Below are 56,179 nucleotides of genomic sequence, written 5' to 3'. Positions count from 1 at the left end.
TCTGCTTCTGCAACGTCGATATGAAAAGCCAGGATAATTACTTCGTGGGCTTTCCCGCCGCCTGGAACATTGCCGCCGCCTATTTTTACATTCTTGATTTACCGCCACTGCTGACGTTTGGCGCAATACTCGTCTTGGCGATGCTGACCGTGACGAAAATGAAGTTTTTGCACCCGTTTCGAGTGCGCCTATTTATGCCGCTCAATATCGCGGTGACGCTGCTTTGGTGCGTGTGCGCAACCTCGTTAATCCTCTCAAACCCTAATCACGCCGCCTGGGCACTGTGGGGCTTAGGCGTGACCTCACTTTACTTCGCGGGCATGTGCCTTTGGCGCACGGCTCAAGAGTGGTTCGGCGAGCAGATGGCACGTTAAATGGCCTCTGACTTTATCGCCCCCGACGGCCACCCCCGCTGCCTGTGGTGTGGCGGGGCGGCAGAGTTTCTGCCCTACCACGATCAGGAGTGGGGTTTTCCCGTTGCCGATGACCAGCGGCTATTTGAGAAAATCTGCCTGGAGAGCTTTCAGTCAGGCTTAAGCTGGCGAACGATTTTGAACAAGCGTGAGAATTTCCGCGCGGCTTTCCACCACTTCGACTTCAATCAAGTCTCCGGTTTTGACGAAGAGGATGTGCAGCGCTTACTGCAAGATGCGGGCATTATTCGTCACCGCGGTAAGATCGAAGCCACCATCAATAACGCGCGCTGTGCGCAGGAAATGGTGGTTCAGGAAGGCTCGCTAGCGGCGTTTTTCTGGCGCTATGAACCGGATAGCGCATCACTGCCTGCCCCACAAACGCAAACCACATCGCCGGAATCTATCGCGCTAGCAAAAGACCTTAAAAAGCGCGGCTGGAAGTTTTTTGGCCCCACCACCGCGTTTGCATTTATGCAGGCCATGGGGCTGATTAATGATCACTCGTTGAATTGCGTCACGCGTGAACGGGTGGAGCAGGCACGGCAACAGTTCCAGCGACCCACCTAGCGTTATCTATAGGAGCGCTTCCTATGAAACCTAAAATTAGCTTAATCACTCTTGGGGTCTACGACCTGACTCGTGCGATTCACTTCTATCGTGAAGGGTTGGGATTGCCGGAGCACGAAACAGACAGCAATGAGGTCGCCTTTTTCAAGCTCGAAGGTGCTTGGTTATCGCTTTTTCCGCGTGAAGCGCTAGCGAAAGATATTGGCATTCAAGATGACTCTCCCAGCGGCTTTAGCGGTATCACCCTTGCTCACAATGTTGGCAGCCAAGATGCCGTTGACCAAGTGCTTAAACAAGCAGTTGCCGCCGGTGCCGAGCTCATCAAACCTGGGCAAGAAGTGTTCTGGGGTGGTTATTCCGGCTATTTCCGCGACCCAGAAGGCCACTACTGGGAAGTCGCCTACAATCCGTTTATGGATTTGACGTGATAGCTCATGATCAGTCAACACTGACAGCATATTGCTGCTTCTCCTCCACCATCTCGGTGGCAAACTCACCTACGGTTCGCACGGCCGCTTCGATGGCAGGTGTCAGAGTAAACGCGTAGTTCAACCGCAAGCACTGGCGAAACTTACCAGAGGCCGAGAACAGCGACCCCGGTGCCACATGGATGGCGTGCTGCGCTAAACGCTCGTTAAGGCGCACGCAGTCGACATCCGCAGGCAGCTCTACCCAGAGTAAAAAGCCCCCTTGCGGATAGCTAATGCCCGACCCTTTGGGAAAATAGCGCTGCACCCAACTAATCATCACATCCCGCTGGCGTTGATACTGGCGCGAAACAGCGCGTAGATGACGCTCAAAATGGCCCTTGGCCACAAACTCCGCCACGGCCAATTGCGGCAGCGTGGCAGAGGCACCGGTGGAGACATACTTCATATGCAGCGCCTTTTCCCGGTAGCAGCCAGGGGCCAGCCAGCCCACGCGCAGGCCCGGCCCTAAGGTTTTCGAGAAACCGCTACACAGCAGCACGCGCCCATCGGTATCAAAGGATTTAATCGTGAGCGGCCTGGGTTGGGTGTAGGCCAAATCCCCATAGATATCATCTTCAATAATGGCTACATCAAACCGTTGGGCAAGCTGATAGAGCGCCCGCTTACGCACTTCCGGCATGGTATAGCCCAACGGGTTGTTATAGGTGGGCGTGACCTGAATAGCGCGAATAGGCCACTGCTCTAACGCCAGCTCTAACGCTTCCAGGCTGATGCCGGTTTGCGGGTCAGTGGGGATCTCCAGTGCCTTTAAACCGTTGGCTTTCAGAATCTGCATGGTGCCGTAGAAACTGGGCGAATCTACCGCTACCACATCGTCAGGCTGGGTAAGCGTACGCAGCGCAATGGAGAGCGCTTCCTGGCAGCCGGTGGTAATCAGCACATCATCCGGATGCAGCAGGCAGCCAGACGCCACCGCCAAGCGCGCCACCTGTTGGCGCAGTTCAGGGCTACCGCTGAGTTTGTCGTAATTAAAGCCGTGCAGATCGTTACTACGGTGCAGCCCGGCGAGGATTTTCGACAGCGGCTTTAGCGACGCCACCTCAAGATTGGGCACACCGCGCCCAAGCAGCAGCCGTTTATCGTCCCGTTGGGTTGCCACCAGTTCTAACACTTGGTCCCACTGGGAGACATCCAGCGGGCACTGGGCTGGTCGGGATACAGAAGGCAAAACGGAGGGTATACGGCAAGGCAGCACGAAGTAGCCCGACTTTGGCCGCGACTCAATCAGCGCGGCGTCCATGAGTTGGCGGTACGCTTCTTGCGCCGTTGAGATACTGACGTTCAGCTCTTGGCAGACCGCGCGAATGGAAGGTAGCCGGTCGCCCACGCGATAAATCCCGTGCTCGATCCGCTCCCGCAACGTTGCCGCCACCTCTTCATAACGCGTCATCACACCCACCCCGCTCGGTTCATCCGCCATACAGAAGGCCTACTGCTTCGCCATACAGAGGTATAACACGCCCTATCTGTATCATAAAAATAAAAAAACCTATATCTGTATTGCCACCAGCAGGCTGCGTAACCTAAACAGGCACCCCACCACCCGGAGAGCCGCCATGCCACGCTTCAGTCTCACTCAGCTACGTTCACAGCTGGTATCACAACTACGTTACCAGTTAAGCCACTACCAGCAGCGCCGCCGCAGCCGTAGGCAGTTGCTCACGCTAGATGACCACTTGCTGAAAGACATTGGCCTCACCCGTGAACAGGCCTGCCAAGAAGGCAAACAAACCTTTTGGAAGACGCTCTCCGATAAGGGGGATGTATGACCACCGCCGAGTATTACTTGCTGGATGTATTTACCGACCAGCCCTTTACGGGCAACCCACTCGCCGTGTTTCTCAACGCGGATGGGCTGGACACCTGCACCATGCAAGCGCTGGCCAATGAGTTAAATCTGGCGGAAACGGTGTTCTTGAGCGCCGAGGCAGCGCCACAACACTACCCCATGCGGATTTTCACTCCGACCAGGGAGCTGCCGTTTGCAGGCCACCCTACGGTAGGCACTGCCCACCTATTGGCGGCGTTAAAACTCGCTCACCCAGAGCAACCCTTGGTGCTTCACCCACCCATCGGGAAACTCGCGATCACATGGGCCAACGGCAGGGCAACGTTCAAAACGTCCCAAGCCGTAATGCTGGCAGACAGCACCCTCGATCGCCCCACCACCGTTGAGCTGTTGGGGTTAGATATCCATCAGGTAGTGGGCGATCCGGTCATCGCCTCCTTCGGGCTGCCCTTTCACCTGATTGAGCTATCGGATATCGCGGCATTAGAGAGCGTCAGTATTTCCTCCGCCCTCTGGGCAAATGCCGTGATGCCAAGCAGTGCAGTTCAAATCTACCTGTTCGTGAGAGAGCAATCAGCGGGACAAGAGACCGTGATTCGCAGCCGCATGTTCTGTATGCACGACAGTCTCTGCGAAGACCCAGCCACCGGCAGCGCCGCAGCAGCGTTAACCGGCTACTTAGCCTCACTCCAGCCCGAAGCGCTGCACTGCAAGATACACCAAGGCGTTGAAATGGGGCGGCCCAGCGTTATTTACACAGCCGCCAATGGTGATATAACGCCGGGGTTTGTGACGGTGGGGGGCCAGGCGGTTTTGGTGGGTAAGGGAGAGCTCTTCTTAACGCCGCGTTAATTATCGTCAATGGCGGCTTGAGCGATTGCTTAGCACGCATGACCGGCATTGACGATGTATGCGTTTCATCAATCTATGACCTTACGAAGGCCTCTGATGATTAGACTTAAAAGAACATAAGGCCATACTAGAGCAACAAGATAAAAGTGGTTCAAGTGCTGTTCAAAAGTTGCTACACAACCACATCCTCCTTCCATAAAGATGTAATAATCACACTGAAAAAAATTAGCCCTCCACCGATCATCTGTACAAGTGATAAAGTTTCATTCAACCACATGACCGCAAACAAAGCGCCAAACAAAGGCTCACTCCCCATTAATAAAGATACTCTTGTGGGAGAAGTCTTACGCACTGCATAATTTTGAACATAAAATGCAAAAAGAGTACAAAAAATCACCAAATATGCCATCACTAGCCAAAATGTTAGCGAATTTGGCATTGAAATCTCTGATGAAGACTGGAAAATAAATGCCAGTATAATTGCGATAGAGGCAACTACCAACGACTGCACTGCAGTTAGTGTTGATGTTGTTATCGCCTTGCCTTCCACAACACGCTTAGTCAACGTCACCATTAATGCTCGCAACACCGCTGCCAACAAAATAAAACAATCACCTTTATTCAATACTAGAGCGCCTTCCTTTGAGCTAGTTAGCAGAAGAACTCCGAGAACACTTGTCATTGTCATCACTAGCAATACATTTGTAACCCTCCTCTTATTTACAACTAGCTCAGCAAAAGCAGTAAAAACAACTGACAAACTGATAAGAAAAGCAGCATTAGACGCTGAAGTGTGAAAGACACCATAAACTTCACAGAAAAAAATAGCCGACAACACCGCTCCTGTTGGAATCGCAACCATCCAATCACCGTTTAACCCACAACGAAAATCTCTAATAACAACCGGCAACATACATAAAAATGTAATCGAAAAACGAATCGCTATAAAAACAAAAACACTTGTGAAAATCAAAGCCTCTTTTGTCAACCCATAACTTGTTCCCCAAAAAATCGCCACCATTAACAACATCAACTCCGTCACAGGAATTTTAGCTAATTTTTTATTTGTTACACTTGCAAACGTAGCCATCTCATCACTCCTCACGCGTGAACGCGATCACAAGAACGTATCGACATTAAATGTCTCATAAAACTTCAACAATTCACCTCCTCTTCTTACAGCTCATTTTTAACGACACAGCAATAAGAAGATAAGCGTCTATTTCAGATTCGAAATAACGAAACTCTATAAAACCACTACTCAGCAACTCATAACTAAGCTCAACATCACCACTAAGCCTATTCATCCCGTAACTCTCACCCCTTCAAACATATCTATTGACAAAATAATTATCTATAAGTAGGTTCTCAACAACAATACAGTTGAAATGCAAAGGACAATTGCGCTGTGGACACGAATAAACTACTCTCACTGCTCGCCGAGATGGCAGTGTTCGTAAAAGCAGTCGAATCCGGCAGTTTTTCAAAAACTGCCAAAACACTTGGAGTTGCTCCATCCTCTATCAGCCGCTCTATCACACGACTTGAACACTCCTTAGAAGAAAAGCTATTAGAGAGAACTACTAGGCAAATGCGCTTAACGCCTATAGGCCAAGAGGTATTCTTGCTATGTAGAAGCATGTTGGAGTCAGCACAAATGGCTGTTTCTGCTGCTCAATCTGATAAAGTCGACATATCTGGATCTTTGAGAGTTGCCGCACCCAAGGCACTATCCAAACAAGTCTTGATGCCAATGATTTTAGAGTTCACGGAGCAAAACCCCAAAGTATCATTGCAGCTAAAAGTTACTGATCATCTAATAGACCCTATAGGTGATGAGGTAGACATATTTATACATATCACTGAAAAGCCAATTGAAGGCCTTATTTCCAAGCATTTAGGCCATTGCCGGCTCATATTATGCGCCAGCCCAAGTTACCTAGAATCATTTGGCCAGCCCAGTCATCCTGAAGATCTTGTAGACCATAATTGTTTATGTCTTGGAGAGAGCCCCCGTGACAGAGTGTGGAGCTTTAGACAAGGCAACCAATCAGTCCCGGTCAATGTAAAAGGTTCATTGACCGTTAATCATAGTGAAATAAGAAGAGAGGCGGTCACTCAGGGGCAAGGAATTTCCATATTCCCAGACTTCGCTATATCCTCTCATTTAGAATCAAACGAAGTTGTAGAGCTTCTGCAAAACTGGCAGGTAACAGGAAAATATCAGGGGGATATAATTGCACAATATGCGCAGTCTAAATATATCACTAGCCAGCTACGCGCATTTATTGATTTCCTAACAGCCTGCTTCGATAGTTAACCAAAACCTTAAGCCGTGAGCCCAATCCCCCGCAAAATCACCGAGGTCACCGACTGCACGGCTTTTTCAAACTGTAGGTCGTCCAGCGGTTTGTCGTCGTTCAGCAGTGAAATTTGGTAGTCGAAGTCGGCGTAGTGCTGGGTAGAGGCCCAGATCATATAGAGCAGGTAGGAAGGTTCGACGGGGTTGATTTGCCCGGAATCGATCCACTCGCGGATTTTCGACTCTTTCAGCTTAGCCCATTCATAGAGGTTATCGCGCAGCCGCTCCTTGAGAATCGGCGCACCCTGCATCACTTCGGCCGCCCAGATTTTGGAACCGTGGGCGCGGTAGCGGGAGTGGTTCATCTTGGCGCGAATGTAGGTGGAGAGCACCACCCGGGGGTCGTCGTACAGTTCGAAGCAGAGCGCGTCCTGCTTCCATAGCTCTAACAGCGCCAGCAGCACCTCTTGATAGAGTGCTTTCTTGGTCGCGAAATAGTAGTGCACATTGGACTTTGGCAGGTCGGCTAACTGGGCAATGTCACCCATAGAGGCACCGGCGTAGCCTTTTTCGGCAAACAGCTGCTCCGCCGCTTGAAGGATCTTTTTGACGTTCGTTTGCCGAATTTCGTCCTGTGTTCTCGCCACGCTGGTATCCCTTTGCAACCCTGACCGCTAATAATACGCACCAAAAAATACACCACCGCCCAACAATGATGCAGGCGGTGGTGCAGTGAAGATGGCGCAGTTAGCGCATCGCGTCAACGCTGGTTAGTAGGAAACGAGAACTCCGCCCGAGTGGCTTCGCTGACGGAAGGCCAGCGCTGGGAGACCGCTTTGCGGCGCGTGTAGAAGCGCACCGAGTCTGGGCCGTAGGCGTGAAGGTCGCCAAACAGCGAGCGCTTCCATCCGCCAAAGCTGTGGTAGGCCACCGGTACGGGCAGCGGTACGTTCACCCCCACCATGCCCACTTCGATACCGTCGGTGAAGCGGCGGGCGGCTTCGCCATCGCGGGTAAACAGGCAGGTACCGTTGCCGTATTCATGGTCGTTGATCAGTTGCATGGCATCGTCCAGGCTGCCGACCCGTACCACGCAGAGTACCGGCCCAAAGATCTCTTCCTGGTAAATACGCATCTCAGCGGTGACGTTATCGAACAGGCAGCCACCCACAAAGTAGCCCTCTTCATGGCCAGCCACGGTCAGGCCACGGCCATCCGCTACCAGCGAAGCGCCTGCGTTCACGCCATCTTCAATAAACCCAAGCACTTTATCGCGGTGTTCGGCGGTGACCAGCGGGCCCATGTCCAAGCCTTTATCGGTACCCGGCCCCACCTTCAACTGAGCGATTTTGGGCAGCATGGTTTCCACTAACCGGTCGGCGGTTTCGTCCCCCACACACACCGCTACCGAGATCGCCATGCAGCGCTCGCCGCAGCTGCCGTAGGCGGCGCCCATCAGCGTGTTGGCGGCGTTTTCCAGGTCGGCATCCGGCAGAATCACCGCGTGATTCTTCGCCCCGCCCAGGGCCTGAACGCGCTTGCCCGCCGCCGAGCCGCGGGAATAGATCGCTTCCGCCACGGGCGTGGAACCCACAAACGAAATGGCTTTCACGGCTTTGGCATCTAAGAGTGTTTCCACCGCTTCGCGACCGCCGTGAATGACGTTCATCACGCCTTTAGGCAGCCCCGCCTCTTGCAGCAGTTCGGCCACGGCCATGGCCGCTGATGGGTCTTTTTCGGAAGGCTTGAGAATAAAGGTGTTACCGCAGGCAATCGCCATCGGGTACATCCACAGCGGCACCATAGCGGGGAAGTTAAACGGGGTAATGCCCGCGACCACGCCCAGCGGCTGGAAGTTAGACCACGCATCAATGCCCGGCCCCACGTTGTGGGAGTACTCGCCTTTTAACAGCTCCGGCACGCCGCAGGCGTATTCGACGTTCTCAATGCCGCGCTTCAGCTCGCCCATGGCGTCTTCCACCGTTTTGCCATGCTCTTCGCTGACCAGTTGCACGAGGCGTTCCGCGTGCTCTTCCAGCAGCTGCTTAAAGCGGTACATCACCTGGGCACGCTTGGCGGGCGGCGTATCGCGCCAGGCAGGAAAAGCGGCTTGAGCTGCGGCAATGGCACGCTCCACATCCGCCGCGCTGGCATCCGCCACGTGGCGAATCACTTTTCCTATAGAAGGATTGGTGACATCCAGCGTACGCTGGCTTTCCACTAGCTCACCGTTAATCAGGTGGGAAACAACACTCATCATGAAACTCCAAAACAGGGTTGGCCAGGGTTACGCCAGTGAATCTAGGGTAGTTGCAACGGCATCAAACAAACGCTCAAGCTCGGCTTCCGTGGTGCCAAAGGGAGGGCCGAACTGCAGGGTGTCGCCGCCGTAGCGCACGTAGAAGCCAGCTTCCCAAAGCGCCATATGGGCATCGCGGGGGCGAATGGTGGGGTCGCCGTTGCGCGGCGCTAGCTGAAGGGCACCGGCCAAACCGTAGTTGCGAATATCGACAATGTGGTTGTGGCCTTTTAGGGCGTGCAGCTTCTGCTCGAATATGGGGGCGATGGCGTTCACCTGAGCGGGGAAGTTTTCACGCTCCATCATCTCCAGCGCCGCCAGCCCCGCCGCGCAGGCCACGGGGTGGGCGCTGTAGGTGTAGCCGTGGGGGAATTCAATGGCGTGCTGGGCACCGCCTGCGTGCATAAAGGTGTCGAAAATCTCGCCAGAGGCGATCACTGCCCCCATGGGGATCGCGCCGTTGGTGATCTGTTTGGCCACGTTCATGATATCCGGCGTGACGCCAAACGCTTCGGCCCCGGTGGTGGCCCCACTGCGGCCAAAGGCGGTAATGACCTCATCAAAAATCAGCAGAATATCGTGGGCGGTGCAGATCTCCCGCAGCCGATCCAGGTAGCCTTTTGGGGGCACAATCACACCCGCCGAGCCCGACATCGGCTCCACAATCACCGCTGCAATGGTAGAGGCATCGTGCAGGGCGATTTGATCCAGCAGCGCATCGGCCAGCTCAGCGCCAGTTTCCGCTTGGCCACGGGTGTACGCATGGCCCGCCTGCAGCGTGTGGGGCAGGTGCGTCACGTCCATCAACTGGCCGTAGTGCTTACGGTTGCCGCCAATGCCGCCCAGGCTGGTGCCACCAATATTCACCCCGTGGTAGCCCTTGGCACGACCGATCATGCGGGTTTTTTCCGGCTTACCTTTTAACCGCCAATACGCCTTGGCCATCTTGACCGAGGTATCGGCAGCTTCTGAACCGGAGTTGGTGAAAAACACGTGATCCAGCCCGGCAGGCGTTAAGCTCGCGACCTTTTCCGCTAGTTTGAATGCCAACGGGTGGGCAATCTGAAAGCCAGGGGCAAAATCCAGCGTACCTAGCTGCGCCGCCACGGCTTTTTGGATCTCTTCACGGTTATGGCCCGCCCCGCAGGTCCATAGGCCAGAGAGCGAATCGAACAGCTTGCGCCCCTGGTCATCAATGTAATAACGCCCTTCCGCCCCCGCAATCATGCGCGGGTTGGCGCGGAAATCGCGGTTCGCGCTAAACGGCATCCAGAAGTGCTGGTTGAGGGCGGTGCCCTGCTCATCGGCTGGGTGCGTGTGGGAAGTCGTGCGGTCTTTTAATCCGCTTTTTAGTCCGCTTTTTAATCCAAACATAGTGGCCAAGCTCCATCGCTAACAGGCATAGCCACAGCATGCGCCACCCACCACGTTTATAAAATTAACCTTTTCTTTTGTTCACGTTAGAGAATTTAGACGTAATTGGGCGGCATTTATCTCTACGCTGGCTAGTAGCCAATAACAACTAACAGGACGCCGCCAGCATTGCCTGTTCCACTTTGAAAAGGACGACATAACGTATGAACTCGCTTGTTGACCCCACCACAACACTCGATCATTTACGCACCGACAGCGACCGCCTGTGGGCGGCACTGATGGAGATGGCCACGCTGGGCGCTACCGCGAAAGGCGGTGTCAATCGCCAAGCATTGACCGAGCTAGACCGCCAAGGCCGCGACCTGTTTATTCAGTGGTGCCGCGCCGAAGGCTGCACCATTCGCATCGATAATATCGGCAATATTTTTGCCCGCCGAGAAGGCAGCGACACCAACGCCAAAACGGTGATGGCAGGCAGCCATTTGGATAGCCAGCCCACGGGCGGTAAGTACGACGGCTGCTTTGGCGTGCTGGCAGGGCTGGAAGTCATCCGCACATTAAACGAACACCGCATTACCACTAAAGCGCCCATTGAAGTGGTCGCGTGGACCAACGAAGAGGGCTGCCGATTCCCGCCCTGCATGATGGGCTCCGGCGTGTTTACCGGCGAGCTGGAATTCGATGCCATGATGGCACGTAAAGACGCCGATGGCGTGTCGGTCAGCGATGCCCTAGACGCCATTCACTACCGAGGCAGCGACGAGGTATCGCCCAGCGAGATTAAGGCCTACTTTGAGCCGCATATCGAGCAGGGCCCTATCCTAGAAGACACCGACACCACCATTGGTGTGGTGATTGGCGCGCTGGGCCAGAAATGGTTTGATCTCACTCTTACTGGCCTAGAGGCACATGCAGGCCCCACGCCCATGCACCTGCGCCGAGACGCCATGATGGGCGCAGCGGAAGTGACCCAAGCGCTCAACCGGATTGCCAACGAACACCAGCCACACGGGCGCGGCACCGTCGGATACATGGCGCTGCACCCAGGCTCGCGCAACGTGATTCCTGGGCAGGTAAAGATGACGCTGGATATGCGCCACTGGGAGCCAGATGCATTAACGGCTATGGGCGACGCGGTGGCCGCAGCGATTGAGGAGATTTGCCAGCGCCACGGGTTAACCTATGAACTAACGCCCACGGCGGATTTTGCCCCCGAGTATTTCGATAAAGCGTGTGTCGAGGCCGTGCGCCAAGGGGCTGAAAAGCTGGAGTTATCGCATATGGATATCATCAGCGGCGCGGGGCACGATGCGATTTTCATTGGCCGAGTGGCCCCAGCGGCGATGATCTTTATTCCCTGTAAAGACGGCATCAGCCACAACGAAGCGGAAAGCGCGACGCCAAGCGATGTTCATGCAGGGTGTAACGTGCTGCTGCACGCCATGTTAGAAGCAGCAGGCACCGCCTGAAAGTAACGCTACCGCACCGAGGTGCGGTAGCCATTTCCTGCCTTACAACACCACCTCAAACCCTTCAAACTTAGGCGGGCCAAGGTAGATGCCTTCTGGCGCTTTGGCATTGGCGTGGGCCTTGCGGAAGGCGTCTGACTTCGTCCAGGCGCGGAAGGCCTCTTCGGATTCCCATACGCTGTGGGAGATAAACACGGTGTGGTCTTCCTGGCTTTCGCCCTGCAGCATTTGGAACTGCTTGAAGCCCGGCACTTCGTCCAGGTGGGAATCGCGGTTGCGCCATACCTCTAGAAAATCCTCTTCGCGGCCTGGGGCAATCCGAAAACGGTTCATGGCGATATACATAGTGGCTCTCCTGTGAGCGGGTGTGACTCAGTTGGTTACGCAAACAATCGCTTGATGGTAACGTCATCACTGCATCACGAATAGATAAGTGACGAACAGGCGTTACGGCTAATGGCTCAGGCACCCCTTCAGGTCGTTTGGTTCAAACGCGATTTGCGCATTCACGATCACGCACCGCTGGCCAACGCCGCAGCGGCGGGCCCTGTGCTGCCGCTATTTGCCATCGAGCCTGGGCAGTGGCAAGCACCCGACAGCGCCCTGCGCCACTGGCAGTTTGCCGCCGATTCACTGGTTGATCTTGCCCAAGCGCTCAACACGCTGAGCTTGCCGCTCTGCCTGTGGCAGGGCGATATCGTGGAGTGCTTGGCCGCGCTCAAAGCGCACTACGGCGAACTGGTGCTGCACTCCCACCAAGAGACCGGCAATGCCTGGAGCTTTGAACGCGACCAGCGTGTTCAAGCGTGGTGCCACGCCCACCAGGTGCCCTGGCAGGAGGCCCGCCAGCAGGGCGTGATTCGCGGGCTGAGTAGCTGCACGGGGCACCAATCCCGCTGGGAAAACCACTGGGAATCATTGATGGCCGCCCCCACCTGCCCCGCCCCGCCAACAGCGGTGGCGGCCCCCGGTTGGGAAGCGTTTCATCATGTAGACGTAGCGCAACTGCCCTCGCTTACCTTGGGATTCGATACCACGCCTTGCCCCCAACGTCAGCGCGGCGGGCGCAGTGAAGGGCGCTCGCTGTGGCTGAGCTTTATTACCCAGCGCGGGCGGCGCTATCGCGGCTCGCTCTCCAAACCGTTACTGGCCTGGGAGTTTGGTTCGCGGCTCTCCCCGCACTTGGCCTGGGGCACGCTCTCCATGCGGGAAGTGGTGCAATCCCTGCGCCGCCAGCGGCAAAAGCACGCCGACGACACCGCCTGGGCTCGCTCGCTGCGCGCCTTTACCTCGCGGCTCTACTGGCACTGCCACTTTATTCAGAAGCTGGAGAGCGAACCCAGCATCGAGCATCAAACGCTGCACCCGGCGCTGCGCGGCCTGCGGGAGCGCGACCCGGAACACCCGCATTTGATCGCCTGGAAGCGCGGCCAAACCGGCGTGCCGCTGGTGGATGCCTGCATGCGCAGCCTGACTGCCACCGGCTGGATCAACTTTCGCATGCGCGCCATGCTGCTCTCCCACGCCACCTTTGGCCTGGGGCTGCACTGGTACGAGCCAGCATTGCACTTGGCGCGGCTATTTACCGACTTCGAGCCCGGCATTCACTACCCCCAAGTACAGATGCAAGCAGGCGCTACCGGCACCAACGCCATGCGGGTCTACAACCCCATCAAGCAAGCAGAAGATAACGACCCCACCGGCGAGTTCATCGCCCGCTGGGTGCCAGAGCTTGCGCCCCTGCCCATGGAATGGCGCGCCAAACCCTGGGCGCTACCGGAAAGCCTGCAAAAACGCTTCGGCTTTCAGCCCGGCATCGACTATCCCACTCCCAATGATTTTGAAGCCGAAGCGCGCCACTGGAAGAAACTGCTCTACGAACTGCGCCGTACGCCGGAGGCAAGGGGTGCCAGCCAAGCGATTGTGGAGAAGCTCGCCAGCCAGCGCCGACCGACTGCTCGGCGTGGTAAAAAAGCGAAAGCCGCTGATCAGCAGCAGCTTTCGCTGTTTAATGAGGGCGAGAAAAATCATAACGGCCAATAATTTTCTTAAAACCAAGTATTTAAACCTAGGGGAATGATAACCACTCTGCTCGCAACAAACCTGCACGAACTTACAATACGCCGATAAAATTTCCCCATACGCTTTTATCAAAGCAGCTAGCCTCAAGGCTCTGCAGCAAGTCTATTAGTCAAAGCTAAAATAGATTAATCTCTGGCGAGAAGGCGATTGGCAATGATGAGTAAGTATTTAAACACCAAAAAAATGCTCTCTGCTTCAAATACAGAGGAGTATCAAGCGCTGCTACCGCAGCTATTGACGGGCATCTTGGCAATCGCACCAGTTAGCATGCTGTTCGGCTTTACTGCTTACAAAGCAGACTGGAGCATTGTTGAAATTTTTCTCGTAAGTTTATTAGGCTTTTCTGGAAGCGGGCAGTTTGCAGCTCTACCTCTATCTGAGACTGGTGCCAACCTTTTAACTATTGCTTTCGTTACCACTATGATCAATAGCCGATATTTTGCAATTTCGCTTTCATGCTCAAAAAAATTACCAAAAAACAAGCTGCTTAAGATTTTTTCGTCCCATGCACTCGGCGACGAAGCGTACGCTATTGAGCAGGGACATAACCAAAGAGCCATGCTGATAATTCGCTTCACTATTTTCTTGTCCTGGATACTCTTTGGGGTAGCAGGCGGCATTATAGCTGGGCTGTTTCCCAACCTTTTACCTGATGACATCAATGCCAGTATCCCTGCGAGCTTGGTACTTCTTTTTCTTGCCATCTCGTATCTTAAAAACCGACCTTATACAAGTGGTTTGATAACTATTCCAAAGGCAACGTTAGGATTTTTAATAAGCGGAATTTTCTACTACACCCTTGGTGGCATCTACTTTTGGATTCCCTCCATTATTCTATTATCCGCTATCTTCTATTTAATGAAGAGAGAATATTGAGGAACAAGTATGGCAGATAATTTTTTAGTAATTTTGGCTCTTCTACTTACAAGCGTCATGGTAAGAGTTATTCCCTCTTTGCTCACGATTAACTTCGGTGCAAAGGTCCAACACCTGATTGAAGAGGTATTGCCTACTTCTATTTTTATTTGTTTCATCACTTATATAGTGATGCCAGAGATGGATAACGGGCTTAACCTATCTATTTTTTCTTTTATTGCAGTATGCATATTGGCGGTTATATTAAAAAGCGGACTGATTCTAACGACTGTCGTCGCTACTACTCTATATTACGTATTGAGCTGAATAGCCCGCAATACGAGAGCGTTTCAAGGACAGGCCGTATGAACTTTCAAAACTGGCTAACTAGCTTTACTTATTCATATATTCCGATGCATGATAACCCTGCATTCAGACAGAAGCCGACAACTTACCGCCTATGCTAAATTCTTTTAATACACAAATAGAAAGATTTGAAGCCTTTTTTTCTGGCGTTGCCTTCGAGCCCCACCGGCACGATACGTATGCTGTAGGTAGAACCCTGGCAGGGGTTCATTGCTTCAATTACCGAGGTGAAAAAAGAACTAGCTTACCTGGCAATACCATTGTAATTCATCCTGATGAACTCCACGACGGTGAGGCTGGTACGGATGACGGCTTCCACTACCGCATCATGTATATTGAACCCTGTGCTCTTCAAGCGGTGCTTGGTGGCCGCACCTTACCCTACATAAAGGGAGGCGTTAGCACAGACCCTCGGCTTTATGCCGCCACAGAATTTCTTATGAATGACCTTCAAACTGCTCATGAACAGTTTGAAGAGGAAGATATCGTCTTCGAACTAGCCAGCGTACTCTCTGCTGTTGCCGGTCACAAAAGAGGTAGGGTGGCATACGACTATAACGCTGCAGAAAAGGCTAGAGAATATATTCACTATTCGTTGGATTCTCAGATCACACTGGATGATTTAGCGTTAGTGAGTGGCCGTGAAAAGTGGAGCTTATCAAGAGATTTCAGGGCATTATATGGAACAAGCCCATACCGTTACTTGACCATGCGGCGTCTTTCGTTTGTAAAACACTATTTGATCCAGGGTTATTCGTTGTCGTACGCCTCGGTTTCAGCTGGTTTCAATGACCAGAGCCATATGACAAACCACTTTAAGAAGGCCTTCGGTCTTACCCCTACTCAGTGGTTGTCTAGGTTTAAGAAAAACTGAAGGGCCAGTGGCTACTAATCACCGATATCGCAAAAACATTCAAGTCTTCCTATGAAGAAAACCCACCCATCGCCAACAGCTTACGCTACCTGACGATGGGCGGGCTTAGTGCCGCTTAGAAGGCTACTAGCTAAGCGCTTCCAACGACTCCTCAATAATACTCAACCCTTCCTCCAGCACCGCGGACGACACCGTCAGCGGCACCAGAATACGGATGCTGTTGCCGTAGAAACCACAGGAAAGCAGGATCAGGCCTTTCTCGCGGGCTTTGGCGCAGAGCGCGCCGGTCATCTGCGGGTCGGGCTTGCCTTCACCGTTGAGCAGTTCAAACGCGGCCATAGCGCCTAGCTGGCGGCCGTGGGCGACGGCGGGGAAGCGCTCTTCCCAGACGGCGAAACGCTCGGCGAGCATTTTGCCCATCTGCTCGCTGCGGGCCAGGATGTTCTCTTCTTCGATGGTTTCGATCACCGCCAGGGCCGCTGCGCAAGAAAGCGGGTTGCCGCTGTAGGTGCCGCCTAGGGAGTTGGGGCCGGAGGCATCCATTACCTTGGCGGTGCCAACCACGGCAGAGAGCGGCATGCCGTTAGCGAGGCTCTTGGCGGTGGTCAGAATATCCGCTTCGATGCCGCTGTGTTCCAGCGCAAACAGTTTGCCGGTACGGGCAAAGCCGGACTGCACTTCATCGGCGATCAGCAGAATGCCGTGCTCGTCGCATAGGGCGCGCAGCTCTTTCAGGTAATCCGGCGAGGCGATGTAGAAGCCGCCCTCGCCCTGTACCGGTTCAATCACGATGGCCGCCGTGCGGTGCGGGGCGATATCGGTTTTGAACAGCGTGCGAATGGCGTTCAGCGAGGCTTCTTCACTAATGCCGTGCAGCGGGTTGGGGAACGGGGCGCGGAACACGTCGCCCGGCATGGGGCCGAAGTCGTTCTTGTAGGGCAGCACCTTGCCGGTCATCGCCAGGGTCATCATGGTGCGGCCGTGGAAGGCACCATCAAAGGTGATGATGCCGGTGCGGCCAGTGGCGGCGCGGGCAATTTTCACAGCGTTTTCCAGCGCTTCAGCACCGGTGTTCACCAGCATCGCTTTACGCTCCGGGCCGCGCACCGGGGTGAGTTCGCAGAGCTTTTGGCACAGCTGCACGTAGGGCGCGTAGGAAATGACCGCTGCGCTGGTGTGCATGACTTTCTTGAGCTGCGCTTCGACCGCTGCGACGATTTTCGGGTGGCGGTGGCCCAGGTTGAGCACGCCAATGCCGCCCGCGAAGTCGATCCAGCGTTTGCCGTCGGCGTCCCACAGTTCGGCGTTTTCAGCGCGCTCGGCAAACTGGGTGGTCGGCGTGGCGGCACCGTTGGCCACGAAGCGGTTTTTCAGGTCGTTCAATTCTTGGTTAGTCATCATCGTTCTCTTTATAAACCGCCAACGCAGACGTATTTCAGTTCAGTAAATTCATCGAGGCCGTGGTGGGAACCTTCACGGCCCAACCCGGACTCTTTCACGCCGCCAAACGGCGCAAGCTCGGTAGAGATCAAACCTTCATTGACGCCGACCATGCCGTATTCAAGCGCTTCCATAGTGCGCCAGATGCGGCGGTAATCCGTGGCGTAAAAGTAGGCTGCCAAGCCAAACGGGGTGTCGTTGGCCATGGCGATGGCTTCTTCATCGCGTTGGAAGCGGAACACCGGCGCGACCGGGCCGAAGGTCTCTTCATCGGCCACGGCCATTTCAGTGGTCACATCCGCCAGCACCGTGGGAGTAAAGAAGCGATCACCCGCCGCGTGGGGCTGGCCGCCGCACAGCAGGCGCGCGCCTTTGCTCACCGCGTCGTCGACGTGGCGTTGCACTTTATCCACGGCGGCTTGGTTGATCAGCGGGCCGATGATGCTGCCGTCGGCCAGGCCGTCACCCACGTTGAGCGCATTAACTCGCTCGGTGAGCTTAGCGACGAACGCATCGTAAATGCCGTCCTGCACCAGGAAGCGGTTGGTGCACACGCAGGTTTGCCCGGCGTTGCGGAACTTGGAGGCGATGGCTCCGTTCACGGCGGCGTCCACATCGGCGTCGTCAAACACGATGAACGGCGCGTTGCCGCCCAGCTCCATGGCGGTTTTCTTCACCGTGCTGGCACACTGGGCGAGCAGATGTTTGCCCACCGGGGTAGAACCGGTAAACGACACCTTACGCACCCGAGGGTCGGTGGTAAGCACCTCGCCCACGGCGGCGGGTTTAGAGGCCGTTACCACGTTGATGGTACCGGCGGGCAGGCCCGCTTCCAGCGCCAGGTAGGCGGCGGCCAGGGCGGTGAGCGGGGTGGCTTCGGCGGGTTTGATGACCACGGTGCAACCCGCAGCCAGGGCCGGGGCGCACTTGCGGGTAATCATCGCCAGCGGGAAGTTCCACGGGGTAATCGCGGCGACCACGCCCACCGGTTCGCGCAGTACCAGCAGGCGCTTATCCGCGCCGTGGCTGGGCAGGGTTTCCCCCGCCATACGCTTGGCTTCTTCGGCGAAGAACTCAATGAACGATGCGCCGTAGGTTACTTCGCCTTTGGCTTCCGCCAGCGGCTTGCCCTGCTCTAGGGTCATCAGGCGGGCTAGGTCGTCGGCGTGCTCATTGATCAGCTCAAACCAGCGGCGCAGCAGCGCGGAGCGCTGTTTCACCGGAGTGGCGCGCCACGCGGCACCGGCTTCATAAGCGGCGGCCACGGCATCGCGGGTGTCGTCAGCGCTTAAATCCGCCACGTGGGCAATGGTCTCGCCGGTGGCAGGGTTATCGACGGCAAAGGTCTGCTGGCCTTTGCGCCACTGCCCGCCCACCAGGGCCGGTACGGCATCGTGCAACCACTGTTCGATAAAGCTCATAGCGTGCTCCTTTAAAGTGTTGGAACGGCTTACAGGTCAGCCATCATGTGTTGGTCGCTGTAGGCGCGGCCGTAGGTGCGCAGGGCGTGGATGTAAAGCCCCACCCCCAGCAGCGACCAGCCCGCGAAGATGCTCCACTCAGCGCCACTCAGGGCCGCCGGGCTACCGGGCAGGTAGAGGCACGCCATACCGAAAGAGAGGACGACCGCCAAGGTGCCGCACAGCTTGCCGTGACGAATGCGGAACGGGCGCGGCATATCCGGCTCGCGAACCCGCAGCACCACAAAGGAGATGGCCACGAACAGGTAGGCAATCACGATGCCTAGGCCACCGGCGTTGACGATCCACACCAGCGCGGGGCGGCCGAAGAACGGGGCGATACAGGAGAGGAAGCCCATCAGGAAGATGGCGTTAGTGGGCGTTTTATAGCGCGGGTGCAGCTTGGCAAACGGCGCAGGCAGCATGCCCGCTTTCGCCAGGGCGTAAATGGCCCGCGAGCCGCCAATATAGAAGGCGTTCCAGCTGGTGATGATGCCCGCAATACCGGCTAGAACCATCAGGTTGCTGGCCCAGGGGGCGTTGAACAGGCTGCCCATGGCATCCGGCACGCTCAGAGAACTCGCGGCCAGTTCAGTGCTGTTCAGGGCAAGGCTGGTGGCCAGAATGATCAGCGCGTACCACACCACCGCCAAAATGACCGACATCATCAGCACTTTGCCGATGGCTTTATAGGGCAGATTGATCTCTTCAGCGGCTTGGGGAATGACGTCAAAGCCCACAAACAGGAACGGCACCATGACCAGCACCGCGACAATGCCCGCCACCACGCCGGTATCGGCCTGGGTGAACAGCGGCATCATATTGATGGTTTCGCCTTCAAACAGCGCGCCCGTGACAAACAGCACGCCAACCAGCAAAATCATGGCGGTCACGACTTTTTGGATCAGCGCGGCGGTAGTCACACCGAAGTAGTTGATAATCATCATGGCGAGCGAGCCGCCAACACCGACAGCAACCCACGTCGCTTTGACTTCCCAGCCCGCGATGGTCCATAAGTGGCCAACCGCATAGTTCGGCGCTAGGTGCTCAATCACGGTGGGCAGCGCCACGGCTTCAAAGGCCACCACGCTTAAGTAGCCTAAAATAATCGCCCAGGTGCATAAGAAAGAGGGTAAGTGGCCCAGGGCGCGGTAGCTGTAAACATGCTCGCCGCCTACTTTGGGCATGGCGGAGGCCAGCTCAGCGTAGGTCAGGCCCACCATGATGATCGCTAAACCGCCGATAATAAACGCTAAAATAGCGCCTACGCTGCCAGCGGATTGAATCGCGGTGCCGGTTAATACAATCCAGCCCCAGCCAATCATTGCGCCGAAGGCGAGGGCTAATACGTCGCCGCGGGCCAGTACCCGGACGAGCTTATCCTGTTCAGAAGAGGGAGTGGTCATCGCACAGTGTCCTGCAGGTTATTGGATGTTGTCATAGGCGCTCTGAGGCGCAGTATCCTGATTCCGGTGACGGAATAGTTACACGCTAGCAGGCGGCGGTCAGAACGCGAATGCACCACTTTGGCGTTCGACTAGACCACTTTTTCAACGCACCAAGTAAGTGCATAGCTGACATAATGCTTTCGTCTAAACGCCTGATGGCAGCGGGCTTCACGCGGAAAAGGGGGCGTTGATATGGATCGCCAGCAGGTCTTGCACCAATTTATGCAACTTTATGCACTCCAACCGGAGCGGCTGAGTAAGCAGGTGCGCATTGAGCAGGCGCTGCGCCAAGCCATCACTCAGCAGTGGCCCAGCGGGCTGCGTTTACCTTCTCATCGGGTGTTGGCGGATGCCATTCAGGTGGCGCGCCAAACCCTGGCCCTGGCGATTGGCACGCTGTTGGAAGAGCAGCTGCTGACAACCGCCCACGGCCAAGGCACCTGGACCTGCAAGCCGGTAACACCACCGCCTGATGCCCCCGCCAATGTGCAGCTATCACAGCGCGCCCAGCGGGTGCTACAAGGCCCTGGGGCCAGCATGATTCAGAGCGGGGCCTTCGTGCCCGGCATTCCCGATATCGCCCAATTCCCCATGCGCAAATGGCGGCAGCTCTACGCCAGCGTGACGGTGCCGCAAAATGCGCTGCTGCTCTCCTACTCCACCGGCGGCTACGGCCCGCTGAAGCGCGCGATTCGGGATTTTCTGGCCCGCTGGCGGGATATTCATTGCGATACCGAGCAGATCATCATTACCGATGGCACCCACAACGGCATCGAGCTGTGCGCCGTTGCCCTGGCGGATGTGGGCGATACGGTGGCTATGGAGTCGCCCTGCTACTGGGGTGCGCGCAACGTGTTTACCGCCGCCGGGCTTAACATCGAAATGCTGCCGTGGCGGCCTGAGGCGGGCCATGCCTTGCCCGCCTCACCCGGCCCCGTGGCGCTGGCTTACCTCACCGGCTCGCACCACTATCCGCTCAGCGTGCCGACCAGCGCCGAGCATAAACAGCGGCTGTGTGAGGCGTTATCGCCCACCTACGTGGTGGAAGATGACTATGAATTTAACCGCGACGACCATCCCAACCTGCTGTTCGATGCCCACTCTGAACGCCATTTGCTGGTAGGCTCTTTCTCTAAGATGATGTTTCCCGGCCTGCGGCTGGGCTATTTGGTGGTGCCGCGCCATTTAGCAGGGCCCATGAACCGCCTACGCAGCGAGCTGTTTCGCGAGGGCCGTATGCTGGACCAAGCCGTGCTGGCCCAGTTTATTTTTGATGGTGATTTGGATGCCTGGTGTCGGCGCATTCAGCGGGACTACTTAGGCCGCCAGCAGGTGCTGCACGACCAGTTGCGCTCGCTGCCCCAGGTGCGCTCGGTGTCACCGCCCAGCAGTGCCATCAGCCTGTGCGTGGAGTTCGAGCCGGGCATTAACGATGTGGCCATCGCGCAATCGTTGCTGAAAGAGCACTTGATCGTGCGGCCGTTAAGCCCGGTGTGTGCTTCCTCGGATCCACGCGTGGGTTTGGTGATGGGGGTGGGCATGCTCTCTGGTGAAACGTTGGTGCGCGAGGCACAGCGCCTGCGCCGCTGCCTGGAGCCACTGCTGCGCTAAGCGCCCAACGCGCTTTATACGCCAGTACACTATACAAAACGTGAGTAACACGACTTATCCACAAGGACCGTCCTATGCATCGCCCTGTTGATAGCTTTTGGGTTTCTGCGCTCTCTTCCGCTGCCTCCTCTTCCACCGCCCAGCTACGCGGTTGGCTGGCCGTCGCTGCCCTACTGCTGCTCTCTGGATGCGCCACCTTTGCGCCTAGCCCGCCGGAGGATCAGACCAATATCTGCGAGATTTTCCGCGAACAGCCCAGCTGGTACGACTACGCGCAAGAGTCTGAAGAGAAGTGGGGAACGCCCATCGCGACCCAAATGGCGTTTATTCAGCGGGAATCCTCGTTTCGTAGCCACGTGCGCCCAGACCGCAAATACTACCTTGGCTTTATTCCCGGCCCGCGCCCCTCGTCCGCTAGAGGCTACGCCCAAGCTCAAGACCCGGTATGGGGCGAGTACGAAGACCAAGCGGGCAGCCTATTTGCCCGGCGCACGCACATGAAGCACGCCACCGATTTTATTGGCTGGTATAACGCCCGAACGCAAGCGCAAACGGGCGTCTCGCTCAACAATCCTGAGCACCTCTATTACGCCTATCACGAGGGCGCAGGCGGCTATCAGCGGGGCACTTATCGCAACAAACCCCACGTGCTCAACGCAGGCCGCCAAGTGGCGAGCCTTTCCAGCCGCTACCAGGCCCAGCTCAACAGCTGCCAGGCAGAGTTCCAGTGCCGCAGGTTCTATCAGGTGTGGCCGTTCTGCCGTAGCTGAGGGCGTCTTTCATGACACTGCTAATGGGCTTCGCCTTTGTCGGCGTGGTGTTTTTCACCTCCATGCTCTCCGGCGTGTTTGGCATGGCGGGCGGGCTGGTGTTGCTGTGGTTCCTGCTGGTGGTGTTTCCCGCCAGTACTGCCATGGCCGTGCATGGGGTGATTCAGTTAACGGCCAATGCCTCTCGGGCGTGGCTTTCGCGGCGCTTTATCGTGTGGCGCATTGTGGCGCTTATGGCGCTGGGCGTGCTCAGCGCGGCTGGGCTTCTGCTGCTGTTTAACTACACGCCTAATGCGACCACTGTTTCTTTATTGATCGGGCTGCTGCCCATCTTGGTCTGGACGCCCAAGCACTGGTTCCAGCTCGATGCCCATCGCGCCAGCCACGCGTTTTGCTGCGGCATCGCCTCGGGCGGCCTCACGATTGCTGCTGGGGTATCCGGCCCGCTGATCGATATCTTCTTTGTGCGCTCGCAGATGGACCGCCGCCAAGTCGTCGCTACCAAGGCCATGATTCAAGTGGTCGCCCACTCCATCAAAATTCTCTTCTACTTGGGTGCCGCCCTTGCGCTCAGCGTGGGTGAGTGGAGCATTGTGCTACTGGCCGCCCCGTTTGCCATGCTAGGCACGCAAACCGGCACACGGATTCTGCATCGCCTGACCGACGCCAACTTCCGCACCTGGACCCGCTGGATCGTCACGGGCATTGGGGTGTTCTACTTCCTGCAAGGTGTGTATTTGTTAACTCGTTAACCGTTGAGGGCATTCGCGGCACGCTTTAGAGGGCGACCTATACTGACCTTACCTAACGCTGGAGGTCGCCATGGATTACCACCACTACCGCGAAGCCCTTGCCACCTCGCTTGCCCAAAGCGAGCTACCCTTTGCCCCCGCTGAGTATCAAGTGCGCCTAGAAACGGTGCGCCACGCCATGGCCCAGCGCGAGCTAGATGCGCTGCTGCTCACCGACCCCGCTGATATTAACTATCTCACTGGTTACCACACCTTTGAGGTATCGGTGCATGCCTGCTTGGTCTGCACGCAAGACAAGCTCGTTCTCCAAGTGGCCTCGATTGAAACGGGTGCTGCGGTGGTGACCGCCCGTGTTGACGAGATCATTGGCTACCGGTGGGAAAACCTGGATGAAATCATCGCTCCACTGGCCGACCTGTTAACCCCCTGCCCGCGCATTGGCATCGACGGCTGGAGCAGCGGGCTGAGGGTGGGCGTGATGAACGCCCTGTCTCAGGCGGTGGGTAAAGAGCGCTTTTTTGAAGCGGGCGACCTGCTCGATGCCATCAAGATCGTCAAAAGCAGCGCCGAGCTTGAGATGCTCAAAGAGAGCGCCCGCATCACCGCCGCTGGCTTAGAGACGGCGCTCGCCGCCATTCAGCCCGGCATGACCGATAACGACATTGCCGCCATCGGCGCTAAAGCGCTGCTCGAAAACGGCAGCGAGTTTATGAGCCTGCAGCCTATCGTGACCAGCGGGCACCGCATTGGGGTGATTCACGTTAACCATAAGCGCCGCGTGATTCAGGCCAACGAGCCGGTGTTTTTAGAGTTCGGCGCAGCCTATCAACGCTACACCGCACCGATGATGCGCACCGCTGTGACGGGCACCCCGAACGCCGCCCTCACCGCCACTCAAGACCTCTGCCGCTCGATGTTTGAAACCCTCTGCGAAGCCATGCGCCCCGGCCACTCCTTTGATGCCGCCGCTCAGGCCGCCGATGCCCTGCTGGCCCCTCAACGCGACCAGCTGTTTTTCTCCGGGGTGTTTGGCTACGCCGTGGGCGCGCAGTTTCCGCCGAGTTGGGTAGAAGGCACGGGCTACATTGCCAAAGGCCAAACGCGCACCTTTGAAGCCAACATGGTGTTTCATTTACCGCTCTGCCTGCGGGTGCCCGGCCAGTGGGGCGTTGGCTTAAGCGATACCGTGGTGGTCACCGAACAGGGTGCCAAGCCGCTCACCAATAATGATTGGCAGCTTTATCAGGCCCGTGATGATGGCCTTTGATAATAGTTCGAGACAATAGCCTGAGATTGACACCGCGATTGAGGGAGGCTATCTTCACCAGAAATGCAAATGAGAAACACTCTCTTTTTTTAGCCAGCACCTGGGTAGATAAAGAGCCGTTGAGGTAAAGGGACGTCACATGACCAGTGAACAGCGCCAGCTTCGTCAAACTCTGCTGTTTTTACGCACATCGTTTGAAGCCGTTCAGCACTCGATTGCCGGACGGCTAGAAGACCCGCTGCCCTGCTGGCTAGACACCAGCATGCTCTCAATGCTTTCCCGAGAGCTGACCCGCTGCTGCCAGCAGGCCAAGCCACTGTTCGCGCCTGCAGTCGTGGAGCAGCTCTTTATCGCCTCCCAACAGTGCGACCTGCTGCTCAAACAGTGCCCCGGCGTACTCAGCAGTTCCGTTTGCCACCGCCAGCTCAGCGCCATTATGCTGCCGCTCACCAGCGCCATCGGGCAGATTGATACGCCGGTTAAGCGCCGCTGGCCTTGGCAGCGGCACTAAACGAACGCTATTTACCCCCTAACCCCGCCTCATTTACCCGGCGGGGTTTTGTTTTGCGCGTCTGTCCCCATTAACTAGGGCATAGCATCGTCGTTGGCGCTTACTAGTAAACTGGTCTATTCTATTCGCCACGATGATAACCACTGCTTCAAAGGAGTTTTGCCCTATGGCGTACGAGACGCTGTTTACCCCCACCACGCTAGGTAGCCTGAATATTCCTAACCGCGTCATCATGGCGCCGCTGACCCGTTCGCGCACGCCGGATAGCGTGCCGGGCAAGATGCAGGAAGCTTATTACGGCCAGCGCGCCGGTGCGGGCCTGATCATCAGCGAAGCCACTAACATCTCTCCCACTGCCCGTGGCTATGTGTACACGCCAGGCATCTGGACTGATGAGCAGGAAGCAGGCTGGAAAGGCGTGGTTAACGCCGTTCACGCCAAGGGTGGCCGTATTGCCCTGCAGCTGTGGCACGTGGGCCGTGTTTCCCATGAGATGGTGCAGCCCAACGGCCAGCAGCCGGTAGCCCCCAGCGCGCTGAACGGTGAAGGCGCTCAGTGCTTTGTGGAGTTTGAAGACGGCACCGCTGGTCAGCACCCCACCAGCACGCCGCGTGCGCTGGAAACCGATGAGATTCCCGGCATTGTGGATGACTACCGCCAAGCGGCCATCCGCGCTAAGCGTGCGGGTTTCGATATGGTCGAAGTCCACGCTGCCAACGCTTACCTGCTGAACCAGTTCTTGGCCACCGGCACCAACCAGCGTACCGACCAGTACGGCGGCTCGCTGGAAAACCGTGCCCGCTTCCCGCTGGAAGTCGTTGACGCGGTCATTGAAGTGTATGGCGCTGAGCGTGTCGGCATTCGTATGACGCCGTTTATCGAGCTGTTTGGTTTGACCGACGATGAGCCGGAAGCGATGGCGTTCTACATGGCCGAGCAGCTCTCCAAGCGCGGCCTGGCTTACCTGCACCTGAACGAGCCTAACTGGGCGGGTGGCGACATCACCTTCCCTGCGGGTTTCCGCGAGCAGATGCGTGAGCGCTTTAGCGGCAGCCTGATTTACTGCGGCAACTACGACGCCGAGCACGCTGAAGCACGCATTAGCGAAAACACTACTGATGCCGTGGCCTTTGGCCGCCCCTACATCGCCAACCCGGATTTACCGGAGCGCTTCCGTGTGAACGCACCGCTTACCGAGCCGAACCATGAAACGTTCTATGGCGGCGACGAGAAGGGCTACACCGACTATCCGTTTATGGATAACGGTTACGACCGCATGGGCTAAGCGTCTTCGCTATGTCGTGGTCAGGGTTTCCCTATGCGGGGAACCCTTATCCCTGAAAAGCATCACTTAGGTGGTGCTTTTTTTATGCCTAACGGTTTTAAAACACTGCTAGGCTATTGATTCTCTCGTTTTAACGCGACGTATCGTCTTCACGAATAGGTGGCACATGCTCGGTTCGCTCTTAGCGCTGCTGGTATCCTTACTGCTGGTGGGTGCAGCTGCGGCAACAGGCGCACGTTTTCGCCCTGATGGCTGGTACAGGGCGCTGCGCAAACCCCGCTGGACACCGCCTGACCTGGCCTTTCCCATTGCCTGGGGTATTCTCTATCTGTTGATGGCGATTGCAGCTTGGCGGATTTATATGGCGGACGACTCGCCACTGCGCAGCGCCAGCTTGGCTGTGTATGGCGTGCAGCTGTTGGCCAATGCGGCGTGGTCTTGGCTGTTCTTCGGGCGCAAGCAGATCGGCGCTGCTCTAGCAGATATCGTGCTGCTGTTAGGATTGATTACGCTGGCCATCGGCCTGTTTGCCCAGGTGAATACCCTCGCCGCGTGGCTGATGGTGCCTTACTGGCTGTGGGTTGCTCTGGCGCTGGCACTCAATGCCACCATTTTGCGATTAAACAGAACCTGTAAATAGAGCCTAGGTGTTAACTAACAAAAGGGTTTCACCCCATGGATACATTCTCTCTTCCCGTGCTGCTGGCCTTTGCCTCTCTGCTGTTAGGCGTGGTGGCCGTAGTGATCTTCGCTTATGTCGTGCTGCCCAAACGTCGCCGCGCCAAGGCCAAAGCCGAGGCAGCAGAGGCACCGGCACCAGTCGCGGCGCCTACGCCGCCGCCAGCGGAAGAGCCGCCTCCCGCCCCCGCTAAGCGCACTGGAAAGGTCAAGCAGCACTCGCTGTTCGTCATTTTCAACCAGCCGGATGTCACCACCGATGAACGCTTAACCGAGTGGCTGCGCGGTAAGGGCGCCCATTACGACGCGATCAAGAAGGTGTTTTTAATCGATGGCCAGCAGGCGTCTAACCCGATCACCGTAGCCAACGCTTTCCCACCTGGTGAGATGCCTGACCTGCTGCGAGGGGAAACCCACGAGCCCATTCGTGGGGTTAGCCTGCTGGTAAAACCGCCGCTGCATAAACGCCGCAATCAGCAGATGCACGTGTATGTGGAGCTCGCCAAGGAGATGAACGAGACCTTCAGCGGCGACATGCTGGATGCCGATAAAGAGCCAGCAACAGAGTCTACTTACGCTCAGATTATAGGCTAGGCGCGACTACACCACGCCTTGGCTGCGCAGGTAGTCATCGTAGCTGCCGCTAAAATCGACGATGCCATCCGGCTGCATATCAATGATGCGCGTGGCGAGGCTGGAAACAAACTCCCGGTCGTGGCTGACGAACAGCAGCGTGCCGGGGTAGTTCTCCAGCGCTAGGTTGAGCGCTTCAATAGATTCCATATCCAGGTGGTTGGTGGGCTCGTCCATCAGCAGTACGTTAGGGTTGGTGAGCGTTAGCTTGCCAAATAGCATACGGCCCTGCTCACCCCCAGAAATCACCTTCACCGACTTATTAATGTCGTCGCTTGAGAACAGCATGCGGCCCAGCGCGCCGCGTACTACTTGCTCACCGCCTTTGGTCCACTGGCCCATCCACTCAAACAGCGTGGCGTCATTGGCGAAGTCATCGGCATGGTCTTGGGCAAAGATGCCTAGCTCGGCGGCGTCGGTCCACTTCACTTCACCGGCGTCTGGGCGTAGATCCCCGCCCAGGGTTTTCAGCAGCGTGGTTTTGCCAATGCCGTTAGGGCCGATAATGGCAATGCGCTCGCCCGCTTCGACGGTCATGGAAAAGCGCTTGAACAGCGGCTCGCCGTCGTAGCCTTTGGTAATCGCATCCACGTTCACCGCGTTGCGGTGGATCTTCTTGTTTTGATCAAAGCGGATAAACGGGCTCACCCGGCTGGAGGGTTTGATATCTTCCAGCTTAATTTTATCGATCTGGCGCGCCCTCGAGGTGGCCTGCTTCGCTTTAGAGGCGTTGGCCGAGAAGCGGCTGACGAACTGCTGCAGCTCGGCAATTTGCGCTTTCTTCTTGGCGTTATCAGAGTGCTGACGCTCACGGGCAGCGGTGGCGGCCGTCATGTAGTCGTCGTAGTTGCCGGGGAACAGGGTGATTTCGCCGTAATCCAGATCCGCCATGTGGGTACACACGCTGTTCAGGAAGTGACGGTCGTGGGAAATAATCACCATGGTGCTGCTACGCGCTTTTAAAATCTCTTCCAGCCAGCGGATGGTGTTGATATCCAGGTGGTTGGTAGGTTCGTCCAGCAGCAGCACGTCCGGGTCGGAGAACAGCGCCTGGGCCAGCAGCACGCGCAGCTTCCAGCCGGGGGCAACTTCGCTCATGGGGCCGGTGTGTTGTTCGATAGGAATACCCAGGCCTAGCAGCAGCTCGCCCGCGCGGGACTCCGCGGTGTAGCCATCCAGTTCGGCGTAGCGCACTTCTAGATCCGCCACGGCCATGCCGTCTTCTTCGCTCATTTCGGGCAGCGAATAGATACGTTCACGCTCGGCGGCCACTTTCCACAGCTCGGCGTTGCCCATGATAACGGTGTCGATGACCCGCTCGTTCTCATAGGCAAACTGGTCCTGGCGCAGCTTACCCAGCCGGGTGCTGCTATCCAGCATCACCTGCCCAGACGAGGGCTCCAGCTCACCACCGAGAATTTTCATGAAGGTGGACTTACCGCAACCATTCGCGCCAATCAAACCGTAGCGATTGCCGTTATTAAATTTGACGGAAACGTTTTCAAACAGGGGCTTGGCCCCAAACTGCATGGTGATATTGGCGGTTGCGATCAAGATATAAGCCCTGGTTAACGAGGAAGCGCTGATTGAGAAACGAGCACGCTTGCAAAAGCCCGCGATTCTACGCGCCTTTGGGCGACGTTACATCTCCCCTCTTTACCTTCCTTTACCGGGCATCTGAAGCGTGTGCAGGCATTTCTAGCAGAAAGCGTTCTCCGTCAAGCGCTTGGCGCAGGCGTGAATGTAAAATCTCAACAATCCCCTGGTGCTCGCCTACCAGCGCGGTGGTCGTCACTTTCAACCCGGTGTGGCGCTGTTCGGCGGCGGCGCAAATCTCGGCAATATCACCACCCTCGCCGGCATGACGGCCTGGGGAGAGAAACAGCATCGCCAGCACCACGTTGCTGCTGTTGAATTCAGGCTTATCCAGCAAGCGCTCCAACAGTGGCTCGTTAAAGCGGTACTCGTCACCTTCCCGGCGCTCCATGGAGGCCGCTGCCACGCAGCGCACTTCGTCGCCCAGCAGCACGCTCAACTGCCCAGCTAAGCGGTTGCGCACGGCGGTAACGTCGGGGATGGGGCTGCCGTGATCCACCAGCGCGACCTTGGCAGCGCCTTGTTCAGGCAGCTGCGCACGTACGTTATCAGCCAACAGCTGTGCCAAGCGCAGGTCGTTATTTCCCAGCTCATCCACCAGCGGCTGAGCAACCCGCACCGACACGTTAGGGAAACGCGCCTGTAGCGCGGCCATTCGCTCGGGCAGGTAGCCGGTCAGCGCTTGGCTAGGCCCGAAGAAAAACGGCAGCACGATAATCTCGGTGGCCCCCGCCTCAGCGCTGCGTTCGGCAGCGGGGCCGAGGGTAATGGCGGGTATGCCATCCACCTCTTCAGCGGGGATTTTATTGGAGTGCAGCAGCGAGGCTGCCTGCACGGTCTCCCCCAGCTGTTCACTTAACGCTGCGGCCACCCGACGCAGGTTATGGGTGGCCTGTGGGCGTTTGGAGCCGTTATCTACCAAAAAAATGGCGCGCATCGTTTTCTATCCTTTTTCTGAAAGAGGGCGTTACATCATCAGCACATCCGCAGCGGCCCGGTGCAGCTGGGCGTGGCGTGTGGCGAGGGCGGTGATATCGCGGTCGTAGCCGCCGCCGATGACCGCCGCGACGGGAATGTCAGACTCGCGACAGAGGTTCAGCACGTAGTGATCCCGGGCATAGAGCCCGTCGCTGCTTAGCGATAAGTAGCCCAGGCGGTCATCGTGATGCACGTCCACGCCCGCATCATAGAGCACCACGTCCGGCTGGTAAGCGGCGAGTAACCCCGGTAGCCAAGAAGCGAGTTCGGCTAGATACGCAGCATCCTCCATGCCGTTGGGCAGGGCGATATCCAGGTCGCTTTTTGCTTTGCGGGCGGGGAAGTTACGCGCCGCGTGCATGGAAAACGTAAACACGCCGGGCTCATTGGCAAACAATCGCGCGGTGCCATCGCCTTGATGCACGTCGCAATCCACGATCAGCACCCGCTCTACCCAGCCCTGCGCCAGCGCGTGGGCGGCGGCCACGGCTAAATCGTTAATCAAACAGTAGCCGCTAGCGGCATCCGCATGGGCGTGGTGCGTGCCGCCCGCCGAGTTGCAGGCAAGCCCGGTGGTCAGGGCCGCTTCCAGGGTGAGCAGCGTGCCGCCGGTTTCCAGCCGCACTCGTTCCACCAAGGCTTCAGACCACACAAACCCGCTGCGCCGCTGAGCGGCACGATCAAGCTGGCCGTGCAAAAACGCCTGAACATAGTCACGGGTGTGCACGCGTTGCAGGCTTTCGAGGGTGGCCGGTTGGGGCGTGTGCCACTCGATGGGGCAGGCCAGCGTTTGCTCGCCCAATAGCTGCCGAAGCACCCGAAACTTTTCCATGGGGAAGGGGTGATTGGCTGGTAAATTAATCGTATAACCCGGATGATGAACCACCGTTAACGCCATGCGCGTGCAGCCACTTTGGTCACAAATTTAGATCGCTTATGTTGCTTGATACCACGACGTTAAACCAGCAAAGAAACTTCTTCGACGGCCATGCGGATATCTGGCTCTTTGGCTACGGCTCGTTGATTTGGAAGGCCGATTTTGACTATTTAGAGCGTCGGCCTGCGGCCATTACCGGCTGGGCGCGGCGCTTCTGGCAGGGCTCCCACGACCACCGCGGCACGCCGGAAGCACCGGGGCGTGTGGCGACGCTGATTCGTGCCGAAGGCGCGGTATGTCATGGCATGGCCTACCGCATCACCCCAGAGGTACTCGCACCGTTGGATGTGCGGGAGAAAAACGGCTACCTGCGGGAAAAAGTCACGCTGACGTTTTTGGATGAGGCGGGTAACCCTGACGCCGACCAAGCGCCTAGCGAGGGGCTGATTTATCTGGCCAGCGAGGACAACCCGGCGTTTTTAGGCGATGCCCCGCTGGCCGATATCGCCCAGCAAATTGCCCAAGCCCACGGCCCCAGCGGCCCCAACAGCGCTTACTTGCTGAACCTAGCCCAAGCGCTGCGCGAGCTGGGTACCGAGGATGCGCATATTTTTGCCCTGGAAGAGCAGCTACAGCGCTACCAGTAGCGCGGATAGCGGCGGTGGCGCGCCAAGTTATTGATCAAGATTGCCACCACCAGCATGACAATGCAGCCTGCGCCAATGGGAATCAGCGGATACCACCAGCCCAACTGATGCACGCTGGCACCGCCCGCGACGGCAATCAGCGCAGCGGCAGCCCCTGGCGGGTGAACGGTATGGGTAAGCTGCATGACCAAAATGGAGAGCGACACCGCCAGTGCCATGGAGAGCGGCGTGGCGCCCAGCAGTTGATAGCAGCCCACCCCCACACAGGCAGAGAGCACGCTGCCAAACAGCACGTGGCTTGGCTGGGCAAACGGGCTTTCCGGGGCGGCGTAAATTAGCACCGAGGTTGCCCCGAACGAGCCCACGATCAACAGCTGTTGGGAGAGCCACTCGGCACTTAGCCAGCAAATCAGCGCCATGCCACTAAAGGCACCCAGCCACGACCAGCAGGCATCCTGCCAGCCTACCCGGGGGCGCGGCGTTCGTTCTCCGCGCATCTTGCCAAGATACGTTTTCATCGCACTCGCCTTTGCACAAAAAGAGTGCAAATGATGACAAAATGCACCAAAGAAGCAAATGACAATGCGTCATAGGCGCATGAAACTCGCTCAAGGACGACACACATGCCACCACCAACTTCTTCCTTCGCCATTGCCCCTTCCAGCCTATTGCTAGCGGTGGTGGCTGCCGTGGGCATGGCCACCATCGGCGTGATCTCGCGCATCACCGGGCTGAATGCGGAGAGCATTACCTTCTACCGATTGGGGTTAGGGGCGCTGTTTTTGCTCGGCTATTTGCTGCTGACCAAACGCCATTCGGGACTCACTACGCTGCCGGGGCGGCAGGTGGTGATTAGCGGTAGTTTGCTGGCGGCGTTCATCCTGTTTTACGTGCAGGCGATGAACTACACCCAAATGGCCAACGCCATTTTGATGGTGTATCTCGCGCCGATTGTGGCGGCTATCGCAGCCCACGCGCTGTTTAACGAGCGGCTGACAGCGGCGCAGGTTTCGCTTATTGGCTTGGCGCTGTTTGGGTTCGCGATGATGCAGGAGTTTCGGCTCAACCTTGACGATCAGCAGGACGTGATCGGCATGGGTTTTGGCTTAGCGGCCATGCTGGCCTACAGCGGTTTTATCCTGGCGAACCGCCGATTGCCGCGCCACCTGGATGACCGCACCTGCGCCTTCTGGCAGCTGGCGGTCGGGGCGCTGGTGATCTTGCCGTTTGCGCTATGGCAGCCAGCAGGGCTTACGGCCAGCACGTGGCAAGTGCCCTGGTTGTTGGCCGCTGGCCTTGTGCCCGGTTTTTTGGCGCTGCTGTGCGCGGTGATGGCGATTAACCGCCTGCCCACCGCCCTCTACGGTACGCTGGCTTACTGTGAGCCGGTGGCGGTGGTGATTTTTGGCTGGAGCCTGTTTGGCGAAGCGCTTTCGCCGCTGCAGTTAAGCGGCTGTGGGCTAGTGATCGCCTGCGGCGTTGCGCAGGCGTGGGTCGGTGGTCGGGGTGCTACATCATCAGCCACGACAGGATAAATAGGCCAATTAGCGTGCGGAAAATGCCGCCAATGATGGAGCCACGCAGAAACGCACGTAGCCCGCCCCATAGCACCAGCAGGCCAATCAGCAGTATGGCTAGGCTTAAAAACGAGTCGTTGATCCCCAGCGAACGCGTTAGCCCGCCGATAAAGTCGTCAAAGGCACCGAAAAAGTTGGTGAAGATCCCCACCAAAAACTCCACTACGACGCGAATGGCGTCGCCAATCGCCTCGCCGATACCCTCAAAAAATCCGTTTGCCTGCATGCGCGTTGTCCATTGCTTGAAGATAATTGATCGAAAATAGCGAGTTGAAGATAGCGGGCATTGTGTGTGAAAACACGCAAACTGGCAAAGCCACGTGATTAAGCGGAGCGGCTTCCACCTTTCGCCTATTCCCTTTTTAGCACTGCCGCGTTACAACGTTAAGTACGCATTTGCGGGAGAGACTGGTGCACGACACCAGCGCCGAAGGAGCAACGACCCCGGAAACTCTCAGGCCAACGGACCGCAACTGCTAACGTTTTTACCATTACGTTCCGAAGAGCGGTTGATGACTGCGTCACTCAGCCCACCGAAGGAGCAAGCGCCACATCATCGGCGTGAATCTCTCAGGTTCCATGACGGAAGGGGTACGCCTAGCAAACACGTTTGCTGGGGGTATCGCCCGACGCTCATACAATCTGTGGAGAGACTCATGCAACGCATTGCAATTATTGGCGGTGGCATCACCGGTATTACCAGCGCCTACGCCCTCGCGAAACGCGGCTTCGACGTCACTGTGTTTGAAAAACATCGCTACGCGGCGATGGAAACCTCGTTTGCCAACGGCGGGCAGCTTTCTGCCTCCAACGCAGAAGTGTGGAACCACTGGCCCACGGTCATCAAAGGCCTGCGCTGGATGCTGAAAAACGACGCTCCGCTGCTCGTCAACCCTCGCCCTACTTGGCACAAGTTAAGCTGGTTTGCGGAATTTATCGCTGCCATTCCCCGCTACGCCGATAACACCACCGAAACAACGCGCCTCGCCATTGCGGCTCGGGAACACCTGTTTCAGTGGGCCCAAGACGAGCAGATCGATTTTGACGTGAAGCAGAAAGGCATTCTGCATATCTACCGCGATAAAGCGGGCTACGAGCATGCCGCTAAGGTCTCACAGCTGCTGCACCAAGGCGGGCTTGAGCGCCGCGCCGTGACGCCAGAAGAGATGCGCGCCATCGAGCCCACGCTAGCAGGCAGCTACTACGGCGGGTTCTTTACCGAAAGCGACGCCACCGGGGATATTCACAAGTACACCAACGGGTTGGCAAAAGCCGCTGCTAAACGCGGTGTGAAACTTAACTACGGCCATCAGGTAACCGACCTCGGTGCAGACGAAAACAGTGCTTGGGTCAGCGCTTTGGTCGATGGCGAGGAAGTACACCAAAGCTTTGATAGCGTGGTGGTGTGTGCCGGGGTCGGCAGTCGCGCCATCGCCGCCAAGCTAGGCGACCGCGTTAACATCTACCCGGTCAAAGGCTACTCCATCACCGTGCAGCTGGACGATGCAGCCTCGCAGCAGGCCGCGCCCACGGTCAGCCTGTTGGATGACGAAACCAAACTCGTCACCAGCCGCTTGGGTAACGACCGCTTCCGCGTGGCCGGTACCGCTGAGTTTAACGGCGCGAACCGCGATATTCGTAACGACCGGATTCAGCCGCTAGTGCGCTGGGTGGAGCAGTGCTTCCCTGGCGTGAGTACCCAGCGAGTGGTGCCTTGGGCAGGCCTGCGCCCCATGATGCCGAACATGCTGCCCAAAGTCGGCCCCGGCAAGTTGCCGACCGTTTTCTACAATACCGGCCACGGCCACCTGGGCTGGACGCTTTCTGCGATTACCGCTGAAATGCTCGCGGATGCGGTGGATCACTCCACTGCCACCTCGCTGGCTGCGACGCGCTAAGCGGAGCCATCGCTCAAAACGACGAAAGGGGCCTCTTGGCCCCTTTTTGCTAACACGCCATTTTGCTAACACGCCACCCTGTCTCGCCCGCTCTCTTTTGCTTGATAGAGCGCGTTATCGACTCGCTTCATCACGCTTTTAATGGTGTCCCTGGCAGCGGCTTCCGCCACTCCAAGACTCACGGTGACCGGATCGGCCCCTGGAAAGGAGGCGTTTCTGATGCGCTGGCGGATTTTCTCGGCCAGCTGAGCCGCCTGTTTGAGAGATGTCTCTGGAGCAAGAATCACAAACTCTTCCCCACCCCATCGAGCGCAGTAATCGGCGGTGCGCAGGTTGTCTTCCAAAAGCGTCGCTAAGGCGCGCAGCACCTGGTCGCCCACATCATGGCCTTGGCTATCGTTGATCGTCTTGAAGTAGTCGATATCGAGCATAATGAGCGAAAACGGCCGCACATAGCGGTTCAAGCGCCCTAGCTCGTGTTTTAACAGATGATCGAATCGGGAGCGATTCATCAGGCCGGTAAGCATATCGGTGGTGGCGAGACGTTTTAACTCGGCCTCTTTTTCGACCCGTTTAGTGATATCACGCTGGACCAGCACCAGCACGTTATCGGCATAGCCGGGCATCGACATGGCCGTCACGCGCCACTCTATCAGTGGCCTTGGTGCGTTGGAGCACGGCGCTTCATCGGCATGGTCTAACCCTGACATGGAGCAGCCCAGGCTGAGCTTACCGCAGGCCAGCGCGCTATTGAGCTGATGGAGCAACTGCTTGTTCGCGGCCGTTTGATGAACAATCTTAGGCTCAGCGCCTAGCCAGTGGTCGCGTTCGCCTCCCCAAAACTGAACATACTCCGCGCTCACATCCAAAATCCGAATGCCTTCTCCTTCGGGAAGGCCACTGAGTACCGCAACGGCCTGACTGCTGGGTTCGCTAAGAGGCAGCGGCACTCCTTGCTCTATTTCTTGCTGTGTCTCTACCATATTTCATCCAATGAATGCCTGCACTCGGGCCGTTTCATCCCAGAAACGAGCAGTGATCCAAGCGCGATTAGCCTGTCGGCGATGCGTCACTCTTACGCACTGGCCATCATGCCATTACATAAAGAGTACGCTAGTTTACTAAATAGCAATATAGCTCACGTTATCCATAAGCGAAAAGGCGCGCCCTTATGCTGCGGCTCTCGCGACCCAAAGCCGGTAAAGCGCTGGCGTAAAGAAAAACGACACCAGCGTGGCCAAGAGTAGACCAAACCCAACGGTTTGCGCGAAGGGCGGCCATAAGCCGCCAGAGGCAATCATCAGCGGGATCAACCCTGCAAAGGTCGTGATGGTGGTAGACACAATGTGTCGGCTTGTGGGGCCACTAATCACCGCGAGCATCGCTTCCATATCACCTTGGCGGGCGGCAGGGTCGTCATCGAAGGCGGCAATGATAATGATCGTGGCGTTAATCGCCACCCCCACTAGCCCCATAATGCCGACGATAATCACGAAGCCAAAGGCGTGGCCACTCATCAGCAGGGCCACAATGCCCATCCCCATGGCCTGCGCCCCTGCGATAAACACAATGGCGGCACGGCGGAAAGAGTTAAAGGCCAGCACCACGGTGGCCACCATGGCAATCACCAGCAGCACGACCGAGGCAAGCAGCTGGCCTACCGCTTCATCGCGCTCGGCGGCTTCTCCGCCCGTTTCAATCCGATAGCCGGCGGGCACGCTGATGTCGCCCGCGTCTATTGCCGCCTGGAGCTTGGCATCTAGCTGTGCCATGGAGATGGCGGGCAGCGCATCGGCTACTAGGTAGCCTTGCACCAGCTGCACGCGCTCCGCATTCCGGCGGGTTATCACACTCCACGAAGGGGCCAGAGAGCTCTCGGCCACAGCAGCGAGTGGCAAGCCTTCACTCACCTGATCGCTGACAAGGCGCAAAGCTGCTAACTGCTCCGTATCGGTGCGCCATGCATCGGCATAACGTACCCGCACTGGCAGTTGCTGCGTGTCTTCCAGCAGGATGCCCGCAGGCTGGCCGGAGAGCGCAGCGCCTACTTGCTCTGCCAGATCCTGCGACGATAGCCCCACATCGCTTAATGCGGTGTGGTCGATATTCAGCATTAGCCGGGGCAAATCTTGCTGCATACCGGCGCGCACGTGGGTCACCTGAGGGAGCTGGTGCATCAACCCTGCCAGTTCGAGCCCCAGAGATGAGAGCACCTCTAAATCATCGCCATACACACGCAACTCAATAGGCGCTTTAAAAGGCGGGCCTTGCTCATATTTGCGCACCACGCTTTGGGCTTGAGGAAAGCGCTGATCCAGTGCTTGCTGCAGCCCTGGCACCTGCTGATTGGTGGCCTCTAATGACGTCGTATCAACAATCAGATGCAGAAACGCCGGGTTATTGTCCTCGTTCGTCATGACGTTGTAGTACATCATCGGCGCGCTTTCACCGATGAACGATGAGACGCGCACCACCCCAGACACCTCTCGCACCATGCGCTCTACCTCATGGGCCAGCGCTTCTGTTTGAGCGATGCTGCTGGCAGCGGGCAAGCGTACCTCAACGTGAAACTGGTCACGGTCGGCGGGAGGAAAGAATGCCACATCCAGCGTTGGCATTAGCGCCATGCCACCTACCGGCACGCACAGCGTGATGACCATGGCGGCAACGGGATGGCGCAGCGCACTACGCACTGCACCGCGAAAAGCCTGCTTCATCGCGTTATCACGCGGGGCGGGAGGATGGGCAGCCACTTTGGCGAGCAGCATGGGCGACAGCGCGGGCACCAGGAACAGTGAAATTAAATATGAGCTGACCAGCGCCACCATGACCGCCATCGCCAGTGGACCCACAAACTCCCCAGCGGGGCCCGGCATCAATACAATCGGCATAAACGCCAAAATAGTGGTGAGCGTACTGGCAAGCAGCGGCACCGCTAAATGGCGCAGCGCATCGCGGGTGGCAGCCAGCGCTGAATCGCCCTGGAGAAAGCGTTCCCGTAAGGCATTGGTCATCACAATCGCGTTATCCACCATCAGCCCAAGCGCGACAATAATGCCGATAATGCTCATCTGGTGAATTTCCATGCCTAGCGGCCGGAACAGCGCTAACGTCAACAGTGCCGTGGCCGGAATGGCCAGCCCAACGGTGATGGCAGAGCGCCAGCCCATCGTGAGAAAGAGCAGTGCCACGACCAGCACCAAGCCCATTAACAGGCTAAGTGCCACATCACTCAGGCGTTGATTGGTATAGCTGGCTTGCTCAAAGACCTCTTCTACCGCCAGCCCTATCGGCAGTTGCTCGGAAAACGCCGCCATTTGGGCCTGGGCACGCTCTACCCAAGCATCAATACGCTGGCCAGGTGCCATGCGAGCACCCACAAACACGGCCCGCTCGCCATTCAGCAGCGCCACTGCTTGGGGTGGGTCTTGAACGCCACGGCGCAGCTCGGCAATTTCCCCCAGCTTCACGCTTTGGCCCTGCCGGGTGGTCACGTTGATCTCCCGCAGCCGATCTAACGCATCAAACTCGCCGCTTAAGCCTACCGTGAGCCGATGCCCTTGAGTGATCACTTCGCCCGCGGTGCGCCGACCGTCGCTTGCCTCAATGGCTCTGGCAAGCTGACCAACCGAGAGCCCTAACGCATTCAGCTCCAGCGGGTCGACCATCACCTCGACCTGCTCACCGGCGACGCCAAAACGGTGGGTGTACTCCGTCCCTGCGAGCTGTCGAAACTGATCCTCTAAGCGTTCGGCATAGCGCCCCATTAATTGTGGGCTGGGCGGGGTGTCCAGCGTCCAGCGTAGCGCGGCCACGATACTGAACGCGTAACCGCGGTCATCCAACAGTTCAGGAGTTTGAACACCTTCCGGCAGCGAGGGCGCTACATCGCTGAGCTTGTCTCGCACGCGGCTCCATACCGGAGCGACATTCGTGACCGCGTCATTCAGTTCCAGGCTGAGCACAGCGATGCCTTGCCGCGAGGTAGATTCCAAAATATCGATTTCAGCAATGGTGCGCAGCTCCTGTTCGAGAGGACGTGCCACCAACGCTTCGATTTGTTCAGGCGTCGCTCCCGGATACGCTGCCAACACAGTGGCAATACGCGCTACCAGATGAGGGTCTTCCGCGCGGGGAAGCGTTTGAATAGCCGATAGCCCGGCCACAATGAGCAAGCCAAGTGACAGCGCCAGCAGGCGGCGATTAAACAACCACTCAATGCGCTGCATGAGCCACGTCCTCGCTGAGTGTGACCTGCTGCCCCGGGGTGATGCGGTGAGTGCCACTGCGAATGAGCCGCATACCGGGTGACAACGTGCCACGCACAAATGCTTCGTCGCCTTCAGTATGCAAAAGCTCAACGCTAGCGTGCGCGACACGGTAACGCTCATCCTCCAACGGCTCGGCAATCAGCACGTTCCATAGGCCACGGTCGGCGGCACGCAGCGCCTCCAGCGGCACCCAGTAGCCGTGGGCGGGCTCGGTCATCGCGTAGCTCAGCTCGGCCAGGTCGCCCGGCACCGCACGATGGTTGCTGCGCATCGTGACCACCAGGGTTTGCGTGCGGCTGTCGTCATCCACTTGCGGCAGCCGGGCACGTACTTCCCCCTCTATTGTTTGGCCGTTCACCTGCAGCGTCACGGACTCTCCTACGGCAAACGTCGCCACCAGCCGCGCAGGCAGGCCAAGATGTGCCTCTAGCTGACGCGTATCGACTAAATCGAACGCCGCCGTGCCGCTGCTTACCAAGCTACCCACATCGATATGGCGCTCGACCACTCGTCCTGCGAAAGGGGCTTTAAGGGTGCTGTCTTCTAAATCGGCCGTGAGGCTATCGCGCTCGGCCGCCAGAGCGGAGAGACGTGCTTGCAGGGTTAAACGGTCGGTGCGGGCTTGGTCCAGCGCCGTGCGGCTGGCAAAGTTGCTCTGGTTAAGCTGCGCTTCGCGCTCTTCCTGGCGCTGGGCAAGAGCCAAGCTGGCGCGGGCTTCTTCGCTGCGCGCTTCCACTTCGGCTAGGCGGCTCTCCAGGCGACGGGTATCCAGGCTGGCAAGCACGTCCCCCTGCTCGACGGCATCTCCACGCTCAGCCAGAACGCTCTGCACCCGGCCAGCGGGTTCAAAGGCTAACGCGACCGACTGACGCGCCACCACCCGGCCAGTTAAGCGTACCTGCCGCCGCAGTGCTTCTGCCTGGGCCAGCGTCTGAGTCGCTACCTGAAGCAAGGCGTTGTCAGCCCCCTGCTGGCGCGCCTGCTGAGCGTTGCTGTGATGGCTGGTGAGCAACGCCACCACGGCTAGCGTAGCACCTATCATCAGCAGTGCTGCCAGCAAGCCGCGTAGCCGGTGGCCCCAGGAAGTCTTTAGCGTGCCCATGTTGGCCTCGAAATAGTTTATTCTTGAACGATACCGTTCACTATAATATGTGTACGCCGCCGTTCAATAATTATTTACGTATGGGCATGGGTTTATTGCATGACAGACGCTCGAGTGCCGTCGCCTGACCAAAAACGCGGCGCAGGCCGCCCCAAAGACATGGCGAAACGCGATGCCATGATGGACGCCGCGGCCTGCCTATTTTTCCGTAATGGCCTGGAAGCCGTCACCATGGAGGCCGTTGCTCGAGAGGCAGGCGTGTCCAAAGTGACGGTATACGGGCACTTTGCCACTAAAGAGGCGTTGTTTGGGAGCGTCATTCGACGGGAAACCGCCTCTATCCGCCAAGGCTTGGGGCAGCTCCCTGACACACACGATGCGGTGCGCCAGTCGCTGATCGATGTGGGTGTGAGCATGGTGCGCTTCTTACTAGAACCCCATGTGCTGGCGGTCGAGCGAGTGATGAGCAACCAAGGTGAGCAGCACCCCAAACTGTTGCAGGCATTTTTTGAAGCGGGCCCCTGGGCCATCAGCCAGTGGTTACAAGAAAAGCTGGAAGGGTTAGCCAACGCAGGCCACCTGAGCCTGCCTGCTCCTGAACGCGCCGCCGACCAGCTCTGCAGCATGTGGCAGGGTATGCTGATTAAGGAGGTGCGGATGGGTGTTCGCACACCTCCTTCGGATGAAGAGCTGAAGCAGCAGATCATCAGTGCCGTGGATGTGTTTTTGGCGGCGTATGCCGCGCCTAATCCTGCTGGATAGCTAGGAATAGCTAGCGGCGCTCTAACACACCAATCACTTCCGGTATGGATAGCTGCTGCTCTTCTACGGATTGATATAAATCCCGCACGGCAGCCGCAATGCTCCCCTCTACCGCCAGATCATGGGTCATGGTGTGGTAGTAGCCTAAATCTTTACTGGCATTCGCCACGCTAAACCGAAAGCCCGAGGGATCATTGTTGGCAATGTAAGGGCGTAGGCGCTCCAGTACCACACCACCTCCGCCGCCAGCACCCAAGACTTCCAACAGCGCATCGGCACCGATACCCGCTTTTCGGGAGGCCGCAGTGGCCTCCGCCAACACGGCGGAAAAGCCCAATGAAACAAAATTATGCAGCAGCTTCAGCGTATGGCCTGCCCCCACCTCACCGGCATAAGCAATGTTCTCTGCAAACGCTTCCAGTAATGGGTGCATGTCGTCAAACAGCGCTTTAGGTGCGCCAACAATGAGGTTTAGCCGCCCTTCTGCAGCCTCTTTCGGCGTGCGTGTCATTGCGGCGTCCATAAAGCGCCCGCCCGCCTTCACTACTTTAGCCGCTACCTGGGCTGTTGAGCTGGGCAGCGCGGTAGAGCAATCCACCACCACGCCATTGGGCTTCAAGCCTTCTAATACGCCGTTGGGCTCAAACAGCACCGCCTCTACCTGTGGCGAGCCGGTCACGCATAAAATCACCACATCCACGCTTTGCGCCACCGCTTTTCCTGACGGTAGCGCGGTAGCCCCCGCTGCCAGCAAGTCCTCCACGGGTTGATTACCGGGATGCTCAAGAAAACTCACGTGATGGCCTGCCCGTAGCAAACTGCTGGCAAGACCGTGGCCCATTAACCCAACACCGATGAGACCTACCTGCCGTACATGGGTCATTGTTATCTCCTGGCCGACAATGGCGCTTAGTGTTTGATAGCGACGGTTTTGATGCGCGTGTAGCTACGCAGGCCTTCAAAGCCTTTTTCACGGCCATGGCCTGAACGCCCTACCCCACCAAACGGCAGCTCTACCCCGCCGGCGGCCCCATAGTTATTAATAAACACCTGGCCGCTACGAATGCCCTTCGCTAGACGCAGTTGCCTCCCTCCGTCGCGAGTCCACACCCCGGCACACAAACCAAAATCAGTGGCGTTGGCGAGCGTCAGCGCATGCGCTTCGTCGTCAAAGATCTGCACCACCAGCACGGGCCCAAACAGCTCTTCACGCAGCACTTCATGGCCCTCTGGAATGTTCGTCAGCAGTTGCGGGAGCACAAAGTGCCCGCCAGAGGGAGCACTGGGCGCTAACTGCCCTATCGCGGCAATACAAATGCCGTCTGCTTCAGCCGCCGTTAAACGCGACGCCAGCTTGGCTTTTTGGCGGGCATTAATCAGCGGCCCGCAGTCGGCGTCGGCCTCGCCTGCATCACAGCGCAGCGCCGCAAAGCGTTTGCAAAGGTCCGCCACCACACGGTCGGCGATGTCGCGCTGCACCAGCAAGCGGCTGCCTGCCGAACAGGTTTGCCCAGCGTTTTGCACAATGCCGCGCACAATCGCGGGCAGCGCCGCATCCAGATCCGCATCGGCAAACACCACCTGGGGCGATTTACCGCCTAATTCCAGCGTTACCGGCACGTGATGCACAGCGGCCGCCTGGGCCACCTGGGTGCCGGTTTCCGGCGAGCCGGTAAACGACAGATGGTCGATCTTCGGATGCGCCGCTAGCGCAGCGCCCGCCTCGCGACCTAGCCCCGGCACCACGTTCAGTGCCCCCGCGGGTAAGCCATGGGCAGCGGCCAGCTCCACTAACCCCAGCACGCTGAGGCAGGCATCTTCTGCAGGCTTGAGTACCACCGTATTGCCCGCTGCTAACGCCGCCGCCACGCAGCGCCCAAAGATTTGCGATGGGTAGTTCCAGGGAATGATTTGCGCGCACACGCCGTAAGGTTCACGCAGGGTCATCACGGCAAAATCATTTTCAAACGGAATGGTTTCACCGTGGAGCTTATCCGCCGCACCGCCATAGAACCGGAAGTAGCGAGCACAGGCGGCAATATCGCCCTGCGCTTGGGTCATCGGCTTACCGGTATCGGCGCACTCAAGCTGTGCTAGGCGCGCGTGATTGGCTTCTATCGCATCGGCAAACCGCAGCAGCCACAGGCTGCGCTGGCGGGCCGACCAACTGGCCCACTCGCCTAACTGGCCCGAAAACGCAAGGCGAGCCGCCTGAACCGCCGCATCGACTTCACCTTGCTGGCTACGTGCGATGTGGGCTAGCGGCTCTCCTGTGGAGGGGGCTTCGACGGATAACGTGTCGGCGGTATCAACCCACTCGCCGCCAATAAACGCCTGCGCTGGCGGTAGCGTTATATTCAATGACATTCAGCACTCCATTATTGTGATTATTATGGGTCAACGACGCCTGCGCTAACGGCACGGGCGTCGCTTCTATTTATCTATTTATCTATAAACACTCTCGATCAAGCACGTTCTGCACAACACTAGCCGTAAAAAATGTTCACTAACCCCATCGAAATCCACGGCATGTAGGTAATCGCCATCAAACACGCCAGTACCACGAGCACAAAGCGCACCAGCCATGGCAGCATTTGATCAATGGAGATCTTGGCAACGGCACAGGCGGCAAACAGGTTCACACCGAGCGGTGGGGTAATCATGCCCAGCGCTAAGTTCACCACCATCACCAGGCCAAAATGGACCGGGTGGATGCCAAACTGAATCGCGATCGGCGTGAGTATCGGGGCCAGCACTAATATGGCCGCCGATGTTTCAATAAACATACCCACAATCAGCAGCAGCGCGTTGACGACCAGTAAGAACATCATTGGGCTTTCAATGGTGTTGGTCACCAGCGTGGCAATTTGCGCCGGTAAGCCTGTGCGGCTTAACAAAAAGCTGAACAGCGCGGCCGACGCAATAATCAGCATCACCGCCGCCGTTGAGATCACGCTTTGGCGCAGGATAGGCCCTAGGTCAGCAAGCTTTAACTCGCGGTAATAGAACGCGCCCACAATGAGTGCGAAAAACACCGCCACGGCCGACGCTTCAGTGGGGGTAAAAATCCCTCCGTAAATCCCGCCGATCACCACCACCGGCATCAGCAGCGCCACCCAGGCACGCTTCAGCGAAATCATAAAACCGGTGCTGTCTTTGTAATCGTCTTTACCGTAGCCACGCACTTTACAGAACAGGTAAAGAAAGATGATAAGCGCCACACCAATCAAAATGCCGGGCCCAATACCGGCCAGAAACAGCTGCCCAATGGAGGTATCGGTACTCACGCCATACAGAATCAGCGGAATAGAGGGGGGAATCAGCACGCCCAGTTCCGCCGATGATGCCTGAATAGAGGCCGCTAGCGGTTTGGGATAGCCGTGCTTCACCATAGCTGGAATCAGAATGGCACCAATGGCAAAGGTGGTGGCCACGCTGGAGCCGGACACCGCGGCAAACATCATGCACGTTAAAACGCACGACATGGCAAGGCCGCCTTGCACGCGCCCAACGATGGATTTAGCAAGGTCCACCAAGCGCTGTGAAATGCCCCCGGCGGCCATTAAGTTACCCGCCAGAATAAAGAACGGTATCGCCATCAGCGGAAACTTATCAATACCAATAAACATCTGCTGTGGAACAAGTAATAACGGCAGGCGCGTAAAGAATTCAATGCCAATAATAGAGGCGAGCACGATAGAGATCGCAATCGGCACGCCAAAGGTAAAGAGCACAATTAGCGAGAGTCCAATCACCATATTCATGAGGACGCTCCTTCTTTGGAACGCGACGCATGGGCGGACGTTGGCTCATCGGTCAGCACTTCGCTGTTTTCTGGCCCTACCTTCTCGCGGCCACTGAGCTGCGCGGCTAAACGGGCGATCACTGATACCATCGCAAAGCTAGCGCCCATGGGAATCGCGGCATAGGCCCAGGACATGGAAATGTTCATGCCCGACATCACTTGGCTATTCACTCGCAGCGTCATTTGAATGCCGTAGTGCACTAACACGCCCAATACCAATAGGCAGCACAGCACAATCGCCACTTCCAGCATCATGAGCAGACGCGCAGGCATCCATTTATAGATGACCTCGACCGCCATCATATAGCCACCGCGAAACGTGGCGGCAGCGGCCATAAACACACACCAAATCATGGACGTTCTAGACGCCACTTCTGTCCAGGTAGAGGGCGCATTAAACAAAAATCGCGTAAGCACCTGATAGAAGCTGAGCGTGACCGATATGACCAGCATCAACACAGCAATCATCAGGGCAATACGGGTTAACTGATGCTCTAAACGAAGCAATACCGCTAGCATAAAAGGTCACCGTGCCTAGGCGGCCTCTGGCATTGCCAGAGGCCGCAGTGAAGGAAGTGCTTAGCAGCTACCCGCTTTTTCACGAATGCGTTCTAGCATTTCGCTGCCGTACTGAGAGGTAAAGATTTCATAGGCCGGTTCCACCGCCGCTTGGAAGGGAGCGGGGTCGATATCGGTTTTCACCGTCATGCCGTTGGCTTCCAGCAGCGCAACCCCTTCCCGCTCAAGGCGCGATACTTCTTCGCGAGTGGCGTCTACCGAGGCCGCTGCGGCCTGCATAAACCAGTCACGCTCCTCCTCGCTGAGGCCATCTAGCAAGATCGGTGAGCCCAGTACGATGGCCGGTGAATAAACGTGCCCGGTCAGGGAAAGGTAGTCCTGCACTTCCCAGAAGTTGGTGGCCACAATGACCGTAATCGGGTTTTCCTGACCATCGACGGTGCCCTGCTGAAGCGCGGTAAACAGCTCCGGGAACGCCATCGGGGTGGGTCGTGCACCCATTTGGCGGAACGCTTCTTGGTGTACCGCGTTTTCCATGGTGCGAACCCGTAACCCTTCCGCATCCGCTGGGCTGGCAATTTCGCGCTGGCTGTTGGTGAGGTGGCGGAAACCGTTTTCAGACCACGCCATACCGACTAGGCCATGGTCGCTCATCTTCTCCAGCAGCTCGTCACCGAGCTCGCTGTCCAGTACGCAGCGGGCTTGGTCGTAGTTTTCAAACAGGAACGGCAAATCCAGCACGTAGGTTTCCGGCACAAAGTTACCCAACGGGCCGCTGGAGGTAATCACCACGTCCACGGTGCCAATCTGCAGGCCCTCGATCATTTCCCGCTCGCCGCCGAGGGAGCCGGAGGCGTGCTCAGTGACCGTAAAGGCACCGTCGGATAGACGTTCTAGTGTCTCTTTAAACGCCTCGGCACCTACCGAGTAGTGAGAGGTGGAAGAGAGCGTGTGCCCCAAACTGATATCCGTGGCTGCCTGAGCGTGCAGTGCAATGCTGGCCGTCGCCATGGCGCTGATAGCAGTCGCGAGTGCATGTCGAGTGAAGCGCTTGGTCATGATAAATCCCTCTTTATGTTGTTGTGAGGGTGAGTAGTGAAGGAGGCGTAGGCGTCTCCTTGTGGCGTTCTGCCCTATCGGCAGTGGGGTGAATCAGATGGGTAATAGCCGTTCATGGGTGCTGCTCAGCCATAAAGCTATCGATGATTTGGGTAAAGTCATCGTCGCCAACAAAACCAAGCTGGCTCGCTTTGTCAGTTTCAAAGCGGGCGGGCCAACTGGCGACAATGGCTTCGATACGCGGGTCGGGGGCATGTTTAACAAGCGCTAGGGCCTGCTCCCCGGCCGCCGTGCGAAGCGCTTCAAGCATGTCGGCGACGCTCACCGTGATGCCCGGCAGCATAAACGCGCGAAACGGTGCGAGTGCTTCACGAGGTACCTGGGCACCGTGCACCAGCGCATCGACCACTTTGCCCGGCGACATCACAAACATTTCAAGGGTGGTGGGCACAGGGCAGATGGCCTCTTCACCATTGAGCGGCTCACGCAAAATGCTGGAGGCAAAGCTGGAGGCCGCGGCATTCGGGCGGCCGGGGCGGATCACAATGGTAGGCAAGCGAAGCACCAAGCCATCAATCTCGCCACGACGGCTGTAGTCATTAATGAGCAGTTCGCACATGGCCTTTTGGGCACCGTAGGAGTTCTGCGGATGCAGCGCGGTCATGTCGTCAAGCACCTCCGGCAGCGCGCCGCCGTAGGCCGCCACGGAGCTGGCCATGATGAAGCGTGTATCGCGCAGGCCTCGGGCGCGGCAGCCTTCTAGCAGTGCCCGCGTTGCATCAAAATTGACCCGCATGCCGAGTTCTAAATCAGCTTCTGCGGCAGAGCTGACAACGGCTGCCAGGTGATAAATCACGTCAGGGCGCTGATCTAACACCTCGTCTAATGCGTGGGGCTGGGTAATATCCACCGCTCGCGACACCACTGTGATCGCGCCTGCGGAGGGCGACGGCGCTTCCACTTGGTCAATCAGCGTTAGTTGCGTGATCGATTGCTGGCGAAGCTCGCCACGCTGGATCAACTGCTGAGCGAGGCGCTGGCCCAAAAAGCCAGCGGCACCGGTAATGGCAATATGCATGATGCGATTCCTAATGTTGCGTTGTTCTTGTATGGGAGGACGTATTGGCCATCGCAAACGACTTAATGTGTCGTTAAGCCCCAGGGCGCTCCCCACCACAGCCCTGCCCGAGTGGCCGCCTGGGGGCGGTACTCACAGCCCACCCAGCCGCGATACCCCAGCGCGCTTAAGCGTTCAAAAATAGCGGGGTAATGCACTTCGCCCACATTAGGCTCGTGGCGATCAGGCACGCCGGCGATTTGAATATGGCCAATGGCGTTAAACTGACGCTCCAGATGACGAATCAAATCGCCATCCATGATTTGGCAGTGGTACAGATCAAACTGAAGCTTGAGGTTTTTGGCACCCACCTCTTCAAGCACTGCCATGGCCTGCGCTTGGCGGGAGAGAAAAAAACCGGGCATATCGCGGGTATTAATCGGCTCAATCAGGACATCTTTGCCTACTTTGGCCGCCTCGCTCGCCGCAAAACGCAGGTTACTAATATAGGTGGCGTGATGCTCCGCTTGAGTCGCGGCATCCGCGTTGTCAGGCAAAAGCCCTGCCATGGCATGAACCCGCGGGCAGTTAAGGGCCTCGGCGTAGCTCAGCGCTGCGGTGACCGAATCGCGAAACTCCGATTCCCGCCCCGGTAGGCTGGCAAGGCCACGCTCACCGGCCTCCCAATCCCCCGGCGGCAAATTAAACAGCACCTGTTCCAACTGGGACTCTTTCAACGCGTGCTGTAAATCACTCGCAGCAAACGCATAGGGGAACAGATACTCCACCCCTTTAAAGCCTGCCTCTGCAGCAGCGGCAAAGCGGTCGATAAAGGCGTGTTCGTTAAACAGCATGCTGAGGTTGGCGGCTAATCGAATCATGGGGCGCTCTTGTCGTTATGGGCGTTATTAAGTGCTTTGCTCAGTGCGTCGCTAGTCGCGTGGAAAACGTGCTTCCAGTTCGGCGACCTGTTCGGGCGTTAGCCCTCGCGGGTTCTCGCCCCGCAGCAGCAGGTAAAGCTTAGCGGTCTCTTCCAACTCTTCGGTGGCATACACCGCCGCTTCAAGAGTTTTACCCGCCACTACCGGGCCGTGATTGGCCAGCAGCACCGCGCTGTGCTTGCCCGCCAGGCCCCGCACCGCTTCGCCCAACTGGGGGTCGCCAGGGATGTGATAGGGCACCAGCGGCAGCTTGCCCACCCGCATCACGTAGTAGGCAGTGAGTGGCGGAATACAGTCGCAGGGGTCTACCCCCGGCAAACACGACACCGCCACCGAATGAGTGGAATGAAGATGTACGATAGCGCCGGACTGCGGGCGCTCGTCGTACATGGCCATGTGCAGGAACTGCTCCTTGGTAGGGGCATCGCCGCTGAGCAGCTGGCCGTGCGGGTCCAGGTGCGAAATACGTGCCGGATCCAGCCGCCCCAAGCAGGCGTTGGTGGGCGTCATCAGCCAGCCGCCATCGTCCAGCCGCACGCTGATGTTGCCGCTGGAACCCATGGTCAGGCCGCGGTCGAACAAGGATTTACCGAGCGAGCTGATCTGCTCGCGCAGGGTGTTCTGGTGATGATGACGAAGGGGCGTGCTCATGCCAGCACCTCGAAGGCGCGGGTGAAGAAGTCCACGCCGCCAAAGTTGCCAGACTTCAGCGCCAGCGAAAGCGGCGCCTCGCGGCCTGGCAGCGAGGCTTGAGTCCAGGGCACGCCAGGGTCGATTTGCTCACCGATGCGCAGGGTCGTCACGCCTAACGCGGAGACCACTGCCCCGGAGGTTTCGCCGCCCGCTACTAATAACCGGCCCACGCCTTCCTGCACTAACGTTACCGCCAACTGGCTTAATGCCTCTTCAACAAGGTGCCCTGCTCGCTCCACGCCGAGTGAGGCTTGCGCGCTTTTCACTTTTTCTGGGTCGGCTGAGGCGTAAATTAATACCGGCGCGTTGTCGGATAGCCGCTGCCGCGCAAACGCAAGCGCCTGCTGCTGTTGCTGCTCGCCCTCTGCCAGCGCCAGCGGGTCAAGCGCGAAACCGCCGTCAGGATGCTTGGCAACGAAATCCGCCACTTGCGCCAGCGTGGCCCGTGAACAGCTACCCGACAGTACCAAGGCTCCGCCAGTAGCAGACGCTAAACGCCCCGGCTCTGCAATGTCTTCCAGCCAACCGAGTGCGCGGTACTGAGCGGGCAGCGCTTGCCCCAGGCCAGAGCCGCCGGTGACCAGCGCCATCGACGCTGTGGCTTCGGCCAGCACGTCCAAATCCTGCTCATCCAAGCTATCGCAGATCACGTGGCGTACGCCTTGCTCGGCGAGCGTCGACAAATGAGAGCGGGTTGCCTCTGCACCTTTGGCGAGTACGGCCCGGTTGGCCAAGCCCACTGGGTGTGGCGTTTGGCGGGAGAGCACACGAACCAAGTCAGCATCCTGCATGGGGTTGAGCGGGTGGTGCTGCATGCCGCTGTCGCTCAGCAAACGGTCACCGACAAACAGGTGGCCTTGGTACACCGTGCGGCCATTAACGGGAAACGCAGGTACCATCACCGTTTGATGGGCATGAAGGCGTTCCAGCAAGGCATCGGCTACGGGGCCAATGTTGCCTTCGTCAGTGGAATCAAAGGTGGAGCAGTACTTAAAGAACAGCTGGCGAGCGCCCTGCTCGCGCAGCCACTCAAGTGCTGCCAGAGAATCGGTTACGGCATCTTGCACTGGGCAGGAGCGAGACTTGAGCGCGACCACGACCGCATCGACATCGTGCAGGTTCACTGCTTCTTGCGGCACGCCAATCACCTGTAGGCAGCGCATGCCGCCACGCACCAAGTTATTGGCGAGATCAGTGGCTCCGGTAAAGTCATCGGCGATAGCGCCCAACACGATTCCCTGATGGCTCATTACTTCGCTCCCTCGGCATCGTTGGCCGCTTCTGGCAACGCAATGCCCGATAAGCGCTGATAAACCTTAATCACCGCTGAGTCATCTTCCCGCCCAAAGCCTGCGCCGCTGGCCGCGGTAAATTGCTGCAACGCGCTGGCAGCCACCGGTGTTGCGAGCGAAAGCTCGCGACCTGTTTGATGAACAATATTGAGGTCTTTGACGAAGATATCGACCGCTGACAGCGGCGTGTAATCACCGCTCAAGATATGCGGTACGCGGTTCTCGAACATCCAGGAGTTACCCGCCGAATGGGTAATCACCTCATAAATCACTTCGGGATCGAGGCCCATACGAATGCCCAGCGCCATCGCCTCGGCCGCGGTGGCAATATGCACGCCCGCCAGCAGCTGATTGACCAGCTTCATACTGGAACCTACCCCGGGGGTATCGCCTAAGCGATACACTTTGGCCGCCATGGCATCTAATACCCGCTGCGCTTTGTTAAACACTTCTGGCTGGCCAGAGGCCATGACCGATAAATCACCGCTTTTGGCCTTGGCAGCGCCACCGCTAATGGGCGCATCCAGCATCCACAGTCCCGCTGCGGAAAGGCGTTCGCCTAGCTGCTTAGCTTGGCTGGGTGCCACGGTAGCGCATTGCAAGATCACGCTACCCGGCGCTAGGTGGGCAACCACGCCCTGTGCCCCGAAAAGCACCTCTTCAGCCTGTTGGCCATTCACAACAATCACCAACACAACGTCACAGTGGGCGAGCTCGGCAGGCGTTGCGACACTCTTGCCGCCAGCAGCGCTGAATACTTCGCGGGCACCGCTGGCAATATCACAGCCGGTGACCTGAAAACCGCTGCTCAGTAGCGCAGTGGCAGTGCCCATACCCATGGCACCTAAGCCAATCACGCCGACTTGCTGGGATTGCTGTTGATCTTGACTCACCTGCCGCTACCTCACTGTTGTTGTTTTTAGCAGCTACGTTTAGCAAGGCTGCTCGAAGCTTTTATCGTCAAATGGTAGCGCTGTCATGATAGCGCTACCATTCCTTTTAGATTATTCTTTTTGTCACGACAAGCTGAACCTAAGGGACGTACGACCAATGTCTAGAGACTCTACACAGGCTTCCAAACAGCGTCGTCGCTCTGATCAAATAACGCTTAGCCAGGTGGCGCAAGCGGCCGGGGTTTCCCCCATCACCGCCTCACGCGCCTTAAATCATCCGGATAAAGTGAGCGAGAGCGCACGCACCAGCGTGTTAGAGGCGGTAGAACAGCTGGGCTACGTGCCGAACCTCGTGGCGGGCAGCCTCGCCTCTTCGCGCTCTAAACTGATCGCCGTTATCGTGCCCTCTCTGATCAACACGGTATTTGTTGAAGTCATTAAAGGGCTGCAAGAGACCCTAGAGGCCGAGGGATATCAAATACTGCTGGGCAACACCGACTACGATCTAGACCGCGAATATCAGTTAGTGCGCACGTTCTTAGGCTGGTCATGCTCGGCGCTGATTACCGCTGGGCTGCGCCATAACCACGCCTGCCAGACCCTGTTGAATAACTGGGATCATCCCATCATGGAAGTGATGGAACTGGGCAAGGGCATGGACCTTAACGTGGGGCTAGATCATGTGGCGGCCGGTCGCTGCATGGCGACCCATCTGATCGATCAAGGCTATCGCCACATTGTGTATGTGGGCGCGCGACTGTCTCAGGATTACCGGGCAGGCATGCGCTACGAAGGGCATAAAAAGGTGCTACAAGCGAAGGGGATAGAAGCCCCGTTGGTGGAACTCGACACGCTAGGCAGTTTGCAAGCCGGAGCAGAGAGTTTACAGCAGGTATTAACCCTCTACCCGCAAACACAAGCCATTCACTTTGCCAATGACGACTTAGCCGCTGGGGCACTACTGGCCGCACAGCGCCAGGGCCTTAATGTACCGGGCGACATCGCGATTGCCGGATTTAACGGCCTGCCGCTTGGCCAGCACGTGACGCCACAGCTCACCACCATTCTCTCCCCAAGAGAAGAGATGGGCCGCCTGGCCGCGAAAGAACTCATTCGGCGACTCAGCGGCAAAAACGTCTACCGCCGCCAGCATGATGTGGGGTTTACGCTGCAAGTGGGTGGGAGTACTTAAGAAGTGGCTAGCGCTACGCCAGGAGGGGATGACCAATTAGTAAGTAACGCATTACCGCCTGGCTTGTACATGGCGCATCCTCTCATCTGGGCATTGGTTCCAGCTTAGCCCGAGCTTACCTCCGCTGCGTGAGACCCTCTCTCAGGCATCATTTTCTGCGCTGGTATATTTCACCCACGTCTTGGCCAGATGGCGGCGCAGCTCTTGGCCTACTCGCTCTGCGTCCCGCGATTCCAGTGCTGCCATGATGGCTTCGTGCTCCTCCATGGCTTTGGCCCACTTTTCATTCTTGTCGTTGGAGAGGTAGCGGACGCGGTAAAGCTGCCGACTCAGGGTCGCGTGCATGTCCGTCAACGTTGGGTTGCGGGCCAGCTCGACGATGCGGCGATGGATGGCCTGGTTCAGGCGAAAGTAGTTCTGCCGGTCGCGGCGCAGAAAGGCCGCTTTCATCTCGAAATGCAGCGCCTGAAGCTCTGCCAGCTCGTCATCGCTGGCGTGGGAACAGGTCAGTTCTGCCGCCGCCTGCTCCAGCACACTCAAGACATACAGCTTTTCCTGCATGTCTTTGGGGCTCACCTCTGCCACCACGGCCCCGCGATTGGGCGACAGCACCACCAACCCTTCAGCAGCGAGGATCTTGAACGCCTCGCGCATGGGCGTGCGCGATACCTGGAGCTCGTCTGCAAGGGTGCGCTCAGGCAGCCGCTGTCCCGGCTGAAAATGATCCATCACGATGTGTTCACGCAGGTAATGAGCGACTTTTTCGACTAGGCCCGACTGGCTCGGCGGAGTGGTGTCTTCCATGGCTGTCTTCATGTGATGTGCGAGCAACAAGAATGGCATACCAAACAAAGGCTTTCAAATAGAGAGTGCCTATGAGCGTTAAATTTAAAATCTATATTTTTCAGCGATATACATATCAATAACGACTAACAAATACCAAAGTCTAACTCCTCAATGTTTGACCCCCAAAATGGTATACCACTACATTTAATACAAATGACAACCCAGGCTCTACCACTACATAACGCCACCCCAAGCCATGCGATGGCCTCGGCTGAGCGTCCCGACACAGGAAGCCCCACACCTCATGAACTACTTACAACATTTTGATACCGACAAGGTGGTAGAAGCCTGCATCGCAGGCGCAGGGGATTTTGGTCGTGGCGTATTACGTCAGGCACTCCAGATGCGCGGTCTATCAGCGCGTATCGCCATCGATATCCATGCCGATAAAGCAGTCGAGGCGCTTCGTCATGCGGGGGTTCCAGAAGCTCAAATAATGGTATGCCATTCTGCCAGCGATGCAGAACAGGCCTGGGAAAGCGGCTTTTTTATCGCGACTGCTGCGTTTGAAACCATCAAGGCGCTGCCGTTCGATATCCTGGTCGAGTCCACGGGCATTCCGGACGTTGGCGCACGCTACGCGGAAGCCGCCCTGTTGGCCGGTAAACACGTCGGCATTGCCACCAAGGAGACCGAGTCCGTGGTGGGCCCTTATCTGACTCGCCTGGCATACCAGCAGGGCCGCTTATTTACCCCCATGGATGGCGACCAGCCCAGCCTGCTGATTAGCCTACTCACCTGGGCCAAAACCCTGGGTTTCGAGATCATTGCGGCGGGCAAGAGCAGTGAATATGACTTCATCTGGGATGAAGCCAACGCCACGGTCGAGTGCAATGGCGTGCGCTACCCCGCACCAAGCCTGAGCGACCTGTGGGAACTGCCTCCAGGGGGCGAACGCGAGGTGATTGAGGCACGCAGCCGCCTGCTGGCCGACATACCGCAAATTTCCGTGCCGGACCTGTGTGAAATGGTCAACGTGGCCAACGCCACCGGGCTGTGCCCGGATCGGCCAGAGTTTCACGCCATGGTCTTGCGTACCGCCGAAGTCCCTACGTTGCTCGACCTGCAGGCGGAAGGGGGGATGCTGCAAGGGCTGGAGCGCCTTGAAGTGTTCAACTGCCTGCGCCGTCCGGATGAGCTGAGTTTTGCCGGTGGGGTATTCGTTGTCGTGCGCTGTGAAGACCCGCATGTCTGGACACTGCTGCGCGACAAGGGGCATGTGCTGAGCCGCAGCGAGCGTAGCGCCATGATCTACCTGCCGCGCCACCTGCTGGGGCTGGAAGCGCCTATCTCGCTGCTGGATGTGGTGCTCAATCAACAGACCTCCGGCGGCGGCCATGCCACCACACCGAGCTTCGACCTGACCGCACGGGCTACCCAGCCCATCGCGGCTGGCCAGCGCCTGGAGATGCGCGGACATCATCGCCACATCGAAGGCCTGCGCCCTGAAATTCACCCCGCCGAGCCGCTGTCACCCAGCGCCAAGGTGCCCTTTTACCTACTACCCGGTGCCGAGGTCATTCGTGATATCGCACCCCAGCAGCCCATCACACTGGCCGATGTCACCCTGCCGGACTCGACACTCAGGCAACTTCGACTACAGCAAGATGAGCTGTTCAAGCAACAATACGCTGTCAATAAAGCCGATCACGCCAGCACGCTGGCCTGAGGGTCGCTGGCTCCATGGGCCCGTTGCGCGCCTTGCGCAAAACAATAAAGCAACAATAATCCGTCAGGAGAAACACCATGCTTACCAAGCTCTTGCTCACACCGCACGCACTGAAAATGACGACTCTGGGCGTTGCTCTGATCAGCACCGCCATGGTCGCCCAGGCCGATGAAGCAGCCGACTACCCGACCAAACCGATCCAGTTCTTGGTGGCCGCTGGCGCTGGGGGCGGCGTGGATAACTTCGCCCGCGTGGTTCGCCCCATGTTCGAAGAGGCCCTGGGAGGCGCGCGCATCACGGTGATCAACCTGCCCTCGGCTTCAGGTGCACTAGCCCACCAACGCACCGCCAATGGCGCCCCGGATGGCCATACACTGGACTTTGCCTCGACCACTTACGTGACCTCGTTAGCGGCCGGGCAAAACCCGGTAGGCCTGGATCAGATTACCCCCGTGGCACGCATGCAGTCGGATGTCATGGCGCTGTTCGTCAATCCGCAGCGTTACCCGGATTTCGAGTCGTTCCTGGAGTATGCCCAGGCCAACCCCGGCAAGGTCACCGTGGGTGGCACGCACACGGCGAGCCCCGACCACGTGTCTTTTCTCTCCTTGCGTGACGCGTCTGGCCTGGACATGAGCTTCATCCCCTACGACAGCACCGGCAACGCCACGGCCAATGTCCTAGGCAACAATATCGATGCTTCCACGACTTCGCTGAGCCCACTGCTGAGCTACATTGAAGCGGGCCAGATGATGCCGATCCTCGTGTTCAGCGATGAGCGCCTGGCCGACTTCCCCGATGTTCCCACCACCGTGGAGTATGGCTGGGACCTGACCGATGGCAACGACCGGGCCGTGTTTGTCCATGCGGATACCCCCGCCCCGCTCGTTCAACGGCTTGAGGAAGTGCTGAAG

At 57.7% G+C, this 56,179-nt stretch carries 54 protein-coding genes and 2 riboswitches (2 of these 56 cut by a window edge); of the genes, 26 read left to right on the top strand and 28 right to left on the bottom strand.

What is annotated here, in order from left to right:
- The 3 genes in view from pcsA to IEW65_RS12745 are tightly spaced (at most 23 nt apart) and all read left to right on the top strand, a layout consistent with a single transcriptional unit that may run on beyond the window.
- A protein-coding gene (gene pcsA / locus IEW65_RS12755) for a phosphatidylcholine synthase (RefSeq protein ID WP_422822615.1) crosses the window boundary here: on the top strand, positions 1-374 show its 3' portion. 367 nt of this gene lie to the left of the window's left edge; only the last 374 of its 741 coding nucleotides appear in the window; the start codon falls outside the window, past its left edge; its stop codon occupies positions 372-374.
- Positions 375-983, top strand: coding sequence for a DNA-3-methyladenine glycosylase I (locus IEW65_RS12750; protein WP_188639842.1), 609 nt, complete (start codon positions 375-377; stop codon positions 981-983).
- A 23-nt stretch (positions 984-1,006) separates the two neighbouring features.
- Entirely contained in the window at positions 1,007-1,411 is a 405-nt protein-coding gene (locus IEW65_RS12745; RefSeq protein ID WP_188639841.1) for a VOC family protein, read from the top strand.
- Positions 1,412-1,421: 10 nt separating this feature from the next.
- On the opposite strand, the gene IEW65_RS12740 is transcribed toward IEW65_RS12745, so the two are convergent.
- Positions 1,422-2,864: an aminotransferase-like domain-containing protein gene (locus tag IEW65_RS12740; protein ID WP_188639926.1), complete on the bottom strand. Its 1,443-nt coding sequence runs from the start codon at positions 2,862-2,864 to the stop codon at positions 1,422-1,424.
- Positions 2,865-3,030: 166 nt separating this feature from the next.
- Here IEW65_RS12740 and IEW65_RS12735 point away from each other — a divergent pair, with 166 nt between their 5' ends.
- Together IEW65_RS12735 and IEW65_RS12730 are read left to right on the top strand one after the other, a co-directional pair.
- A complete protein-coding gene (locus tag IEW65_RS12735) occupies positions 3,031-3,243 on the top strand; it encodes a DUF1127 domain-containing protein (protein ID WP_188639840.1) in 213 nt (70 codons plus the stop codon).
- Positions 3,240-4,115, top strand: coding sequence for a PhzF family phenazine biosynthesis protein (locus IEW65_RS12730; protein ID WP_188639839.1), 876 nt, complete (start codon positions 3,240-3,242; stop codon positions 4,113-4,115). The genes IEW65_RS12735 and IEW65_RS12730 overlap by 4 nt, the downstream gene beginning before the upstream one ends.
- A 172-nt stretch (positions 4,116-4,287) precedes the next feature.
- Here IEW65_RS12730 and IEW65_RS12725 read toward each other — a convergent pair whose 3' ends face one another.
- The gene (locus IEW65_RS12725) at positions 4,288-5,205 is read right to left on the bottom strand and encodes a DMT family transporter (RefSeq protein ID WP_188639838.1); all 918 of its coding nucleotides are present in this window, start codon (positions 5,203-5,205) and stop codon (positions 4,288-4,290) included.
- Positions 5,206-5,523: 318 nt separating this feature from the next.
- On the opposite strand from IEW65_RS12725, the gene IEW65_RS12720 reads away from it, so the two are divergent.
- Entirely contained in the window at positions 5,524-6,435 is a 912-nt protein-coding gene (locus IEW65_RS12720) for a LysR family transcriptional regulator (protein ID WP_188639837.1), read from the top strand.
- An 8-nt stretch (positions 6,436-6,443) separates the two neighbouring features.
- On the opposite strand, the gene IEW65_RS12715 is transcribed toward IEW65_RS12720, so the two are convergent.
- From IEW65_RS12715 to aptA, 3 genes are all read right to left on the bottom strand, one after another.
- Positions 6,444-7,064 (bottom strand): TetR/AcrR family transcriptional regulator, encoded by a 621-nt coding sequence (locus IEW65_RS12715; protein ID WP_188639836.1) that lies wholly within the window; start codon positions 7,062-7,064, stop codon positions 6,444-6,446.
- Between the two features lie 113 nt (positions 7,065-7,177).
- On the bottom strand, positions 7,178-8,674 hold the full coding sequence (locus IEW65_RS12710; protein WP_188639925.1) for a CoA-acylating methylmalonate-semialdehyde dehydrogenase: 1,497 nt from the start codon (positions 8,672-8,674) through the stop codon (positions 7,178-7,180).
- 30 nt (positions 8,675-8,704) lie between these two features.
- Positions 8,705-9,985: an omega-aminotransferase AptA gene (gene aptA, locus IEW65_RS12705; protein ID WP_422822616.1), complete on the bottom strand. Its 1,281-nt coding sequence runs from the start codon at positions 9,983-9,985 to the stop codon at positions 8,705-8,707.
- Between the two features lie 308 nt (positions 9,986-10,293).
- Between aptA and IEW65_RS12700 the strand changes: the two genes are divergently transcribed.
- Positions 10,294-11,559, top strand: coding sequence for a Zn-dependent hydrolase (locus tag IEW65_RS12700; RefSeq protein WP_188639834.1), 1,266 nt, complete (start codon positions 10,294-10,296; stop codon positions 11,557-11,559).
- A 42-nt stretch (positions 11,560-11,601) separates the two neighbouring features.
- On the opposite strand, the gene hmuQ is transcribed toward IEW65_RS12700, so the two are convergent.
- Positions 11,602-11,904, bottom strand: coding sequence for a heme-degrading protein HmuQ (hmuQ, locus tag IEW65_RS12695; protein ID WP_062363117.1), 303 nt, complete (start codon positions 11,902-11,904; stop codon positions 11,602-11,604).
- Positions 11,905-12,015: 111 nt separating this feature from the next.
- Here hmuQ and IEW65_RS12690 point away from each other — a divergent pair, with 111 nt between their 5' ends.
- From IEW65_RS12690 to IEW65_RS12675, 4 genes are all read left to right on the top strand, one after another.
- Complete coding sequence (locus IEW65_RS12690; protein ID WP_188639833.1) at positions 12,016-13,602, top strand: cryptochrome/deoxyribodipyrimidine photo-lyase family protein; 1,587 nt, start codon at positions 12,016-12,018, stop codon at positions 13,600-13,602.
- Positions 13,603-13,794: 192 nt separating this feature from the next.
- Positions 13,795-14,517: an AzlC family ABC transporter permease gene (locus IEW65_RS12685; protein WP_188639832.1), complete on the top strand. Its 723-nt coding sequence runs from the start codon at positions 13,795-13,797 to the stop codon at positions 14,515-14,517.
- Positions 14,518-14,526: 9 nt separating this feature from the next.
- Positions 14,527-14,823 carry a hypothetical protein gene (locus tag IEW65_RS12680; protein ID WP_188639831.1) on the top strand — a complete coding sequence of 99 codons (297 nt, stop codon included), beginning with the start codon at positions 14,527-14,529 and terminating at the stop codon, positions 14,821-14,823.
- Between the two features lie 133 nt (positions 14,824-14,956).
- A complete protein-coding gene (locus IEW65_RS12675) occupies positions 14,957-15,736 on the top strand; it encodes a helix-turn-helix domain-containing protein (protein WP_188639830.1) in 780 nt (259 codons plus the stop codon).
- 126 nt (positions 15,737-15,862) lie between these two features.
- On the opposite strand, the gene gabT is transcribed toward IEW65_RS12675, so the two are convergent.
- From gabT to IEW65_RS12660, 3 genes are read right to left on the bottom strand one after another with little or no spacing between them, the layout of a single operon-like run.
- On the bottom strand, positions 15,863-17,134 hold the full coding sequence (gabT, locus tag IEW65_RS12670) for a 4-aminobutyrate--2-oxoglutarate transaminase (RefSeq protein ID WP_188639829.1): 1,272 nt from the start codon (positions 17,132-17,134) through the stop codon (positions 15,863-15,865).
- A gap of 11 nt (positions 17,135-17,145) precedes the next feature.
- Positions 17,146-18,597: an NAD-dependent succinate-semialdehyde dehydrogenase gene (locus tag IEW65_RS12665; RefSeq protein WP_188639828.1), complete on the bottom strand. Its 1,452-nt coding sequence runs from the start codon at positions 18,595-18,597 to the stop codon at positions 17,146-17,148.
- Positions 18,598-18,626: 29 nt separating this feature from the next.
- Positions 18,627-20,042 carry an APC family permease gene (locus IEW65_RS12660; protein ID WP_188639827.1) on the bottom strand — a complete coding sequence of 472 codons (1,416 nt, stop codon included), beginning with the start codon at positions 20,040-20,042 and terminating at the stop codon, positions 18,627-18,629.
- A gap of 234 nt (positions 20,043-20,276) precedes the next feature.
- Between IEW65_RS12660 and IEW65_RS12655 the strand changes: the two genes are divergently transcribed.
- The 8 genes from IEW65_RS12655 (at position 20,277) to IEW65_RS12620 (ending at position 27,552) form a co-directional block, all read left to right on the top strand.
- A complete protein-coding gene (locus IEW65_RS12655; protein WP_188639826.1) occupies positions 20,277-21,695 on the top strand; it encodes an aminotransferase-like domain-containing protein in 1,419 nt (472 codons plus the stop codon).
- Between the two features lie 74 nt (positions 21,696-21,769).
- A complete protein-coding gene (locus IEW65_RS12650; RefSeq protein ID WP_229755558.1) occupies positions 21,770-22,465 on the top strand; it encodes a transglycosylase SLT domain-containing protein in 696 nt (231 codons plus the stop codon).
- Between the two features lie 11 nt (positions 22,466-22,476).
- Positions 22,477-23,217: a sulfite exporter TauE/SafE family protein gene (locus IEW65_RS12645; protein ID WP_188639825.1), complete on the top strand. Its 741-nt coding sequence runs from the start codon at positions 22,477-22,479 to the stop codon at positions 23,215-23,217.
- A 70-nt stretch (positions 23,218-23,287) separates the two neighbouring features.
- A complete protein-coding gene (locus IEW65_RS12640; RefSeq protein WP_188639824.1) occupies positions 23,288-24,484 on the top strand; it encodes a M24 family metallopeptidase in 1,197 nt (398 codons plus the stop codon).
- A gap of 139 nt (positions 24,485-24,623) precedes the next feature.
- Positions 24,624-24,995, top strand: coding sequence for a hypothetical protein (locus IEW65_RS12635; protein ID WP_074211427.1), 372 nt, complete (start codon positions 24,624-24,626; stop codon positions 24,993-24,995).
- A 166-nt stretch (positions 24,996-25,161) separates the two neighbouring features.
- Positions 25,162-26,280: an alkene reductase gene (locus tag IEW65_RS12630; RefSeq protein WP_188639823.1), complete on the top strand. Its 1,119-nt coding sequence runs from the start codon at positions 25,162-25,164 to the stop codon at positions 26,278-26,280.
- Between the two features lie 166 nt (positions 26,281-26,446).
- Positions 26,447-26,920, top strand: a complete 474-nt coding sequence (locus IEW65_RS12625) for a TspO/MBR family protein (RefSeq protein ID WP_188639822.1) — start codon at positions 26,447-26,449, stop codon at positions 26,918-26,920.
- A gap of 35 nt (positions 26,921-26,955) precedes the next feature.
- Entirely contained in the window at positions 26,956-27,552 is a 597-nt protein-coding gene (locus IEW65_RS12620; protein WP_188639821.1) for a cell division protein ZipA C-terminal FtsZ-binding domain-containing protein, read from the top strand.
- 6 nt (positions 27,553-27,558) lie between these two features.
- Here IEW65_RS12620 and IEW65_RS12615 read toward each other — a convergent pair whose 3' ends face one another.
- The 3 genes from IEW65_RS12615 to IEW65_RS12605 all read right to left on the bottom strand — a co-directional run bounded on the left by IEW65_RS12615 (position 27,559) and on the right by IEW65_RS12605 (position 31,063).
- A complete protein-coding gene (locus IEW65_RS12615; protein WP_188639820.1) occupies positions 27,559-29,145 on the bottom strand; it encodes an ABC-F family ATPase in 1,587 nt (528 codons plus the stop codon).
- A gap of 112 nt (positions 29,146-29,257) precedes the next feature.
- Positions 29,258-30,124 (bottom strand): sirohydrochlorin chelatase, encoded by an 867-nt coding sequence (locus IEW65_RS12610; RefSeq protein ID WP_188639819.1) that lies wholly within the window; start codon positions 30,122-30,124, stop codon positions 29,258-29,260.
- A gap of 30 nt (positions 30,125-30,154) precedes the next feature.
- Positions 30,155-31,063 carry a histone deacetylase family protein gene (locus IEW65_RS12605; RefSeq protein ID WP_188639818.1) on the bottom strand — a complete coding sequence of 303 codons (909 nt, stop codon included), beginning with the start codon at positions 31,061-31,063 and terminating at the stop codon, positions 30,155-30,157.
- A gap of 38 nt (positions 31,064-31,101) precedes the next feature.
- Here IEW65_RS12605 and IEW65_RS12600 point away from each other — a divergent pair, with 38 nt between their 5' ends.
- Positions 31,102-31,689, top strand: a complete 588-nt coding sequence (locus IEW65_RS12600) for a gamma-glutamylcyclotransferase (RefSeq protein WP_188639817.1) — start codon at positions 31,102-31,104, stop codon at positions 31,687-31,689.
- On the opposite strand, the gene IEW65_RS12595 is transcribed toward IEW65_RS12600, so the two are convergent.
- Positions 31,680-32,207, bottom strand: a complete 528-nt coding sequence (locus IEW65_RS12595) for an HPP family protein (RefSeq protein WP_188639816.1) — start codon at positions 32,205-32,207, stop codon at positions 31,680-31,682. The two genes, IEW65_RS12600 and IEW65_RS12595, sit on opposite strands and share 10 nt — an antisense overlap.
- A gap of 105 nt (positions 32,208-32,312) precedes the next feature.
- On the opposite strand from IEW65_RS12595, the gene IEW65_RS12590 reads away from it, so the two are divergent.
- The gene (locus tag IEW65_RS12590) at positions 32,313-33,224 is read left to right on the top strand and encodes a DMT family transporter (RefSeq protein WP_188639815.1); all 912 of its coding nucleotides are present in this window, start codon (positions 32,313-32,315) and stop codon (positions 33,222-33,224) included.
- On the opposite strand, the gene IEW65_RS12585 is transcribed toward IEW65_RS12590, so the two are convergent.
- Positions 33,199-33,492, bottom strand: a complete 294-nt coding sequence (locus IEW65_RS12585; RefSeq protein ID WP_188639814.1) for a hypothetical protein — start codon at positions 33,490-33,492, stop codon at positions 33,199-33,201. The genes IEW65_RS12590 and IEW65_RS12585 overlap by 26 nt on opposite strands.
- A gap of 163 nt (positions 33,493-33,655) precedes the next feature.
- Positions 33,656-33,746, top strand: a riboswitch (glycine riboswitch).
- Between the two features lie 8 nt (positions 33,747-33,754).
- Positions 33,755-33,862, top strand: a riboswitch (glycine riboswitch).
- A gap of 60 nt (positions 33,863-33,922) precedes the next feature.
- On the opposite strand from IEW65_RS12585, the gene IEW65_RS12580 reads away from it, so the two are divergent.
- Positions 33,923-35,164: a D-amino acid dehydrogenase gene (locus IEW65_RS12580; RefSeq protein ID WP_188639813.1), complete on the top strand. Its 1,242-nt coding sequence runs from the start codon at positions 33,923-33,925 to the stop codon at positions 35,162-35,164.
- Positions 35,165-35,229: 65 nt separating this feature from the next.
- Here the strand turns inward: IEW65_RS12580 and IEW65_RS12575 are convergent, their stop codons facing one another.
- From IEW65_RS12575 to IEW65_RS12565, 3 genes are all read right to left on the bottom strand, one after another.
- The gene (locus IEW65_RS12575) at positions 35,230-36,147 is read right to left on the bottom strand and encodes a GGDEF domain-containing protein (RefSeq protein ID WP_188639812.1); all 918 of its coding nucleotides are present in this window, start codon (positions 36,145-36,147) and stop codon (positions 35,230-35,232) included.
- A 186-nt stretch (positions 36,148-36,333) separates the two neighbouring features.
- Entirely contained in the window at positions 36,334-39,393 is a 3,060-nt protein-coding gene (locus IEW65_RS12570; RefSeq protein ID WP_188639811.1) for an efflux RND transporter permease subunit, read from the bottom strand.
- Positions 39,380-40,537: an efflux RND transporter periplasmic adaptor subunit gene (locus IEW65_RS12565; RefSeq protein ID WP_188639810.1), complete on the bottom strand. Its 1,158-nt coding sequence runs from the start codon at positions 40,535-40,537 to the stop codon at positions 39,380-39,382. Before IEW65_RS12565 ends, IEW65_RS12570 begins: the two co-directional genes overlap by 14 nt.
- Positions 40,538-40,636: 99 nt before the next feature.
- Here IEW65_RS12565 and IEW65_RS12560 point away from each other — a divergent pair, with 99 nt between their 5' ends.
- A complete protein-coding gene (locus IEW65_RS12560) occupies positions 40,637-41,299 on the top strand; it encodes a TetR/AcrR family transcriptional regulator (RefSeq protein ID WP_188639809.1) in 663 nt (220 codons plus the stop codon).
- A 10-nt stretch (positions 41,300-41,309) separates the two neighbouring features.
- Here IEW65_RS12560 and IEW65_RS12555 read toward each other — a convergent pair whose 3' ends face one another.
- The 10 genes from IEW65_RS12555 to ltnD form a co-directional block, all read right to left on the bottom strand.
- Entirely contained in the window at positions 41,310-42,182 is an 873-nt protein-coding gene (locus IEW65_RS12555; protein ID WP_188639808.1) for an NAD(P)-dependent oxidoreductase, read from the bottom strand.
- A 26-nt stretch (positions 42,183-42,208) separates the two neighbouring features.
- On the bottom strand, positions 42,209-43,666 hold the full coding sequence (locus IEW65_RS12550) for an aldehyde dehydrogenase family protein (RefSeq protein ID WP_188639807.1): 1,458 nt from the start codon (positions 43,664-43,666) through the stop codon (positions 42,209-42,211).
- Positions 43,667-43,785: 119 nt separating this feature from the next.
- The gene (locus IEW65_RS12545) at positions 43,786-45,063 is read right to left on the bottom strand and encodes a TRAP transporter large permease (RefSeq protein ID WP_188639806.1); all 1,278 of its coding nucleotides are present in this window, start codon (positions 45,061-45,063) and stop codon (positions 43,786-43,788) included.
- The gene (locus tag IEW65_RS12540; RefSeq protein WP_188639805.1) at positions 45,060-45,623 is read right to left on the bottom strand and encodes a TRAP transporter small permease; all 564 of its coding nucleotides are present in this window, start codon (positions 45,621-45,623) and stop codon (positions 45,060-45,062) included. The genes IEW65_RS12545 and IEW65_RS12540 overlap by 4 nt, the downstream gene beginning before the upstream one ends.
- Positions 45,624-45,683: 60 nt before the next feature.
- A complete protein-coding gene (locus tag IEW65_RS12535; protein WP_188639804.1) occupies positions 45,684-46,682 on the bottom strand; it encodes a TRAP transporter substrate-binding protein in 999 nt (332 codons plus the stop codon).
- A 112-nt stretch (positions 46,683-46,794) separates the two neighbouring features.
- Complete coding sequence (gene denD / locus IEW65_RS12530; protein ID WP_188639803.1) at positions 46,795-47,760, bottom strand: D-erythronate dehydrogenase; 966 nt, start codon at positions 47,758-47,760, stop codon at positions 46,795-46,797.
- 62 nt (positions 47,761-47,822) lie between these two features.
- On the bottom strand, positions 47,823-48,620 hold the full coding sequence (gene otnI / locus IEW65_RS12525; RefSeq protein WP_188639802.1) for a 2-oxo-tetronate isomerase: 798 nt from the start codon (positions 48,618-48,620) through the stop codon (positions 47,823-47,825).
- Positions 48,621-48,671: 51 nt separating this feature from the next.
- Positions 48,672-49,331, bottom strand: coding sequence for a 3-oxo-tetronate 4-phosphate decarboxylase (otnC, locus tag IEW65_RS12520; protein WP_188639801.1), 660 nt, complete (start codon positions 49,329-49,331; stop codon positions 48,672-48,674).
- Positions 49,328-50,623: a 3-oxo-tetronate kinase gene (otnK, locus tag IEW65_RS12515; protein ID WP_188639800.1), complete on the bottom strand. Its 1,296-nt coding sequence runs from the start codon at positions 50,621-50,623 to the stop codon at positions 49,328-49,330. The genes otnC and otnK overlap by 4 nt, the downstream gene beginning before the upstream one ends.
- Complete coding sequence (gene ltnD, locus IEW65_RS12510) at positions 50,623-51,558, bottom strand: L-threonate dehydrogenase (RefSeq protein ID WP_188639799.1); 936 nt, start codon at positions 51,556-51,558, stop codon at positions 50,623-50,625. The genes otnK and ltnD overlap by 1 nt, the downstream gene beginning before the upstream one ends.
- Positions 51,559-51,715: 157 nt before the next feature.
- Between ltnD and IEW65_RS12505 the strand changes: the two genes are divergently transcribed.
- Positions 51,716-52,750: a LacI family DNA-binding transcriptional regulator gene (locus IEW65_RS12505; RefSeq protein WP_188639798.1), complete on the top strand. Its 1,035-nt coding sequence runs from the start codon at positions 51,716-51,718 to the stop codon at positions 52,748-52,750.
- A gap of 141 nt (positions 52,751-52,891) precedes the next feature.
- Here IEW65_RS12505 and IEW65_RS12500 read toward each other — a convergent pair whose 3' ends face one another.
- Complete coding sequence (locus IEW65_RS12500) at positions 52,892-53,554, bottom strand: GntR family transcriptional regulator (RefSeq protein ID WP_188639797.1); 663 nt, start codon at positions 53,552-53,554, stop codon at positions 52,892-52,894.
- A 286-nt stretch (positions 53,555-53,840) separates the two neighbouring features.
- On the opposite strand from IEW65_RS12500, the gene IEW65_RS12495 reads away from it, so the two are divergent.
- Together IEW65_RS12495 and IEW65_RS12490 are read left to right on the top strand one after the other, a co-directional pair.
- Complete coding sequence (locus IEW65_RS12495) at positions 53,841-55,265, top strand: flagellar biosynthesis protein FlgA (RefSeq protein ID WP_188639796.1); 1,425 nt, start codon at positions 53,841-53,843, stop codon at positions 55,263-55,265.
- 92 nt (positions 55,266-55,357) lie between these two features.
- Positions 55,358-56,179, top strand: the 5' portion of a protein-coding gene (locus IEW65_RS12490; protein WP_229755557.1) for a Bug family tripartite tricarboxylate transporter substrate binding protein. The gene runs 147 nt beyond the window's last position; only the first 822 of its 969 coding nucleotides appear in the window; the start codon lies at positions 55,358-55,360; its stop codon lies off the right edge, out of view.

The sequence above is a fragment of the Vreelandella lutescens genome, from assembly GCF_014640815.1.
GTDB classification, from domain to species: domain Bacteria; phylum Pseudomonadota; class Gammaproteobacteria; order Pseudomonadales; family Halomonadaceae; genus Vreelandella; species Vreelandella lutescens.
Note: the sequence above shows the minus strand (reverse complement) of the source record. Positions and strands in the feature narration are given on the sequence as shown.

Excerpts from the sequence above, each read along its gene's own strand:
- IEW65_RS12750 (WP_188639842.1), top strand. The coding sequence starts at position 375 with ATGGCCTCTGACTTTATCGCCCCCGACGGCCACCCCCGCTGCCTGTGG.
- IEW65_RS12745 (WP_188639841.1), top strand. The coding sequence starts at position 1,007 with ATGAAACCTAAAATTAGCTTAATCACTCTTGGGGTCTACGACCTGACT.
- IEW65_RS12740 (WP_188639926.1), bottom strand. The coding sequence starts at position 2,864 with ATGACGCGTTATGAAGAGGTGGCGGCAACGTTGCGGGAGCGGATCGAG.
- IEW65_RS12735 (WP_188639840.1), top strand. The coding sequence starts at position 3,031 with ATGCCACGCTTCAGTCTCACTCAGCTACGTTCACAGCTGGTATCACAA.
- IEW65_RS12730 (WP_188639839.1), top strand. The coding sequence starts at position 3,240 with ATGACCACCGCCGAGTATTACTTGCTGGATGTATTTACCGACCAGCCC.
- IEW65_RS12725 (WP_188639838.1), bottom strand. The coding sequence starts at position 5,205 with ATGGCTACGTTTGCAAGTGTAACAAATAAAAAATTAGCTAAAATTCCT.
- IEW65_RS12710 (WP_188639925.1), bottom strand. The coding sequence starts at position 8,674 with ATGAGTGTTGTTTCCCACCTGATTAACGGTGAGCTAGTGGAAAGCCAG.
- aptA (WP_422822616.1), bottom strand. The coding sequence starts at position 9,985 with ATGCCGTTTAGCGCGAACCGCGATTTCCGCGCCAACCCGCGCATGATT.
- IEW65_RS12700 (WP_188639834.1), top strand. The coding sequence starts at position 10,294 with ATGAACTCGCTTGTTGACCCCACCACAACACTCGATCATTTACGCACC.
- hmuQ (WP_062363117.1), bottom strand. The coding sequence starts at position 11,904 with ATGTATATCGCCATGAACCGTTTTCGGATTGCCCCAGGCCGCGAAGAG.
- IEW65_RS12690 (WP_188639833.1), top strand. The coding sequence starts at position 12,016 with ATGGCTCAGGCACCCCTTCAGGTCGTTTGGTTCAAACGCGATTTGCGC.
- IEW65_RS12685 (WP_188639832.1), top strand. The coding sequence starts at position 13,795 with ATGATGAGTAAGTATTTAAACACCAAAAAAATGCTCTCTGCTTCAAAT.
- IEW65_RS12680 (WP_188639831.1), top strand. The coding sequence starts at position 14,527 with ATGGCAGATAATTTTTTAGTAATTTTGGCTCTTCTACTTACAAGCGTC.
- IEW65_RS12675 (WP_188639830.1), top strand. The coding sequence starts at position 14,957 with ATGCTAAATTCTTTTAATACACAAATAGAAAGATTTGAAGCCTTTTTT.
- gabT (WP_188639829.1), bottom strand. The coding sequence starts at position 17,134 with ATGACTAACCAAGAATTGAACGACCTGAAAAACCGCTTCGTGGCCAAC.
- IEW65_RS12665 (WP_188639828.1), bottom strand. The coding sequence starts at position 18,597 with ATGAGCTTTATCGAACAGTGGTTGCACGATGCCGTACCGGCCCTGGTG.
- IEW65_RS12660 (WP_188639827.1), bottom strand. The coding sequence starts at position 20,042 with ATGACCACTCCCTCTTCTGAACAGGATAAGCTCGTCCGGGTACTGGCC.
- IEW65_RS12655 (WP_188639826.1), top strand. The coding sequence starts at position 20,277 with ATGGATCGCCAGCAGGTCTTGCACCAATTTATGCAACTTTATGCACTC.
- IEW65_RS12650 (WP_229755558.1), top strand. The coding sequence starts at position 21,770 with ATGCATCGCCCTGTTGATAGCTTTTGGGTTTCTGCGCTCTCTTCCGCT.
- IEW65_RS12645 (WP_188639825.1), top strand. The coding sequence starts at position 22,477 with ATGACACTGCTAATGGGCTTCGCCTTTGTCGGCGTGGTGTTTTTCACC.
- IEW65_RS12640 (WP_188639824.1), top strand. The coding sequence starts at position 23,288 with ATGGATTACCACCACTACCGCGAAGCCCTTGCCACCTCGCTTGCCCAA.
- IEW65_RS12635 (WP_074211427.1), top strand. The coding sequence starts at position 24,624 with ATGACCAGTGAACAGCGCCAGCTTCGTCAAACTCTGCTGTTTTTACGC.
- IEW65_RS12630 (WP_188639823.1), top strand. The coding sequence starts at position 25,162 with ATGGCGTACGAGACGCTGTTTACCCCCACCACGCTAGGTAGCCTGAAT.
- IEW65_RS12625 (WP_188639822.1), top strand. The coding sequence starts at position 26,447 with ATGCTCGGTTCGCTCTTAGCGCTGCTGGTATCCTTACTGCTGGTGGGT.
- IEW65_RS12620 (WP_188639821.1), top strand. The coding sequence starts at position 26,956 with ATGGATACATTCTCTCTTCCCGTGCTGCTGGCCTTTGCCTCTCTGCTG.
- IEW65_RS12610 (WP_188639819.1), bottom strand. The coding sequence starts at position 30,124 with ATGCGCGCCATTTTTTTGGTAGATAACGGCTCCAAACGCCCACAGGCC.
- IEW65_RS12605 (WP_188639818.1), bottom strand. The coding sequence starts at position 31,063 with ATGGCGTTAACGGTGGTTCATCATCCGGGTTATACGATTAATTTACCA.
- IEW65_RS12600 (WP_188639817.1), top strand. The coding sequence starts at position 31,102 with ATGTTGCTTGATACCACGACGTTAAACCAGCAAAGAAACTTCTTCGAC.
- IEW65_RS12595 (WP_188639816.1), bottom strand. The coding sequence starts at position 32,207 with ATGAAAACGTATCTTGGCAAGATGCGCGGAGAACGAACGCCGCGCCCC.
- IEW65_RS12590 (WP_188639815.1), top strand. The coding sequence starts at position 32,313 with ATGCCACCACCAACTTCTTCCTTCGCCATTGCCCCTTCCAGCCTATTG.
- IEW65_RS12585 (WP_188639814.1), bottom strand. The coding sequence starts at position 33,492 with ATGCAGGCAAACGGATTTTTTGAGGGTATCGGCGAGGCGATTGGCGAC.
- IEW65_RS12580 (WP_188639813.1), top strand. The coding sequence starts at position 33,923 with ATGCAACGCATTGCAATTATTGGCGGTGGCATCACCGGTATTACCAGC.
- IEW65_RS12575 (WP_188639812.1), bottom strand. The coding sequence starts at position 36,147 with ATGGTAGAGACACAGCAAGAAATAGAGCAAGGAGTGCCGCTGCCTCTT.
- IEW65_RS12570 (WP_188639811.1), bottom strand. The coding sequence starts at position 39,393 with ATGCAGCGCATTGAGTGGTTGTTTAATCGCCGCCTGCTGGCGCTGTCA.
- IEW65_RS12565 (WP_188639810.1), bottom strand. The coding sequence starts at position 40,537 with ATGGGCACGCTAAAGACTTCCTGGGGCCACCGGCTACGCGGCTTGCTG.
- IEW65_RS12560 (WP_188639809.1), top strand. The coding sequence starts at position 40,637 with ATGACAGACGCTCGAGTGCCGTCGCCTGACCAAAAACGCGGCGCAGGC.
- IEW65_RS12555 (WP_188639808.1), bottom strand. The coding sequence starts at position 42,182 with ATGACCCATGTACGGCAGGTAGGTCTCATCGGTGTTGGGTTAATGGGC.
- IEW65_RS12550 (WP_188639807.1), bottom strand. The coding sequence starts at position 43,666 with ATGTCATTGAATATAACGCTACCGCCAGCGCAGGCGTTTATTGGCGGC.
- IEW65_RS12545 (WP_188639806.1), bottom strand. The coding sequence starts at position 45,063 with ATGAATATGGTGATTGGACTCTCGCTAATTGTGCTCTTTACCTTTGGC.
- IEW65_RS12540 (WP_188639805.1), bottom strand. The coding sequence starts at position 45,623 with ATGCTAGCGGTATTGCTTCGTTTAGAGCATCAGTTAACCCGTATTGCC.
- IEW65_RS12535 (WP_188639804.1), bottom strand. The coding sequence starts at position 46,682 with ATGACCAAGCGCTTCACTCGACATGCACTCGCGACTGCTATCAGCGCC.
- denD (WP_188639803.1), bottom strand. The coding sequence starts at position 47,760 with ATGCATATTGCCATTACCGGTGCCGCTGGCTTTTTGGGCCAGCGCCTC.
- otnI (WP_188639802.1), bottom strand. The coding sequence starts at position 48,620 with ATGATTCGATTAGCCGCCAACCTCAGCATGCTGTTTAACGAACACGCC.
- otnC (WP_188639801.1), bottom strand. The coding sequence starts at position 49,331 with ATGAGCACGCCCCTTCGTCATCATCACCAGAACACCCTGCGCGAGCAG.
- otnK (WP_188639800.1), bottom strand. The coding sequence starts at position 50,623 with ATGAGCCATCAGGGAATCGTGTTGGGCGCTATCGCCGATGACTTTACC.
- IEW65_RS12505 (WP_188639798.1), top strand. The coding sequence starts at position 51,716 with ATGTCTAGAGACTCTACACAGGCTTCCAAACAGCGTCGTCGCTCTGAT.
- IEW65_RS12500 (WP_188639797.1), bottom strand. The coding sequence starts at position 53,554 with ATGGAAGACACCACTCCGCCGAGCCAGTCGGGCCTAGTCGAAAAAGTC.
- IEW65_RS12495 (WP_188639796.1), top strand. The coding sequence starts at position 53,841 with ATGAACTACTTACAACATTTTGATACCGACAAGGTGGTAGAAGCCTGC.